Raw genomic sequence first — 55,165 nt, 5'->3', positions numbered from 1 at the left:
GCCGGCATCAGCATCAGGTCCCACTGCGCGTACTGCGTCACCGTGTCCTGCTGGAACTTCCGCAGGAACGCGAGTGCTTCGGCAAGCTTGGCTGGGCTGCGCTGCTGGGCCCGGCGGCGGAAGGTGTGTGTCAGCGGGGCCAGCAGGGCTTCGCGCTGCGGGCTGATCCGGGCCGTGCCCACTCCTGCGGTCCAGGCGGTGGTGAAGGCCTCCGGGTAGCGGTTGTCATATCGGACGGCGGCTTCGGCAACAACATGTCCGGCGTGGGCCAGGAGCTTTTCCCCGGCCTCAAGCGCGTCCAATGCTTCCCGCTCCGGCGTGAACGGGTACGTGCCGGACCAGGGGCTGTCCAAGGTGACGCCGATCCGCAGCCGTGGCGGCTCCTGCCCGATCGCCTGCAGATACCCGCCGCCGGGCACCATGGCATCCAGCAACAGCGCTGCATCCGCGGCGCTTCTGGCGAGGGGCCCTGGCACCACCAGCCGCGCAGGATCACCCTGGCTTTCCCCGGCGGGCACCAGGCCCCTGCCGGGTTTCAGTCCCACCAGTCCACAGGCGGCCGCAGGAATGCGGACGGAACCGCCGCCGTCGGTCCCCGGAGCGAAGGGGAGCAGGCCTGCCGCCACGGCGGCGGCGCTGCCGCCCGAGGACCCGCCGGAGCTCCTGCTGGGAGCGTGGGGATTGCGCGACGGCGGCGCGATCCGGTTTTCGCTGTAGGCCGTCAGTCCGAACTCGGGAACCTGCGTCTTTCCCAGGCAGACCACGCCGGATTCCTTCATCAGCGCCACCAGGGGCGCGTCCGCCGGCGCGGGCTTGTGCTCCAGGGCGGCGCTTCCGTGGGTGGTGACGACGCCCGCAACATCGGTGAGGTCCTTGAAGGCCAGCGGCATGCCATGCAGGACGGGCAGTTCCTCCCCTCCCGCGCTGGAACGCCGGGCATCCGCGGCACGCGCTTCCGCCATTGCCTGCTCCGCCGTGACGGTGATGAAGGCACCCAGCAGGGGGTTGCGCTGTTCTATCCGTGCCAGGAAATGGGCGGCAACGTCCGCTGCCCGAACGTCTCCACTTCGCAGGCTGTGGCGCAGTTCGACGGCGGACAGTTCGTGGAGCTCAGCCACTGTGCCGGGGCCCGGTGCGCTGGTTGGTGGTGCTGGTCCCGAAGGTTGTGGAGCCGGCCGTAATGCTGGGCTGGTCTGCGGGCACGCGTCCTCCTTTCGATTCCCTAGAAGAGTAACTTGCCCGGTCCACCGGGCCCGGCGGCGGCCAAAGCACTAGGCTTTAAGCTGACTCCGATCCGCCACGACAGGACTTGCCATGAGTGATTTCGATACCGTTCCCGTCCACGACATCCCCGACGGCGCCGTGGTGCTGGATGTCCGGGAGGACTATGAATGGGTGGCTGGGCACGCCGAGGGGGCTGTCCACATCCCCATGGACCAGATCCCCGCCCGGCTCGACGAAATCGACCCGGACGAGGACCTCTACATCATCTGCCGCACAGGAGGCCGCTCGTTCCGCGTGGCCCAATGGCTCACAGGCCAGGGCTACACCGCCATCAACGTAGCCGGCGGCATGGACCAGTGGCTGGAGCTCGGAAAACCCCTGGTCTCGGACAACGGGCTCAAGCCGATCGTCCTCTGATGCCCGCATCAGCCGCCACCTACGCCTTCCTCGGTCCCGAGGGAACCTTCACCGAGGCCGCCCTGATGCAGGTTCCGGATGCCGCGGCGGCCACCCGGATCCCGGCGTCGAACGTTAACGCTGCGCTGGACCTGGTCCGCGAAGGATCCGCCGGCGCCGCCATGGTTCCCATCGAGAACTCGGTGGAAGGCGGCGTGACGGCCACCCTGGACGCCATCGCCGGCGGCACCGAACTGCGGATCATCAGGGAGGTCCTGGTGCCCATCAGCTTCGTCCTGGTGGCCCGGCCCGGTATCCGGCTGGAGGACGTGCGGCGTGTATCTACCCACGGACATGCGTGGGCACAGTGCCGGCTGTGGATGGACAGGCACCTTCCGGCAGCGGAATACGTGCCCGGATCCTCAACCGCTGCTGCAGCAATGGGCCTGCTGGCCGAGGACTGCCATTACGACGCCGCGATCTGCGCGCCACTCGTGGCCACGGAACAGCGGGGGCTGTCCGTGCTTGCCGAGAACATCGGGGACAACCCGGGGGCTGTGACCCGCTTCGTTCTGGTCAGCCGGCCCGGCCTGCTCCCGGACCGGACGGGTGCTGACAAAACCACTGTGGTTGTTCCCCTTCCCGAAGACCGCCCGGGTGCCCTGATGGAGATCCTGGATCAGTTCGCGAGCCGCGGCGTGAACCTCAGCAGGATTGAGTCCCGCCCCACCGGGCAGTACCTGGGGCACTACTTCTTCAGCATCGACGCCGACGGCCACGTTGGCGACGCCCGGGTTGCGGATGCCCTCGCCGGCCTGCACCGGATCAGCCCCAATACTCGGTTCCTCGGCTCCTATCCGCGTGCCGACGGGCAGGAAACCGCAGAGGAAGCCCACACCTCCGATGCCGCGTTCGCTGCGGCGCAGGCATGGGTGGGGTCCCTCCTTGAGCCGTTGTCAGAAGCGGCGGAAAACGCTTCCGCCGCTTCGCCCACAGCGTAGGCAATTGGCGTTCCGGGTACTTCCCGGGGCTGTGGACAGTGCGTATGCTTACTTGATCCACAGGGATGGCCCCTAATGAAGGGAGCGGGTCATGACTACCAGCAGCACCGAAAACGATGGCCAGGGAATGATCGTCAATCCCCGGCCCACCGCCGATAACCAGGACTGGGACGGTGACGATGCAGACCGTGCTGACCGCCTGCGCTTCGAAGAGGAACAGGCCATGATCCGCGAGCAGTCCGAAGCGCGTGCCGCAGCAAAGGCCGCCGCCGAAGCCGCGAAGGACTCAAGCGACTAGGGCTGAAGCCAGCCGTTTCCGCCGTCTGGACAATCCAACACAAAACTCATACGCCGCCCAGGCACCCGCCGGCCCTGCCGCCGTCGTCCTATATCTGGCCTTTGACCCTGATCAGCAGCGACCGTGGATCCACCTGCACGGTGAGCCGCGTGGCCTCACCCGACGTGTCGCCGTCGAGCTGGGTGGGCATGGGCTCGGGGCAATCGATGACCACCCGTCCGGAGCGGTAGACCGTCATGATAGGCAGCTTTCCGCTGTGCTTGAACATGATCTTCATATACATCAGCAGCCAGCCGAGGGCACTGCGCGGGCTCATCACCACCACGTCCAGCATGCCGTCGTCAATCATGGCCTGCGGGATGAAATCGATGCCGCCCGGCACCAGGCCGCAGTTGGCAAAGAGCACGCTGCGGATGTTCCGGACCTGTTCCGGGCCGCCGTCCAGCGAAATGGAAACCTTCTTCCGCCGGCCGGGAAGGTGCCGCATCCCGGCCTCGGTGTAGGCCAGCCAGCCCACGGCTTTTTTCAGCCCGTCATTCGTGTCGGCAAGGACCTCGGCGTCCATGCCGATGCCGGCGATGACCAGGAAGACGTGCTCCGAGGAGTGCCCGGTGCGGGAATTAACGATTCCCATCCGGGCCGTGTCGATGAAGCGTTGCCGGCCGAAAAGCGCAGTCTGGACGTTGCCCTGCACATCATTGATGTCCAGCTCCACGTTGCGTGCCAGCAGGTTTCCCGTTCCCAGCGGAACGATGCCCATCGCCACGCCGGTATGCGCCAAGGACTCGGCCACCACCCGGACCGTGCCGTCCCCACCGCCCACCAGGACGACGTCGGGCTTGGCTGCCAGGGCGGCCCGCGCCTGGGAATAGCCGGGATCGTCCACGGTGGTCTCGAAAATGGCGGGCTCCTCCCAGCCCGCGCTGAGGCAGGCGCGCCGGATGGCGTAGATCGCCTCGTCGGCCCGCGTCTTGATGGGGTTCAGGATCACGGCAACCCGCTGCTGGGTGAGCCCGGATTCGTGCGCGTCTTCGCCCACCACGCTGCGCACGTGGAGGGCCTTGAGCTTGCGCACGCCCCACCAGCTGGAGATGGCGAAGGCAAGCGCCACCCCGATCAGCAGGTAGAGAATCCAGTCGCTCATGGTGGTTCAACAGTAGCCCGGCGGAAGGTGGCCCGGTCCGGCGCGCTCCGTAACCGCCCGACGTCGTGCATTCTTTTGGATACCCTTGGATGGTGATCGACGTAAAAGACCTCAGCGAAAACCCGGACAAGTTCCGTGCCAGCCAGCGCGCCCGCGGCGCGGACGAATCAGTGGTGGACGCGATCATCGCCGCGGATTCCGCCCGCCGGGCAGCGCTGATCCGCTTCGAAAACCTGCGGGCCGAGCAGAACGCCTTCGGCAAGAAGGTGGCCCAGGCCAAGGGCGAGGAGAAGCAGGCCCTGCTGGCCGAGGTCAAGGAACTCGCTAATTCGGTCAAGGCGGCCTCTGCCGAAGCCGATGCCGCGCAGACCAAGCACGAGGAACTCCTGCGCACCATCCCAAACCTCATCGAGGACGGCGTTCCCGAGGGCGGCGAGGACGACTACGTAGTGGTCAAGACCGTTGGCACGCCGCGCGAATTCCCCGACTTTGAGCCGCGCGACCACCTGGAGATCGGCGAGCTGATCGGTGCCATCGACATGGAGCGCGGCGCCAAGGTGTCCGGCGCACGCTTCTACTTCCTCCGCGGCGTGGGCGCCCGGCTGGAGATGGCGCTGCTGCAGATGGCCATGGACCAGGCCATCGAGAACGGCTTCATTCCGATGATCACCCCCACCCTGGTGCGCCCCGAAACCATGCAGGGTACCGGCTTCGATGTGAAGCACGACGCCGAGATCTACCGCCTCGCCGAAGACGACCTTTACCTGGTGGGCACCTCGGAGGTTTCCCTGGCCGGCTACCATGCCGACGAGATCCTGGACTTCTCGGCGGGCCCAATCCGTTACGCCGGTCAGAGTTCCTGCTACCGGCGCGAGGCGGGGTCCCACGGCAAGGACACCCGCGGCATCATCCGCGTGCACCAGTTCAACAAAGTGGAGATGTTCATTTACACCACGGTTGAGGAAGCCGCCGCCGAACACCAGCGGCTGCTGGCATGGGAAGAGGAAATGCTGGCCAAGTGCGAGCTGCCGTACCGGGTCATTGACACCGCCGCCGGCGACCTTGGCACCTCCGCCGCCCGCAAGTTCGACTGCGAAGCCTGGGTCCCCACCCAGGGCGCCTACCGCGAGCTGACCTCCACCTCCAACTGCACCACGTTCCAGGCGCGCCGCCTGAACATCCGCGAGCGGGCGGTGAACCCGGATGGTGTGGCCAAGGGCACCCGGGCTGTGGCCACGCTCAACGGCACCCTCGCCACCACCCGCTGGATTGTGGCGCTGCTGGAGCACCACCAGAACGCGGACGGCTCCGTGAACGTCCCCAAGGCAATGCAGAAGTACCTGGGCGGCCTCGAGGTGCTGCCGGTCCTGTAGCCGTCCGGGTTTTCTAGGAAGTCCCCGTCTCGTGGTCCATTCCCCTTGTCATGTTGAGGGGAGAAGACCGTGCGGCGGGGACTTTTCCGGATCTACCCCAGCCGCCACGAGTTTGCGGCGCAGCCCGTCCGGGTCGGACAACGTCTTCCAATCCCACCGGACAACTTTGTAGCCGAGGGCACGGAGCCGGTCCTCGCGCTTTTTCTCGGCCAGAATCGCTTCCCGCGCACTCTGCCCACCCAGCAGGCCGTCGTCGAGGTACTTGGCGTCGCCGTCGAACTCACCGATAACCCCGAACTCCCGCCAGAAAAAGTCCGTCCGTGCAATGAAACCGTCGGCATCAGCGAATGTGTACTGAAGAGCCGGCGCGGGCAGCCCAAGGACGTGCATGAGAACTCTGCTCCGTGATTCTCCAACCGACTCTGAGGCCTCATCGGCGAGAGCAAGCACAAGCTCCACTCTGCGTCGCTTGGTTGCGGAGGTCAGGCGCGCTGCCGCTTCAGCCAGTTCTAGCCGGGTCAGCCTCTCGTCCTGCCGCCGGCGGGCTCCCAGCACCGCATCGGCCACAGCTACAGCTTCCGGAAGTTCCAACCGCATGATGCAGTCCAACACGGTTTGGAGCAATGAAGTCACCGTGTACCCGAGGTGCTGCGCCGTGTCCGCGGACCAGTAATGCCGGCTGACGCCATAGCTGCGGACATTCTCCAGGCCGCTCAGGCCCGTCTTGAGGTCCTTGGCGGCGCTTGTTGTGGGCGGAAAGCGGCCCGCCTTGTGCGGCGAAGCTGTGATGACGTGGATGTGGGGAGGAACTGCCGGGGTTGGCAGCTGCCAGATGCGCAGGGCGGTCAGGTAGCAAAATGTAGTTGCCGGATCGCATGCGGCGATAGCAGCCACGGTTGTGATGTAGCGCTGCCACGGTTTGAGGGCGAGCCACGCGGTCTTGTCGAAATAGACGCCCGTCCTGACCCTGATCAGGGTGCCGGCGCTGTAACCACGGCTAAGGTCTCGGCTGCTTCCCGTGAGGGCACGACGACGGCTGGCGAGAATCAGGGCCGGGGGTTCGAATTCCATGACCCCATGCTGGGAGGGGTTTGGCCTTCGCAGCTATGAGGGAGTGGCAGCATGTGGACAACGAGCTGAAACTTCCCCGCTGCATGGGCTATTCCCCCGAACATGCGGCGGGGAAATGTCCACCTGCTGGGGAGCGCAAGGTAAACAGTCACACGGGGGACAACCTGTGATTATTTACCCGGTGTTCAGCTAACCTGTGGCGCGCGTCCTACCGGGCGTCAGGGGTGTCTGTTCTACTAGATGGATGACAACGCTGACTGAAGCCTCAGTCGCCGGCAACGATGACCGGCGAGACAACCAGAACAACATTGAGGGCCAGAACGGCCGGAAGCTCATGGTGGCCCTGGACGTGGACGGCACGCTCGTGGACCATGACGGCCACATGTCGCCGGGTGTCCGGGAAGCGGCACAGGCCGTGGTGGGTGTGGGACACGAGGTGATGATTGCCACCGGCCGGTCCCTGAACGCCGCCCTGCCCATCATCGAGAAAATCGGCATCGAGCGTGGGTACGCGGTCTGCTGCAATGGCGGCGTGACCCTGCGCCTCCACCCCGAACTCGAGAACGGCTACGAGGTCATCCACAAGGCCACCTTCGACCCCGCCCCCGCCCTCCGCGCCCTCCGCGAACGCCTTCCGTCCGCCAAGTACGCGCTAGAGGATGCTGACGGGAACTTCCTCTCCACCGAGCGGTTCCAGGACGCCAGCTTCGGGGTGGAAGCCGTTGGCGTGGACTTCCACACCATGCTCGAAGCCACGGCAGTGCGCGTCGTCGTCTTCAGCACGGAAAACACGCCGGAGGAGTTCAACGAGGCGATTGAGCACATCGGCCTGGCCGGGGTGACGTACTCCGTCGGCTGGACGGCGTGGCTGGACATCGCAGCGGCCGGCGTGACCAAGGCCAGCGCCCTGGAGAACCTCCGTCTCCAGCTCGGCATCGACCCGGACCTCACCGTTGCCATTGGCGACGGCCGGAACGACATCGAGATGCTGACTTGGGCCGGCAGGGGCGTGGCCATGGGCCAGGCACCCGAGGAGGTCATCGCCGTCGCAGACGAGGTCACCAAGTCCGTTTTCGACGACGGCGCCGCCCACGTGCTGCGCAGCCTCCTGTAGGGCGCCCGAAGACGCCCCCACTGCCGCGATTCCGGTCCCGGCCTGCAGCCAAGGCAGAATAGGAACCATGACCCTTACGACGTTCGCCCTCGTCCGCCACGGCCAGACTGACTGGAACGCCGAACGCCGGCTGCAGGGAGCCACTGACATCCCCCTGAACGACGTCGGCCGCGGCCAGGCGCGTGACGCCGTCGCAGTCCTCGCCCCCTACCAGTGGGACGCCATCGTTTCCTCGCCGCTGAGCCGTGCAGCGGAAACGGCGGACCTGATCGCCGAAGGACTGGGCCTGCCCGTGGCCCGGCGCGTTCCGGAACTGACCGAGCGCAGCTTCGGCCCGGCCGAGGGCATGCAGGCAGGGCCCGAGCTTGAGGCGCTGCGCGTCCCTGGCGGCTTCAAGGGCGCCGAGAGCGAGGATGAGGCAGCAACCCGCGGCCTCGCCGCGCTGGAAGCCCTTGCCGAAGAGTTCCGCGGCCAGCGCCTCCTTGTGGTCACGCACGGCACCCTGCTGCGCGTCACCCTGAGCCGCGCCACCGGGCAGACCCTGGCGAGCGTCAACAACGCCGTGCTCAACCTGGCGCACCACCACGCCATCGAGGGCTGGCAGCTTGAATACTTCAACGGTGAGCCTGTGCTGGCGGCCACCTCAAGCTAGAAACAAGCCCGACGGCGGACGGCGGCTTTGCCGGGTCAGCGCACCTCGAGGATCAGTCCCAGCAGCCTGGCCGCCGCGGGCCGGGCTGCGTGCTCCTCGTTCCACTGCGCCCGTGCCACCGCCTTGCTGACGGCCTGCGTGGTGATCCCCAGCTCCTGCGCCACGGCCTTCTGCTGGCCCCGTACGCCGGGCGTGAGCAGGTCCAGCACCCGCCACTCGGCGCCGGACCTGTCGCGAACAATATGGCCGAGCAGCCGGAGTACCGCCTCGGCGTCGTGCGCCACGTCCGCCAACGGACCCTCGACCGCCACGGGAACCCGCTCCTTGCTGCTGCGCAGCCGGTCCACCGCCCGGCGCGCATAGACGAGGCCGTGTCCCGAGGCGTCCTTGATCTGGTTGGGCAGCGGCTCGCTCACCGGTCCCACGCCGATCCCCACGTACCATAAGCCGCTGCGCAGGGCGATCAGTGCTGCGTCCACCGCCTGGTGCGGGCAGTCGACGATGCCCTGCACCTCATCCTCCACGGAACGGTCAAAGTCCAGGCGCGCCGGAATATGCCGCAGGTCCTTGAGGAGCTGCGGAACCCGGTCCCCATCGCGCCGGCTGTCCGTTTGATTGATAGTCAGCGTGAACATTCTGGGTACACACTACCCGGTGGTAGGAAGCCCGGAACTTCCGTGTTACGACTGGTCAAGCCGCATGACGGACCCGATCCTGCCACCAACAGTTGCCTCGGCCCGGCCCATCTGTTGCGATGGAGTGACGGCTGCCGGAAGGCGGCGGACGCGACGTGAGGATGGCTATGACCGGCAGCATGGGGCAGGAAGAGACAGGGCAGGAAGAACTCGAACTCGTGGACCGGTGGTGGCGGGCCGCCAACTACCTTTCCGTTGGCCAGATCTACCTCCGCTCCAACCCGCTGCTGCGTGAACCGCTCACAGCGGAGCACACCAAATCCAGGCTGCTGGGGCACTGGGGGACCACCCCGGGACTGAACTTCGTCTATGCACACCTGAACCGCGTGATCCGCCGCGACTCCACCGAGATGCTCTTCGTGGCCGGACCCGGCCACGGCGGCCCCGCCGTCGTCGCCAATGCCTGGCTGGAAGGCACCTACTCCGAGATCTACGCCCACGTGGGCAACGACGCCGAGGGCATGGCGGAGCTCTTCCGCCAGTTCTCCTACCCGGGCGGCATCCCCAGCCACGCCGCCCCGGAGAGCCCCGGCTCCATCAGCGAGGGCGGTGAACTGGGCTACTCGCTGGCCCACGCCTACGGTTCGGTGTTCGACAACCCCCAGCTGGTCACCGCCGTCGTGATTGGCGACGGCGAGGCCGAAACCGGGCCGCTGGCCGCCAGCTGGCACTCCCACAACTTCCTGGACCCCGCAGCCGACGGCGCCGTGCTGCCCATCCTGCACCTCAACGGCTACAAGATCGCCAACCCCACCGTCCTGGCACGGATGCCGGAGCAGCAACTGGAACAGCTGCTGCGCGGCTACGGTCACGAGCCGTACTTCGTCACTGTGGACGACCCCGATGCCTTTGAAAAAGCGCACCGCGACTTCGCCGAAGCGCTCGACCGGTGCATGGCGGACATCCGCGCCATCCAGGACGCCTACCGGGTCCCCGCCGAAAATTCCGAAAACCGGGATGCCGCGGACCAGGGAGCGCCGCGCTGGCCCATGATCGTGCTGCGCTCGCCCAAGGGCTGGACCGGGCCGCGTAGCGTTGACGGTAAGCAGGTGGAGGGCACGTGGCGCAGCCACCAGGTCCCGCTCTCGGAGGTGCGGTCCAACGGGGACCACCTGAGGCAGCTCGAGGAGTGGCTGAAGTCCTACCGCCCCGAAGAACTGTTCGACGGCGACGGGCGGCTCCGGCCCGATGTCGCCGAGGGGGCGCCAACCGGAAACTTCCGGATGAGCGCCACGCCGCACGCCAACGGCGGCCTCCTCCGGCGTGCACTGAAGTTGCCCCGGTACCGGGACCACGCCGTGGAGGTCCCAGCCCCCGGCACGGAGCGGGTCAGTCCGATGATCACCCTGGGCTCATGGATGCGGGACGTCATTTCCCTGAACATGGAAAACTTCCGCCTCTTTGGCCCGGACGAGACGGCGTCGAACCGGCTGCAGAACGTCTACGAGGTCACGGACAAGGTGTGGCAGTACCGGATCGACGACGTCGACGAGCACCTTGCGCGGTCCGGCCGGGTCATGGAGGTCCTGAGTGAGCACCTGTGCCAGGGCTGGCTCGAGGGCTACCTGCTGACCGGCCGGCACGGGGTTTTCAGCTGCTACGAGGCGTTCATCCACATTGTGGATTCCATGTTCAACCAGCACGCCAAGTGGCTGAAGGTGCACCGCAAGCTGCCGTGGCGCCAACCGGTGGCGTCGCTGAACTACCTGCTGTCCTCGCACGTCTGGCAGCAGGACCACAACGGGTTCTCGCACCAGGATCCCGGGTTCATCGACCATGCGGTGAACAAGAAGGCCGAGGTCATCCGGGTCTACCTGCCGGCCGACGCCAACACCCTGCTGTCCGTCATGGAGCACTGCCTGGCGTCCACGGACTACGTGAATATCGTGGTCAGTGGCAAGCAGCCCTCGCCCACCTGGCTGGGGCCGGCAGATGCCGCCAGCCACTGCCGCCGCGGCCTCGGGATCTGGACGTTCGCGGGGTCGGAGGTGCCGGGCGAGGAGCCCGACGTCGTCCTTGCCTGCGCCGGCGACGTCCCCACCGTGGAAACCGTGGCAGCGGCGGAACTCCTCCGCAAAGGTGCCCCCGGACTGAAGGTCCGCGTGGTCAACGTGGTGGACCTGATGCGCCTGCAGGACTCGAGCGAGCACCCGCACGGGCTCCCGGCCCGCGACTTTGACGGGATCTTCACCGCTGACAAGCCGATCATCTTCGCGTACCACGGCTATCCGGCGCTGATTCACCGGCTCACGTACCGCCGCGCCAACCAGGAAGGCCTGCACGTGCGCGGCTACAAGGAGGAGGGGACCACCACCACGCCGTTCGACATGGCCATGCTCAACGGCATCGACCGGTTCCAGCTCGCCATCGACGCGATCGACCGCGTTCCGGGGCTGGCGGAGAAGCACTCGCTCCTCCGGCAGGACCTGCAGGACTGGCGCATGAGGGCGTGGGAGCACACCCGCACCCATGGCGAGGACCCGGAGGAGATCAGGAACTGGAAGCTCGGGAGCTGACCAGCTTCAGTCCACCAGCTCTTCCAGAGCGCAGGATGGCAGGTGGATCCACCCCTCACTGCGGGCGGCTGCTGTGTCTTCACCGACAGGCAGGAGCGTACGACGGCGGGCCACGGCGCGGGCTGTGAGGGAGGCGACGACGGCGTCAAACAGGTCGTCCGATCCGGCAAGTCTGTCCGCGTGCCCGGCCAGGTCCAGCCAGGGCGCCTGGCTTCGCAAAGCGTCCAGCAACACGCCGAGCCGTTCCGACTCGGGAACGCCGCCTCCTTTGTAGCCGCGGCCATGGAGTCCCCAAATCTTCAGCGAAGCTGCGGGGTAGACCTCCGCCAGCCGGCCGGAGCCGTCCCTTGCCTGCGGCCCGTGGAGTGCCGCGATCTTTGCCTGGATCACGGCGCAGCGCATGGCGGGATGGGCCAGCCGGTCCGCGGAGACGCTCAGCGGGATGAGGCCTGTGCGGGCGGTGACGAACCGGTCCGTATCGCGGTAGGCAAGGAGGCGCCGGCCCGCGATGCCGTCGTGCGCAAGGACCGGACCGGCGTCGAAGGCTGCGTGCCCGGTGAGGAACGGTACCAGCGCGTCCGGCCAGCCCACGGGACAGTCGATGCCGGCCATGTCGGAGGCGCCGAACAGGTCCACGATCCCCTGGTCGTCCACATCGAGCGCCAGGTGCACCAGCTTTGCTGCACCACCGACCCACTCGATGACTGCCACCGCAGTCTTCTTGGTGGCCGCAGCCAGGTCCACGCCGAGCGTCTTCATGTGACCTCCTGGGTCAGGCCGCGTGGTAGGTGAGGGCCCCCGGAATGCCGCCCGCTTCACCCAGCGCGTCGCCACGGGCGAAGCCTGCCCAGAGGGCCCGCAGCTGCCTGCCTACGGCGTCCACCTCGTCCCAGCCTGCACCGGCGATCAGGCCCACGCCGTCCCACGTGGTGCGCGTGCCGAAAAGCAACGGAAGGTCAATGGTGTGGGCAGCACCGAAGATGTTGCCCGGGGCGTGCCAGTGCAGGATGTAGCGGTGCGCCCGTCCGCCTGCGCGTGCATGGCGGCGGGCGAACTTCCGCGCCGCCCTGCCGTACACGGTTTCGGTGACCACCCGGTCCACAGCGCGCACCGCCGCAGCTCCCACCACGGGAACGTCTTCCACCCGCATCAGCAGCGGGTTCCGTGGCAGGAACAGCCGGGCTTCCTCCGAGGTATGTCCAATCAGCACGTCGATACCCGGGGCGGAACGGTTCCACGCGGCCTCGATGTCCTTTTCTTCGGGCAGCGGCTCGTGCCCGTACTGGGTTCCGAAGGGCATGGCCGCCAGCATCCCGAACCTGCGGGCCACCTGGGCAACGTGCGCTTCCCGCTCCACCACCTCCATGGCTGAAGTGTCCTCGGTGACAGCTTCGGCCGCGATGCCCATGGCGTGGTTCATCTTCGCGCGGCCCCGGGCGATGCCCAGCGGTGCGCTCTGGATGATGGCCCGTTGAAAGAGCGACGGCGCTTCCGGCGTGGCCATGAGGTGGGCGATCGCATCACCGCCGGCGGACTGGCCGAACGCGGTCACGCGGCCGGGGTCGCCGCCGAAGGCAGCGATATTCCGCTTGACCCACCTGAACGCTTCCAGCTGGTCCAGCAAACCAAGGTTTCCGGGCCGGCCGTTGTGCGTGGCCAGGAATCCGAACAGTCCCAGCCGGTAGGTTACGGAAACCACCACCACGCGGTTCTCGGCCACCAGCACGGCAGGATCGAAGATCGCGAGGTCGCCCGAACCGGTGGTGTAGGAGCCGCCGTGGATCCACACCATGACGGGCAGGCGCTCATCGGCGGCAACATTCCCGGGCATGGTGATGGACAGGTTCTGGCAGTCCTCGCTGCCGGGAAGTTCGCCGTAGCGGGTGCCCAGTACGTCGTCGAGGAAGGGGACCGGGCCCTGCGGGCACGCCGGCGCCAGTGAGGTGGCGGAGAAGGTTTCCGTCCAGTCCGGGGCCGGGACGGGTGGCTGGAACCTGGCGGCGGTGGCATAGGGGATGCCGGTTGCGCGGAGGACGTTTCCATCCCGCCAACCGAGCACGGGGCCGCACGGGGGATGGAAGGTAGCCTCGGAAATCACAGGTCCCACGATTCCACATGTTCAAGATGGGGGGACAACAGAAATCCCCGCCTCCTGGACTATTCCCCCTTGCATGATGCGGGGATCTGTCCAGCAGACGGGGATTTGTGGCGACTAGTGGCCGGTGGGCACGTAGCGCTTGATGGAGGCTTCCAGCTCTGCCTCGGCGGCGGCGCGGTCGCCCCAGCCCTCGGCCTTGACCCACTTGCCCGGCTCCAGGTCCTTGTAGCGGGTGAAGAAGTGCTCGATCTCCTTGATCAGGAACTCGTTGACGTCGCTGACTTCCTGGATGTGGTCGAAGCGGGCGTCCACGGGAACACACAGGATCTTGGCATCTCCGCCGCCGTCGTCGGTCATGTTAAAGACGCCGATGGGGCGGGACTCGACGATGACGCCCGGGTGCAGGTCGAAGTCCTGCAGGAGCACCAGTGCGTCCAGGGGATCGCCGTCCTCGCCGAGGGTGTTTTCGAAGTACCCGTAGTGAGTGGGGTACTGCATGGCGGTGAAGAGGACGCGGTCCAGGCGGACCCGGCCGGTCTCGTGGTCAACTTCGTACTTGACGCGCGATCCCTTGGGGATCTCGATAGTCACGTCGTGCTTCATGGAATGCTCCTCGGCGATTGCAGGGGGTGCGCGGCACACTTGACGGGCCCACAAAAAGGAGTGTCCGTGCCGCCGACTACAATTGAGGATATAGCGAGAGGCCCTGGAATCAGGAACTTGTGGGGAAATTTCAGGACTTGAGGACCAGCACCAGCATGACCAAAACAACCGGCACGGATCCGTGGCCTGACCGCATCCGCCGGAGTGTCAAAAGCGGCGGGGAGAGTGTGCGCCGCACCTGGCCGCTGGCCGTGCTCACCGCGCTCCTGGTGGTCCTGGCCATCCCCGCCGTGCTGCTCGTGGCCCCCGGATTCCTCGGCCCGGAACCGCCCGCCCCGGCGCCTGCCGCGCCGGAATGGCAGCAGGCCCCGCCCACTCTTTCCCCGCGCGAGGGACTTGCCGCTTTGGACGCATCCGCAGCGGTTCCGTCCCGGGAAGCGCTCACCGCGCAGGTGGATCCCCTGTTGAAGGCCGACGGCGGCGGTACCTTCACGGGCATCGTCCAGGATGCGCTCACGGGCCAGGTTCTCTTCGACAGGGGCGGCTCCGAAGGCCGTGTGCCGGCGTCGAACGTGAAGCTCCTGACGGCGATGGCCGCGCTGCGCACCCTGGGCCCGGACCATCGATTCAGCACAACCGTTACTGCCGGTCCGGCCGCGGGCCAGGTGGTTCTCACGGGCGGCGGGGACGTCCTGCTGGGCCCGGGGGAATCCGACGCCGAAGGGGTGCTGGGCCATGCCGGCCTGGCCACCTTGGCGGCCCGGACGGTCGAAGGGCTGCAGGCACGTGGAACAATCGGCGAGGTCAAGGTCCTGGTGGACGATTCCCTCTTTACCGGGCCGGCCCTCAACCCTGCCTGGCAAGAGGGCGATGTTGCCGCCGGCGAGGTGGCGCCGCTCTACCCGCTGGCGCTGAATTCGGCACGCTTCGATCCTGCCGTCACCACCGGGCCGCGCCCGCAGGACTCGGCCATCACGGCCGCGGAGGTGTTCGCGGCCCGGCTGCGGGAAGCGGGTGCGGCCGCGGGACTCACTGTGGCGGCCGGCGTCGAACGTTCACCGGGGGCAGGCCAAGATGGGGCTGGTGCGGACCCTGCGGTCCTGGCGGAAGTGGAATCAGCCACGGTGGCCCAGCAGGTTGACCTGATGCTGCAGGAATCGGACAACTACCTTGCGGAGGCACTGGGCCGGCTTGCTGCCCTTGCCGCCGGCCTGCCCGGCAGCAACGACGGCGCCACGGCGGCTGTCCGCGCGCAGGTGGCAGAGGCCGGAATCCCCGCGGAGTCCATGAAGCTCGTTGATGTGTGCGGGCTCGCGATGGGCAACCAGGTCTCCGCCCGCCAGTTCGCCGAGGTGGTGCGCACCATGACGGCGGGCACTGACGGCAGGCTCCGGGAAGCGCTGGACGGGTTCCCCGTGGCGGGGCTGACCGGCACCCTGGACACGCGGTACGGGGAAGGCACCACGGCGGGCGGCGCGGGGCTGGTTCGGGCCAAGACCGGCACCCTGAACAGCGTCCTGGCGCTGAGCGGATATGTAGTTGATGTGGACGGCCGGCTGCTGGTGTTCTCCTTCATCGGCAACGGGCTCACCCCCGGAGCCGCCGGCAACAAAGTAGCGCTGGACAGGGCGGCCACGGCCCTCGCCGCCTGCGGCTGCCGCTAGGATTCGCGGCGCGCCCGTTCTGTGGCGGCAAGCCGTGGCAAGGCTGTGTAAGTTACCGGACCCCTCTGGTTCGCCGGTCAGCGAACTTAAGGACGATCCCCGGCCTGCTGTGTTCTGATGGGACCTATGGAGTCCATTGCACGCGAGTCCGCATCGACCTTGCCCTCATCGGACGGGTCAGAAGCCCTGTCCACGAACGGGCAGTCCACTAGTGCGCAGCCCAACGCTGCCCAGGCAGTCACTGCCCAATCCCTGATCAACTGGGATCTCGCGGCCTCGGCTGCGGCGCGGCTTGCTCCCGCCGGTCCGGTCCTGGACCAGGCGGAAATCGGGGAAGCCGTGGACAGCCTGCGCCGGCTTGCCGACGCCTCCGTGTCCCACGTCCACGAAATCACCGGGCTTGAAGCCGCCAGGGACCTGCGCGACTCCACGGTGCTGGTGGTGGACAGGGCATCCTGGGCGAAGGCCAACACCCAGAGCTTCGCGGTGATGCTGAAGCCCGCCATGGAGAAGATGCTTGAAAACCGCCGCGGCTCCCTGAGCCCTGCGGCAGCCAGCGTCAGCGGCGCCATCACCGGAAGCCAGCTGGGCGCCGTCCTGGCCTTCCTGTCCAGCAAGGTGCTGGGCCAGTACGATCCCTTCGCCGCCATGGCCGAAGGGTCGGCTGCGCCATCGGGCGGCAGGCTCCTGCTGGTTGCGCCCAATATCGTGTCCGTGGAGCGCGAGCTTAATGTCACGCCGGAGGATTTCCGCCTGTGGGTGTGCCTGCACGAGCAGACCCACCGCGTGCAGTTTGCCGCTGCCCCGTGGCTGCGGCACCACATGCTGCAGCAGATCGACGAACTCAGCGGGCACCTGCTCAACAACGTCGACTCGCTGATGGAGCGGGCCACCGCGGCCGCCCGGTCGCTGAAGGACCGCACGGCCACCGGTAATACGCCGGGCCGCGGCGCCATCCTGGACCTGCTGCAGGATCCGGCGGAAAAGGCCGCCATCTCGCACCTCACTGCCGTGATGAGCCTGCTGGAGGGGCACGCGAATGTGGTGATGGACGCCGTCGACGCCAGCATCGTGCCGTCCGTGAAGACCATCCGGCAAAGGTTCAACGACCGCGGCAAGGACCGCGGCGTGATCGAGAAGTTCATCCGCAACCTCCTGGGCCTCGATGCCAAGATGCGCCAGTACTCCGACGGTGCCCGGTTTGTCCGCGCCGTGGTGGATGTTGCCGGGATGGAAGGGTTCAACCGGGTCTGGGAGTCGGTGGACCACCTGCCCACCGAGCCTGAAATCCACGACGCCAAGCTGTGGCTTGAGCGGATGGGACTGTAATTGCCTGAGGCTGTGCCTGACGTTGTACCTGCGGCCGCCGCTGCTGCAAACGTCCCCAGCGGACGACGCCGGCCCGGCAGGCTCGCGCCCGTCGTCGGCACTGCGCGCAAAATGCTTGGCGACGCCCTTGCCCATGCCGGCTACCCCGGGCACCTCCTGGTGGCCTGCAGCGGCGGGCCGGACTCCCTGGCGCTCGCCGCCGTCGCAGCCTATTTCGCCCGCCGCGGGCATGTTGACGGCCACCCCGTGACGGTGGGTGCAGTGGTGGTTGACCACCAGCTGCAGGAGGGTTCGGGCCACGTGGCCGCACGCACCGCGGCGGCGCTCAAGGACCTGGGGCTGTCCCCGGTGGAGATCCGCACCGTGACGGTGGCACGCGCGGGCATGGGCCCGGAGGCTGCAGCCCGGGAAGCGCGGCACGAAGCTTTGGAAGCGGCGGCTGCGGGCCAAGGCGCGGACGCGATCCTGCTCGGGCACACGCTCGATGACCAGGCCGAACAGGTCCTGCTGGGGCTTGCCCGCGGCTCCGGAACCCGTTCCCTTGCCGGCATGCGGCCGGCCCGCCAGGGCCAGGGAAACAGCATCCTGCTCCGGCCTTTCCTGAACCTCCGACGGGCGGACACCGAAGAAATCTGCGCCGTGGAGGAACTGGAGCCGTGGCACGATCCCACCAACACCGACCCGTCCTTTGCCAGGTCCCGCACCCGGGTTGAAGTCCTCCCGCACCTTGAGGAGAAGCTGGGCCCCGGCGTCGCCGAATCCCTCGCCCGTACGGCCGCCATCCTGCAGCTCGACGCCGACTACCTCGAGGATGTGGCGGAAAGCACTTACCTTTCCCTGGCGGAACGGAACGGACAGGACGTGGCTTTGCCGGAGGAGTCGTTGCGTGCTTTGGCCCCCGCCATCCGCTTCCGCGTGATCGCCAAGGCAGCGGCCGACGCCGGCGGGCAGCAGCCCAGCTACCAGCGGCTCGTTGCGGCGGAGGCGCTGCTGCGGCGGCAGGGTTCCGCGGGTCCCGTCCAGCTTCCGAGCGGGGTGGGCGTGTACCGGTTGTCGCTCGCTGAACTCGAAAGCGCAACGGATGCTGCACCTGCACTGCCGGACGGTGCGGAGCCCGGATCCGTTCCCCGTGGAGGGCCACGCTGTGGGAAGCTAGTGTTCCGGCATCAAAAACCGCCCACAAAATAGTCGCACCCCGCATCTACACAGGAGCCATTGGTGGATTCAAACGACGTCCAGGCAGACCTCAAGCACGTTCTCTACACCAAGGAACAGATCCAGCAGCGGATCACCGAACTCGCAGCCCAGATCGACAAGGACTACGAGGGACGCGAAATCCTCATCGTGGGTGTGCTCAAGGGCGCCGTCATGGTCATGGCTGACCTGGCCCGGGCGCTGCACAGCCACATCTCCATGGACTGGATGGCTGTCTCCTCCTACGGCTCCGGCACACAGTCCTCCGGCGTGGTGCGCATCCTCAAGGACCTCGATACGGACCTGATGGGCAAGGACGTGCTGATCGTCGAGGACATTATCGATTCCGGCCTGACCCTCTCCTGGCTGAAGACCAACCTGGAATCGCGCGGCACCGCGTCCGTGGAAATCTGCACCGCATTCCGCAAGCCCACCGCCGCCAAGGTGGAAATCGACGTCAAGTACGTGGGCTTCGACATCCCCAACGAGTTCGTGGTGGGCTACGGCCTGGACTATGCCGAGAAGTACCGCAACCTGGACTTCGTGGGCACGCTGGCCCCGCACGTTTACGAGTAAGCCATGGAACTCGGCGCGTTCTCGGTAGGCCTCGCCGTGGAGGACCTTGCGGCGTCCATGGAGTTCTACGCGAAACTCGGCTTTGCCCAGTACGCCGGGGATCCGGCCCAGAACTGGGTGATCCTGAAGAACGGCCACGCGAACATCGGGCTGTTCCAGGGCATGCTCGAGAAAAACGTGCTGATCTTCAACCCGGGCTGGAACCAGGACGCCGAAGCGCTCGGCTCGTTCACGGATGTCCGTGAACTCCAGCGGCAGCTGAAGGCCCAAGGCGTCAGGTTCGACGCCGAGGCGGACGAGGCAACGGCGGGTCCCGCAAGCGCGATCCTGGCAGACCCGGATGGCAACCCGGTTTACCTGGACCAGCACGTGTAGGTGCCGCGTGTACCCGGCAGTCCCAGGGCCGGCCCCGTGGCCCCTACGCCGACAGGGAACTTTTGCTTTTCACCATGCGTGATCTACTCCGGACGGTGTATAGCTAGAAGCTGACGCAGCACCATCACGCGCGCAGACTATTCGCCGTGCAGCACTACCAGAAGGGACGGGGCCAGCCCCCGAACAGATGAAAGCTAAGAACTTTTTCAAGGGCCCGGGCATCTGGATCGTCGTCGTGGTCGGTCTGCTCCTTGTGGCTTTTGCGACGCTGGCTCCCGGCGGTGCGGCACGGATCGACACCGACAAGGGCCTTGAACTGCTGGCCGGCGACCAGGTGGAGCAGGCAAAGATCTTCGACGGCGAAAACCGCGTTGACCTGACCCTCAGGGACAACTTGAACCTGGACGGCCAGGACAAGGGCAAGAGCGTCCAGTTCTTCTTCGTGGACGCCCGCGCCGAGGACGTGGTCAAGGCTGTCACCGATGCCCGCCCGGCCCAGGGCTACACGGACCAGCCCATCGAGAGCAACTGGTTCTCCGGCTTGCTGTCCCTCCTGATCCCCGTCATCCTCCTTGGCGCACTCTTCTGGTTCCTTATGACCCGCATGCAGGGCGGCGGCTCCAAGATCATGCAGTTCGGCAAGTCCAAGGCCAAGATGGTCAGCAAGGACATGCCGCAGGTGACCTTCGCGGACGTCGCCGGCTCGGACGAGGCCGTCGAGGAACTGCAGGAAATCAAGGAATTCCTGCAGGAACCCGCCAAGTTCCAGGCCGTGGGCGCCAAGATCCCCAAGGGTGTGCTGCTGTACGGCCCTCCGGGTACCGGTAAGACCCTCCTGGCCCGCGCCGTCGCCGGCGAGGCAGGCGTTCCCTTCTTCTCCATCTCCGGTTCCGACTTCGTGGAAATGTTCGTCGGTGTTGGTGCCTCCCGCGTCCGCGACCTCTTTGAGCAGGCTAAGGCCAACTCCCCGGCCATCATCTTCGTCGACGAGATCGACGCCGTGGGCCGCCACCGCGGTGCCGGCATCGGCGGCGGCAACGATGAACGTGAACAGACCCTTAACCAGCTGCTGGTCGAGATGGACGGCTTCGACGTCAAGACCAACGTGATCCTGATCGCTGCCACCAACCGTCCCGACGTGCTGGACCCCGCACTGCTCCGCCCGGGCCGCTTCGACCGCCAGATCGGCGTTGAGGCCCCGGACCTGATCGGCCGAGACCAGATCCTGCAGGTGCATTCCAAGGGCAAGCCGATGGCCCCTGGTGTCGACCTCAAGGCAGTAGCCAAGAAGACGCCCGGCTACACGGGTGCTGACCTGGCAAACGTGCTCAATGAGGCCGCCCTGCTCACGGCCCGCTCCAACGCCAACCTGATCGATGACCGTGCGCTGGACGAGGCTATCGACCGCGTCATGGCCGGTCCGCAGAAGCGCAGCCGCGTGATGAAGGAACACGAGCGCAAGATCACCGCCTACCACGAAGGCGGCCACGCGCTGGTGGCGGCCGCGCTGCGCAACTCCGCACCGGTCACCAAGATCACCATCCTGCCCCGCGGCCGTGCCCTGGGCTACACCATGGTGGTGCCGGAGAACGACAAGTACTCCGTGACCCGCAACGAACTCCTGGACCAGATGGCCTACGCCATGGGCGGACGCGTTGCCGAGGAGATCGTCTTCCACGATCCGTCCACCGGCGCCTCGAACGACATCGAAAAAGCCACCGGCACCGCCCGCAAGATGGTCACCGAATACGGCATGAGCGAGCGCGTGGGTGCCGTCCGCCTGGGACAGGGCGGCGGCGAGCCGTTCCTGGGCCGCGACGCCGGTCACGAGCGCAATTACTCGGACCAGATCGCGTACGTGGTGGACGAGGAAGTGCGCCGCCTGATCGACCAGGCCCATGACGAGGCTTACGCCATCCTCACCGAGAACCGCGACGTCCTTGACCGCCTTGCCCTCGAGCTGTTGGAACGCGAGACGCTGAACCAGGCCGAGATCGCAGACATCTTCCGCGATGTCCGCAAGCGCGACTTCCGCGAGGTGTGGCTCTCCAAGGAGACGCGGCCGGTGCAGATGGCCGGTCCCGTGGAATCGCCACGTGAACGGGCCGAACGTGAGGCGCAGGAGGAAGCCAAGCAGGCCCGCCTGGACGAGCCGCTGGACGCCCAGCCGCCGCATCCGCAGGGCGTTCCGGAAGACGCTCCGTTTCGGGGTGGCGTCCCCGAATCGGGGCCTGACGCCCTTCGCGGCTAAGCTTTCTTCGTGACTTCCTTCGACGACGACGACGTTCCCACCTCCGCCGGCACCCTGGCGGAGGACCGTTCCTCCCATTCCAAGCACCAGAAAGTGGACCGGCCAAGGATTGAGGCGGCTGTCCGCGAAATCCTGCTGGCCATCGGCGAGGACCCCGACCGCGGCGGCCTGATTGACACCCCGAAACGGGTGGCCAAGGCCTACGCGGAAGTGTTCGCGGGGCTGCACCACGACCCCGCGGACGTCCTGTCCACCACCTTCGACCTGGACCACGAGGAACTGGTCCTGGTCAAGGACATCCCTTTCTACTCCACCTGCGAGCACCACCTGGTGCCGTTCCACGGGACGGCCCACGTGGGTTACATCCCCTCGCATGACGGAAAAGTCACCGGGTTGAGCAAGCTGGCCCGGCTCGTGGATATCTACGCCCGCCGCCCCCAGGTTCAGGAGCGGCTCACTACTGAGATCGTCGAAGCGCTGGTCCGCCACCTCAATCCGCGTGGTGCCATCGTTGTTGTCGAATGCGAACACATGTGCATGTCAATGCGCGGTATCCGCAAGCCCGGAGCGAAGACCGTCACCAGCGCGGTCCGCGGGCAGCTTCATGACCCGGCCACCCGTGCCGAGGCCATGAGCCTCATCCTCGGAAGGTAACCAAACAGACCATGGATTCACTAGCTGCAGCCCCGGGAACCGGGCCCGCAACATCACCGCTGCCCATCCTGCGCAAACCGCGCCCGGCAGCGCGCTTCGAAGACCTCCCCACCGGCCGCACCCTGGTTATGGGAATCCTGAATGTCACGCCCGATTCCTTCAGCGACGGCGGCAAGCATGCCAGCGCGGACAGTGCCATCGCAGCCGGTCTGCGCATGTTCTACGCCGGAGCGGACATCATCGACGTCGGGGGCGAATCCACCCGCCCCGGCGCTGAGGACGTCAGCCCGGAAGAAGAGCAGCGCCGTGTCATTCCCGTCATTGAATCCCTGGTCAAGGCGGGGGCGCTGGTCAGCATCGACACAACCCACGCCTCCACTGCCGCTGCCGCAGTAGCCGCCGGAGCGGCGATCATCAACGACATCTCCGGCCTCAGCATTGAACCGGAAATGGCCGAACTCGTGGCCGCTTCCAAGGTTCCGTACATCCTCACGCACCGCCGCGGCGACGCCCGCACCATGAATTCCCTTGCGGAATATGCGGATGTGGCCGGTGAAGTGGTGGCCGAACTCGACGGCGTGCGGGACAAGCTCTACGCCGCGGGCGTCAGCCAGGACCAGATCATCATCGATCCCGGCCTGGGCTTCGCGAAGAACGACGCGCAGAACTGGGAGCTCCTGCAGAACCTGGACCAGCTGGACAGCCTGGGCCACAAGGTCCTGGTGGGGGCGTCCCGCAAGCGGTTCCTGGGAACCCTGCTGACCGTGGCCGGCAAGTCCGCTTCTCCCGAGGAGCGCGACGCCGCCACCGCCGCGATCACCGCAATCTGCGCCTACCGCGGTGCCTGGGCGGTCCGCGTGCACGATGTCGGCGCCAGCTTGGACGCCGTCAAGGTCGCCGCCCGCGTGGCGGCAGCATCCACAACGACGTAAGGGCCGGGGGACCCATGGACAGGATTACGCTGACCGGTGTGACCGCCGTCGGCCATCACGGCGTTTTCGATTTTGAACGCCGCGAGGGCCAGCCCTTTATGGTGGACGCGGTGCTGTACCTGGACTTCGCGAAGGCGGCGGAATCCGACGACGTCAGCGACACCGCGCACTACGGCGAGGTTGCGCAGCGTATTACCGAATGGGTCTCAGGTGAACCGCTGAACCTGATCGAAGCCCTGGCTGTAAGGATTGCCGACAGCCTGCTGGAGGAATTCCCGCTCCAGGCGGTGGACATCACCGTGCACAAGCCGCAGGCACCCATCGAGGTGCCCTTCGGCGATGTGGCAGTCTCTGTCCACCGCGAAAAGCCCGTGCACCGGGAACAGCCGGCCCGGAGGGAACGGCCCCTGCACGGGGAGAGGCCCGTGGAGGGGGATACGGCGTGAATGCCGGCTATGCCAAGGTGGTGCTGGCCCTTGGCAGCAACCTGGGGGAGCGGAACGACACCCTGTCAGAAGCGGTGGGTGACCTCGTTGACCCGCCGGAAGTGCGGCTCCTGGACGTGTCCCCAATCGTCCAGACCAAGGCAGTGGGCGGCCCGCCCGGCCAGCCCGACTTCCTGAACATGGTCATTACGGTGGAAACCAGCCTTTCGCCGCTCGAACTGCTGGCACACTGCCATGCCGTGGAGAACAAGCACCACCGGGTACGGGAGGTGCACTGGGGGCCGCGGACGCTCGACGTCGACATCATCACTTATGGGGATCTCCGCAGCGACGACCCCGTGCTCACCCTCCCGCATCCCCGCGCTGCCAGCCGGGCCTTCGTCCTGTACCCCTGGTCCCTGATTGAACCCGCCGCAACACTGGAGGGTGAACGCATCAGTGCGTTGGCTGCCCGGGCTGACGACTTCGAGGACCTCGCACCGTTCGACGGCTTCGGGGATTTCGACGGCATGCCCACAGCCGGGGTGGTGGAGGAACGATGAAGCCCATCAGCCCGCTGCGCCTCCTGGTAATCGGCGTCATCCTGGCCGTTGCCGGATGGTCTGCCACGGTGGTCACCAGCCGGTACAGCATGGCCACCCCGGTCCTGCCTGCCACCGCACTCGCCACCATGGGAGTGATCGTGGCCATCACCCTCATCCTGGGGATTCGCGTCCTGCGGTGGCGCAACAGCCTCAAGGACAGCACCAGGAAGAAGACTGTGCTGGATCCGCTCCTGGCCGCCCGCACCCTGGTCCTTGCCCAGGCCTGCGCCTACGCCGGGACCGTACTCCTGGGCTGGCACGTGGGTATTTTCCTGGACCAGCTGCGCATCTGGAGCCTCCGCAGCGACCAGGGCATCACCTGGCTGGCCCTGGCCATGGCCGGCGGCGGGCTGGTGATGATCGTGGTGGGCCTGCTGGTGGAGCGCTTCTGCCGGATCCCGCCGGAGGACGGCGACACCAAGGGCGTGGACGGCAAGCCCGGCCGCGCGGTCCGCGGGGAAGCCACGGGGGAAGGCGAATATGCATACCGAGGCAATTGATCCGCCGGGCATCGACTGGCAGCGGGTATCGCCCAGATACGTCACAGTCCGCCTGGTGGAATGGGCCCTGGGCAACCTGGTGGCGGTGCTGCTGCTGTCCCTGCCCCTGGTGTTCGTTCTCCAGGGCTGGTGGATCTGGCCACCGCTGTGGCTGGCCATTGCCGTTCCAGCCGTGATGCTGGTAGTGGCCATCTGGCGGCTGGTGCTGATTCCGCGCCAGGTCCGGGCCATTGGCTATGCCGAACGGGATGACGACCTCCTGATCCGCACCGGGATCTTCTTCCAGCGCACCCTGGCCGTTCCGTACGGCCGGATGCAGTACGTGGATATCGGGGTGGGGCCGGTGGAACGCGGGCTTGGCCTGTGCACGCTCAAGCTGCACACCGCTTCGCCCGGAACCAACGCCAGGATCCCGGGCCTGCCGGCAGCTGAAGGTGCCCGGCTCCGTGAACAGCTGGCAGCCCGGGGCGAAGCCAGGCTGGCAGGGCTGTGACCGCTGACGGGCGGATCCCCGGCCCGGGTGAGCCGGCAAACGCGCCCCTGCCTGCCGCGTTTCCGCCGCCCGCTCCCGGCCAGCCGGCGTCCGACGGCGAGTGGCTGCGCGTGCACCCCGCCTCGCCGTTCGTCCGCGGCTGGGTGGCGCTGGCGGCGATTGGTTTCTTCTTCGGCCGCGACATTTTTGAGCGGTCCCTCCAGGGCCGGCCGGTGTTCGAGGAAGAGCTGGCGGGCCGGGCGCCCTTCCTGCTGGCCGGCGGCGGGACCTTGTTGCTGCTCACCGTGCTGGGTTTCGTCCTGACCTGGTACTTCACCAAGTACCAGATATCCGCCGGCCACGTCAGGGTCAACACCGGCTTCCTGTTCCGCCAGCAGCGGCAGGCGAGGCTGGACCGGGTGCAGGCCATTGATATCGTCCAGCCGCTGCTTGCCCGGATCTTCGGGCTGGCCGAACTCAGGTTCGAGGTGGCCGACGCCGGGGAGTCCGCGGTGCGCCTGGCCTACCTGAACATCGACGACGCCCGGCAGCTCCGCGCCACCATCCTCGCCCGGGCTGCCGGTGTGGACCCCGGCCCGGAAGGGACTGGCGAGGCCGCGCCCGAGGCGCCGGAACTCCCGGTACTTGCGGTGCCGCCGTCCCGCCTTGCCGGTTCGCTGCTGCTCAGCGAGCAGAGCTTTTTCGTGGCCTTGGGCGCTGTGGCGTCCGTGGTCCTGTCCGCCGTCACGGACAACCAGGGTTTCTACCTGTACCTGATCCCGGCGGCGCTGGGCCTCGCGGCGAGCTACTGGAACCTGTTTAACAAGGGCTACAACTTCACTGCCGCCATCTCGCCGGACGGCATCCGGCTGCGGTACGGGCTGCTGGACACGCAGGCGCAGACGCTCCCGCCCGGCCGGGTCCAGGCCCTCAAGATCACCCAGCCGCCGCTGTGGCGCCCGTTCGGCTGGTACCGGATACAGGTCAACGTTGCCGGCTACGGCCTGGTGGAGAACGCGGGGGAGGGCACTTCCCGCACCACGCTGCTGCCCGTGGGGAAGCTCGACGATGTCATGAGCATGCTCGCGCTGGTGCTGCCCGATCCCGGAACGGACCAGCCGGCTGCAGTCTTTGGAGCCGGCCTCACCGGCCTGGATTCCGACGGCGGCTTCGTCACCACGCCGCGGCGCGCCCGGCTTCTTGCCCCTTTGGGCTGGCGCCGGAACGGGTTCACGGCCACCGGCACTGCCCTGCTCATCCGGTCCGGACGGTGGTGGCGGGAACTTGTGGTGGTGCCGCACCAGCGAACCCAGTCCATGGCGCTGCACCAGGGACCGCTGGCCCGCCGGTTCCGTGTTGCCGACCTGGTCCTGCACACCACGGCCGGTCCGGTCACGCCCCGGCTTGCGCAGGCGGACAGACACGAAGCGCTCGCGCTGTTCGACGCCCAGTCAGCCCGGGCCAGGCTCGCCAGGAAGCGGCAAACCACAGAACAATGGCTTCGGCAGGTGGCCCCGGCGGGGATGGAGCCGGCACCGGCTTTAGTTGATCCGGCACCGGCGGCAGTTGAGCCTTCGCCGCTGGTTCAGCCAGCGGAGGCCCCTGGCCACGATCAACAGGAAGGCCGCCAGCATGGCTAAGCCCGGACGCCTCGGCGTTGGAATTATTGGTGCAGGGAAAGTGGGGGCGGTCCTTGGCGCCGCCTTGCGCGCTGCGGAACACGCGGTCGTCGGGGTGTCTGCGGTGTCTGACGCAAGCCGTGAGCGGGCCGAATCGCTGCTTCCCGGTGCGCCGGTCCTGCAGGTGCAGGAAATAGTGGAGCGCGCCGAACTGGTCCTGCTCGCGGTGCCGGACGATGCCCTGCCGGATCTCGTGGACGGACTGGCCACCCTGGGTGCATGGCAGCCGGGCCAACTGGTGGCGCACACGTCGGGCCGGTTCGGGGTGGGTGTCCTGCATCCCGTGCGCGCCGCGGGTGCGGTTCCGCTTGCGCTCCATCCGGCCATGACCTTCACCGGGATGAGCCTTGACCTCACCCGGCTGCTTGACTGCACCTTCGGGGTCACGGCGGACGCCGCCATGCTACCGATCGCCCAGGCGCTGGTGGTGGAAATGGGGGCGGAGCCGGTGGCCATCGCCGAGGCAGACCGCACCCTCTACCATGCAGCCTTGGCGCACGGGTCAAACCACCTTGTTACCCTGGTGGCGCAGGCCTCCCAATTGCTGGGCGAGGTGGGCGTCGACCAGCCCGAGCGCATGCTCGGCCCGCTGTTGCGCGCCACCCTGGAGAACGCGCTGGCCTCGGGCGAGTCAGCCCTGACCGGACCGGTGGCGCGGGGCGACGTCGGAACGGTCCGGGCGCACGCGGAAGCTCTGCGGGAGTACGACGGCGGCGGGCAGGGTGATGTGCTGGAGGCCTACCTTGCGATGGCCCGGGCCACGGCGCGGCGGTCCGAAGGGCGTGGATTGTTGAAGCCTGGTCAGCTGGAAGGGCTGCGACGTGCCCTGGAACAGAGGGAGGACTGACCTTGCCCATCAAACTCGTGACCACAGAGGCGGAACTGCACGCGGAAAGCGCCCGGCTCCTGGCTGCCAAGCAGGGAGTATCCCAGGCTCTGGTGCCCACCATGGGCGCGCTTCACGAGGGGCATGCCGCATTGGCGCGTGCCGCCGTCGCGCAGAACGACGTGGTGGTTGCCACTATCTTCGTCAACCCGCTGCAATTTGGCGATGAAGTGGACCTGGACCGTTACCCGCGGACGCTGGACGCTGATCTTGCACTGCTTGACGCCGAGGGTGTGGACCTGGCTTTCGCGCCTTCGGTGGAGGAGGTCTATCCCGGCGGGGAGCCGCTGGTGCGGATCACGTCCGGACGGCTGGGGGAGAAGTGGGAGGGCGCCTCCCGTCCCGGGCACTTCGACGGCGCCCTCACCGTGGTGGCCAAGCTGCTGCACTACGGCATCCCTGCCGCAGGGCTGCCCGCTTCCGGTCCGGCAGTAGCCGATGCTGCGGGGAACCGGCGGCCGGCCTACCGCGCCTACTTCGGGCAGAAGGATGCCCAGCAGCTGGCACTGGTGCGGCGCATGGTGGCTGACCTGAACTTCCCCGTGGAGATTGTGGGGGTTCCCACCGTCCGGTCCGCCGACGGACTCGCGCTGTCCAGCCGTAACCGTTTCCTGTCCGACGACGAGCGGGAGGCAGCGCTGGTGCTGTCCCGGGCGCTGCGGCTGCTGGAGGAACGGGCCGCCGCACGGGAACCGCTGGATCTGGAGTCGGCCGTGGACCTGGTGAAGTCCCAGCCGCTGGTGGAGCTGGACTACTTCGACGTGGTGGATCCTGCCACCCTTGAGCCTCTTGCCGAGAACTGCCGCGAAACACCGTTCCGTGGCGAGGGGCTGGCACTCATCGCCGCCAGGGTGGGCCCGGTACGGCTGATCGACAACGTGCCGCTGAATTCGTGACCCCAAACAGGGGCCGCTCCGCCGACTACAGTCCGGGATGCTCGCGGCTGGTTATGAGCTGTTCGAGGAGTGCACGCTCGGGGCGGCCCGGGTTTCGGGCCACGCACCGTCGGAGCCTCGCGCGGGAGAGCTCTTCGCCGGGGTCCTTGCTGCAGAGCAGTTCATCAATGATTTCCTGTGCCTGCCACCGGAGGGATTCGATGGCGAACTGCCTGACTTCGGCAGGGGTATCACTGGCCATCCAGGGGTCGGGGTCCGAAGGCACGCTCTGGAACAACCGCTCTGCTGACATCGGGGCCTCCTTGCACCAATCCGAAGTGGCCGGTGAGCTGGCCCCTGCGGTGTCCTCTGATCTGCGCGTAGGAACGACACTACCGCGGGAAAGACCGGTCTGTCTTCCCGGCGATAGACTGGAATTGCGATGAAACCCGAAGCAGAGCTCACACCGCCTGCCGCTCCTCTGGAGGCAGATGCGGCTATCACTCCTGCCGGTTCTGTGGAAAGGATCCTGGCGGTCGCGTATGAGCTCTTCTCCCGGCGGGGTGTCCGGGATGTGGGGGTCAACGAGCTCATCGACAAGTCCGGCGTGGCCAAGGCGACGTTTTACCGGCACTTCCCGTCAAAGGATTCACTGGTCCTGGCCTTCCTTGAGCAGCGTGACAAACAGTGGACGGTCAACGCCATCGTTTCGGAGGCGCGCCGCCGCGGCAGCACCCCCGAAGAGCAGTTGCTGGCCATCTTCGACGTGTTTGGGGACTGGTTCCTCCGGGAAGATTTTGAGGCCTGCTCCTTCATCAACGTCCTGCTGGAGATGGGTCCCGCCCATCCGCTGGGCCAGGCCAGCATCGACTACCTGGCCAAGATCCGGGGCCATGTGCAGGCGCTCGCGGAGGAGGCCGGGCTGGTCCGTCCGGAGGAATTCGCCCGGTCCTGGCACATCCTCATGAAAGGCTCCATCATTTCCGCCACCGAGGGCGACATGCAGGCCAACAAGCGTGCGCAGCAGATGGCGGGCTGGCTGATTGAGCACCACCGGCCCGGTTTCTGATTCGCTGTCCGTCGTTCCGCAGGTTTGCGTGGCTTCAGCCGTAGCTGGGTTCTTCGGGCGCGGTCAGGTGTGAAGCAAGGTTGGGACGCCCGAAGCCCGATCGGTTAGGGTCCAGCCGCTGAGGGTTAGGTCCTTTTCTGGGTCCGGTGGGAGGACGACGGGCATGGCGTAGAAGTCGTCCCACACGCGGTCGTAGGGTGCGATGTCGTCGGCGTCGATGAGGTTGTCGTCGTCTTCTGGCTCTTCACCTGGGGGATCCAGCAGGTGCGGCACGGTGTTCAGTTCCTGAACCAGGACGTTGTCTGGCCAGATGGTTGGTTCCCGGTCGGGTTGTTCACTGGGGTAGTGGCGGCCGGTGGGTGAGGTCCAGCCGGGTGGTTCGGCTTCCGTTGCTGGGGTGGGTGTCCAGCCGCTGTTGTGCTTGAGGTGATGGTGTTTTGGGCAGAGTTGTGCCAGGTTGCTGATGCCGGTTGTTCCGCCGTGTTGCCAGGCGGTGAGGTGGTCGGCTTCGTTGTCCAGGGAGTTGTTGTTGCAGCCGGGGAAGGTGCATTTGCCGTCCCGGAGCCGGAGGGCGTGTCTCATTGCTTTGGTGATGCGGTAGCTGGTGCGTCCGATTTCCAGTGGTGCACCGTCCCGTGGGTCGATGAGGACGCGGGTGAAGGAATCCGCTCCGTCGGCGAGGAGTTTGCGGGCTAGGGACGCGGGTATGGGGCCGTAGCCGTCGAGGATGGCCGGTTCGTCCGTTTGGCCGATCAGGGCGAACACGGGGACGGTGACCAGGACGTCGGCGCGGGGTGTGGGGACTTTCCCGGCTTCGAGGCTGGTTGCGCCAGGGACCGCGGTGTTGGTGCTGGTTCCCGCTTGGCCGGTGCTGTTGTCCTGGGCACCCGGGTTATTGGTTGCGTCGATGTGATCGTTGGTTCCGAAGCGAGTGTCGTCGGGGATGCCGAGGTCCGCAGTGGGTTCGTCGGACCCGACAAGCCTGGCAAGCCCGAGGAATTCATCAGGGAACTGTTCCCGGCTGGCTTCCATGTCCCCGCTGCGTGCGAGGGTGCTGCCGCGCCCGTTGCCGGCGGCGTCTGTGGTGGTAGTTATGGCTTGGACGGGGGCCAGGAGGCGGCGGGTGAACTCGTCAGCTCTGATCTGGGTGAGGGTTCGGGTTTCGTTGGGGCCTTGCAGGCCGCGGGCGATGGCCGTGGTTTTGCTCCAGGCCGCTAACGCGGTGTCGGCGGGGAGGTAGGCGGAGATCCAAGCCATGCCGTCCCGGTCAGGGGTAAATTCGACCCGCCGGTTGGCCGCGGATTTGGCGTGGCGTTTTTCGATGGAGTTGGGGTGGTGGCGTTCGCGCCAGGCCCGAACCTTCGACCTCAACCGTGAAGGAACCAGCTGCCCAGCCGGACAGCCCCGGGCAGGATTCGGCGCATCAGGGTCCAAAAAGTGGTCCGCTAACGCCACAGCGCTGGCGTGGTCCAGGTTCTCGGTTTCGTCGGCGATGATCCTGGCGCCCTGCCAGGACAACGCCCCGGAAGACAGATTGCCGTAGACCGAGGGGAGGGAGCAAACCCGCCGGGCTTGGGTGAGGAACGCCCCTGCGGCCCCGGCGCTGATGGTCAGGATCCCGGCAATTTCTTCCACTGCCGATATTTCCGTGTAGCTGCGGTCGTGGGTGGAGGCGTCGGGTGGGGTCATGGCCTGCCGCAAGTCGAGGCACTGGGCGGCATCGCCGGCCTTGAGCGCGGCAACCTGCGCCTCGAGCCGCTTTTCCAGGCTGAGTCGCTCCAGCCGGATCCGGTAGAGCCGGTCCAAAAGATCAACCCCGGCGCCGGCGTCAGCCCCCACCGAAACACCGGTGGCCAAGGCTTCCTCTTCAAGGAACAGCGCGTTGATGGCAGCCGTGGTGGCAAAAACACCCTCCATTACCGCTGCCGTGCCTGCGCCGTTTCCCATACCTGAATCATCGCGGGAGGGTACGACAGTAACTGTGCACGCCCGCCCCAAGAGGGAGGCCAAGCCCAGCCAGCCCAACGCCGTCGTAATTCCCCAATCCCAGCCGAAGGGCGATAGTCAGCTTGCTTATTACTTTCGCGCTTCCTAGGCTGGTAGCTGTCAGGCAAACAACTCTCGTGGCGGAACTTGGCGCGCCAAAAGCGGGCCTGGGCCGCCTCAGATGAGGAGGAACAATGTCAGAACACAACATCGCAGGCAAGAAGGTTGCATTCCTGCTGACCGACGGCGTGGAGCAGGTTGAACTGACCAGCCCCTGGCAGGCCGTGAAGGACGCCGGCGGACAGCCCACGCTCGTGGCCCTCAAGACCGGCAAGCTGCAGGGCTTCAAGGGCACGGAAAAGGGCGACACCTTTGACGTGGACCTCACTGTTGCCGAGGCTAACGCCTCCGACTTCGACGCCCTGGTCCTGCCGGGCGGCGTGGTCAACGCGGACCACCTCCGCGTGGACAAGGATGCGCAGAGCTTCACCCGGAGCTTCTTTGAGCAGCACAAGCCCGTTGCCTCCATCTGCCACGGGCCATGGATGCTCATCGACGCCGGCGTGGTCCGCGGCCGGAACGTCACGTCCTACCACACGCTGGAAACAGACCTGAAGAACGCCGGGGCAAACTGGACGGACCAGGAAGTGGTGGTTGACCAGGGCCTGGTGACGAGCCGCAACCCCGGCGACCTTCCGGCATTCAACAGCAAGCTGGTGGAGGAAATCTCCGAAGGCCAGCACGCAGGCCAGACGGCCTGACACCTTCTGTTCCCTCAGGGTTTGAAAAAGATCCGGCGCGGAGGAATTACTCCAACCGGTAGAGTGTTGGCATCTGCAGCGGCCATGTTCGCGCACCACACTCATTACTCTCCCTGAGGGAACACTCATGTCTACCGAAGTCTCGCCGAACGCCAGCGGCCCGTCCGTCCAATCCGAAGGAATACAGCCCGCCGCGCCGGAGAAGATGTCCCGGGAGTCGGTGACCATCATCAGCACGCTGTTGGTGGCGACGTTTGTGGTGATCCTCAACGAGACCATCATGAACGTCGCCCTGCAGCGGCTCATGGTGGACCTCCAGGTGGACGCGCCCACGGTTCAGTGGCTCTCCACCGGGTTCATGCTGACCATGGCCGTGGTGATTCCCACCACCGGATTCATTCTCCAGAGCCTGTCCACCCGTGCCGTGTTCATGCTGGCCATGGGGCTCTTCGCCGGAGGTACCGCTTTGGCTGCGGTCGCGCCGGGATTCGAGGTCCTGCTGCTGGCACGCATCATCCAGGCGGGTGGCACCGCAATTATGCTGCCGCTGTTGATGACCACCATCCTCACGCTGGTCCCGATCGCCAAGCGCGGGGCCGTGATGGGCAACGTGAGCATCGCCATCTCCGTGGCCCCTGCCATGGGCCCCACAGTTTCGGGACTGATCCTGGAGCACTTCACCTGGCGCTTTATGTTCGTGTTCGTCCTGCCGGTGGCCCTCGCGGCGCTGGCCATCGGGGCGAAATACCTCACGAACGTGGGCGAAGCCGAGAAGACGAAGCTGGACTTCCTGTCCGTGCTCCTCACCGTCCCGGCGTTCGGCGGCCTGGTCTACGGCCTGAGCCAGATCGGCGGCGGCCACGGCGGCCAGGCCGGCCCGGGCGCGGTTGCCATCGCGGCACTGGTGATTGGCGTCGCCAGCCTGGCGGTCTTCGTCCTGCGGCAGGTTCGACTGCAAAAGGCCGAGGCCCCGCTGCTGGACCTCCGTGCGTTCAACTTCCGGATGTTCACCGTCTCGGTGCTGCTGATGGTGGTGGCCATGATGGCGTTGTTCGGCGGCGTCATCCTGCTGCCGCTCTACCTCCAGGAAATCCGCGGCCTGGGATCCCTCGAAACGGGCCTCGCGCTGCTCCCGGGCGGCCTCGCGATGGGCCTGCTGGGCCCGGTCATCGGCCGGCTCTTCGACAAGGTGGGCCCGCTGCCGCTCACCGTCACCGGTTCCATCCTGATGGTTCTCACCTTGTGGCAGTTTTCAATGCTCGACGCCGGCACGGCAGTCTGGTGGACTGTCACCCTGCATGTGGGGCTGAGTTTCGGGCTGGCGCTGCTGTTCACTCCCGCGTTCACCACCGGCCTGAACCCGCTCCCGCCGCACCTGTACTCGCACGGTTCTGCGATCATGAGCACCACGCAGCAGGTGGCCGGTGCGGCCGGGACGGCGCTGCTGGTATCCATCTTCGCGGTGGTGTCGGCGACGTCGGGCCTCGTCGCCGGGATGAGCGCCGCCTTCCTGACGGCAACCGTCATAGCCTTTGCCGCCGTCGTGCTTTCGGCGATGATGCGCAAGACGGAAGGCGTAACTGCAGGACACGGCGCGGGGCACTGACTGACCAGCAAATGAAATAGCCCTTGCACCCCTCGTGGGCGCAAGGGCTATTTTGCTTTGTTACCCGGCGTAGAACTCCGCCAGCTCCTTGATGAGGACGTCCGGTGCCTTAATGGCGCCGTCGTGTCCATACCCGGGAAGGATGGTGTAGCTGGAACCGGAGAGGACGTCGTGGATCTGGCCGCACGCCACTCCGAAGTAGGCCGGGCTCTTCTCGCCCACTACGATCAGGGTTTCCAGCGGCAACGCCAGGAAGGGTTCGGCCGGCATGTCCGCGGCGATGATCGCCTTGATTTCGCGGACGCCGGTGCGCATCAGTTCGCGTTGCTGCTTGCCCTCGGATGTGCCGGCGGTCAGTTTGTTGGCCAGGGTCAGCATGGACAGCGGCATCCGGGACGAGAATGGCCCGCCTTCTTCGAGCCCGCGCTGGATCACGGCGAGGGCGCGGTCATCATCGCCGGCGGCAGCCGCGGCCTCATACTCGGCGATCCACTCCGCTTTGACGGAGTGGTTGACGGAGACGGCGGGGTCGTACACGGCGAGCCGCTCCACCGGCAGGGTCCGCGCCGCGTGCAGGGCTACGGCGCCGCCGAAACTGTGGCCGAAGACATCCGTGCTGGACGTGTGTTTCATGACGGTATCCAGGTCGCGGATGTCCACATCCAGCATGTAATCCTCCGGCTGGGGCGACGACGATCCCCGGCCCCGGCGGTTGAATGTGTGCACCGGGCGGCTCAAGGCTGCGCTGAGCTTCTGGGCGAACTTGGTGTAATCGGCCGCGGTGACCATGGAGGGCGGGATGACCACTACGCCCGAACCGGCGGAAGCAAGTTCCGCGCCGGTGGAGAAGAGCTCCAGAGTGCCGCCGTCGGGGGTCCTGATGTTCTCACGCGTCATGGTCCGAGCCTAGCCGAGCAAGCTGGGCGTCAGCATCACGCCGCCCGGGTGCGGCTCGGGAGAAACGCGCGGTGCCTTGTGAGTTTTTGTCCAGATACGGTGAGTTCCAAGCCGTCGAAGTCGCCATATCTGGACAAAAACTACTGTGAGTCTTGCAGTGGCTGGTCTGGGACTAGCTGGCAGTGTTGATGCCGGTCGTTCTGTCTGGCGCGTGACTCGAAAAACAAATTGCCCTTGAGGGTGCCTTTCCCCCGACTTGTCCGCGCTGGGTGGAGCGGCCGGCGTTGACCTGTCCCACGTCGGTGGCTTGATTAGAAGCTTGCCCAGCCCCTGCGGTTGTGGCTCATCACAGTATTGCCTCGAAGTGACTCCTCCCAGGTTCAGTGCCGGTCGTGATGCGACCAGTCTTGCCCGTTCGAAAGGAAGGAGGGTGGCCGTCTTGACTATCGTTGCGCAGACCCGCCCGTTCGTAATCGGCGTGGACTGCCACGCCCGCACACACACTTACGCCGTCATCGAGGCCAGCACCAAGCGGCGGGTCGCGTGCGAGCAGTTCCCGACCACCCCGGCAGGGATTTCCCGCGCACTTGCCTGGGTAGGCCGACGGACAGACGGCGATATGGGGTGTCTATGGGCCGTTGAAGGTATCGGCTCTTATGGGGCACGTCTGGCCAGGGCAGTAACCGACGCCGGCTATGACGTCACCGAAGCTCCACGGATGGGCGCCCGAGGCCGCCGGGGGATCGGCAAATCCGATCCGCTGGACGCCGCCGCCATCGGAACCGCTGTCCTCGGCTTAGAGGAGTCCCAGCTCCGAGCTCCGCGCCGGGATGAGGGTACCCGTGCCGGACTCAGGATCTTGAGCGCAGCCCGGGATCAGTTGACCCGGGACCGAACAATGAATGTCAATGCACTCATCGCCTTACTCCGGGCACACGATCTGGGAATCGACGCTCGAAAGCCTCTGGTTCCGGCCCAGATCGCCACGATTACCAGATGGCGGGAACGACAGGAGCAGATTGAACTGTCCACCGCGCGCGAGGAAGCAGTTCGGTTGGCGCGCCGCGTTCTCGAAGTGACCGCGCAGCTGACTGCGAACCAGAAGCGCATGACAGAGCTGATCCAGCAAAGCCCCGCTGCGCCGCTGTTGGAGATGGCGGGCGCCGGGGCTGTCTCGGTCGCTGCTGTCCTGACAGCTTGGTCGCATCTAGGAAGGGTTCGCAGCGAAGCTGCCTTCGCCTCACTGGCAGGGGTGAATCCCTTGCCAGCCTCAAGCGGTAACACTGTCCGGCACAGGCTCAACCGGGGTGGTGATAGGCGCCTCAACCGAGCCCTGCACACCATCACCATGACCAGGATGGTCCAATGACCCCGGGACACGGGACTACGTCGCCAAACGCACCGACGAAGGCCGCAGCTACCGCGAAATCCGCAGATCCCTCAAGCGCTACATCGCCCGAATCCTCTACCGCCAACTCAACTCCCTTTACGCCAAAGCGGAACGGCCCGATCCCACATTGCCGGGACAGACCCTTACCCGGAATAGGAGCGCACGAATGTACGGTTGAGCATGCCGGGCTTCGGGTTAGTGGCTGTGCGACGTGTGGGTGTCGGGTGCAGGCGCTGCGGGGGCGCCCGTCGGCTTGTCGAGGGTGCGGTCTTCGCTGGTCGGAGCCTCCGCGGGTGCCTGCGACGGTGCCGGCGTGGAGTCGTGGCTGTGGCTCCCGGAGTCGAGGGTGCTTGCGAGGGCGGACATGCCGAACCACGTCAGCACGGCGACCAACACGACACCTGCGGCAAACGGGCTGACCAGATGGCGCAGGCCGCCCTTGGCGTCCTTGGCGATGAACGCGACGTACGACATCAGCAGGCCGATCGGAGTCATCCAGGCGCTGCGCTCGGGGAACTGTTCGAAGTGCTGGATGCCGCCGCCGACCAGGCCGACGCCGAAGGAGAGCAGGAGCGAGAACGCGACGAGCGAGATGGCCCGGCCCAGCAGCGGGCGCTCATCGACGAGCACGAACTCGTTGACGATGGTGCCGAGGAGGAATACGAACGCACCGACGACGCAGATGATCGTGTACAGGCCCGGGTTGACCGGATAGTGCACGACGGCGCCGGCGATAAGGGCCGCACCCATGAAGTAGAGCATCGCGCCGATGTAGCGCGAGTAGAGCGAGGGAGTCCGTTTCGCGAGCTCTGCCTCATAGGAGGCAACGTCTTCGCGGCTGAGGTCGTTCTGAACGGTCATTTCTGGTGAGTCTTTCGTTTTCGGGCAGCAGGCAGCCGTAGCGCCGATACCGGAGGTTGGTGCGGCGGGAGGCACCCGGCCGCCTCAGGCGCAAAAGTGCACCAGGCACGGCTTCACCCCAAGACCTGCCAGAAGCAGGCCAATAATGGATTTCCCGTCTCTGCCGGACGAAAAGCGAACGGACCCCGGGCAGCGGCAGAGGAAATCTATTCGGGAGTGCCGCCTCAAAGAGAAACCGGCACGACTTAGACCGTACTTCAGACCAGCAATGTTTGTCACATTCCGGTAACGGCGTGTCCGCCGTAGCACGGGATGCGCAGTTGCTCTTTATACCCGGCCGGGGTTCAGGATGCGTTTTCTTGGGTGTTGTCAGTGACATGGAAGTCCGGGCTAAGGCAGGGAAACATAGGTCGATGGCGGATCCCCGGCCCCGCGGTTTTCGGGACAGGACCCAGAACGCACGCCCGATCCCCAGCCGGAGGCCTTCCCGCTCAGCTCGCCACCCTCTGGTTCCGATTGCCGGGAGCGGTTCTCCGGGAACCAATTCGGGACTGCTGCGTCATCCTCTTTAAGGAAGAAGGTGTGTGATCCTATGAGCATGGCAACCGAGGCAGTGCGGACGTCGGCGCAGCACGAATGGTTCGCGGACGAGGTCCAGGCGCTGCTGCCGAAGCTCTACGGCGCCGCGGTGAAACTGTGCCGCGACCGCACCGACGCTGAGGACTTGGTCGCCGAGGCGCTTACACGGGCCTGGGCGAAGCTCCCAACGCTCGCGGACCGCGGCACCTTCCAGGGATGGCTCTTCCGGATCCTCACCAACGTATACATTTCGCAGTACCGCGCCGCTCGTGTCCGCCCTGAGGAAGAGTCGTTGGGGGCCGACGCCGGGGACTTCTCGATCTTTGAGCGCATCCACCAGCCGATCCTGCTGTGGTGGGGCAACCCGGAGCAGGAGTTCTTCGACGGGCTGCTGCGGGCCGACCTGCAGGCCGCGCTCGACTCGCTCCCGGAGCCCTACCGCTCGGCCGTGGTGCTCGTGGATGTCTATGAGCTGTCCTACAAGGACGCCGGCGCCGCGCTCAGCGTGCCCGTCGGCACCGTCCGGTCGCGCCTCTCCCGGGGGCGCGCCCTGATGCAGAAGAACCTTTGGCGGTACGCCGGACCAGGCTACAGGCCGGCACAGGGGGAGGGAGAACCAGAATGAGGCCCACACTGATCACCTCGTGTGAGGAAGCCATCCGCGTGCTCGCCGAGCATCTCGACCACGAGCTGAGCGGGCGGCTGGAGGCCGAGCTGAATGCCCACCTGGAGACGTGCCGCAGCTGCTGCTCTCGGGCAGATTTCGAGCGCGAGCTGAAGGCGCGCATCCGTGACCTCGGAGCCGAGCCGGTGGACCGCGGCGTCGCCGACCGGGTGCAGGCGCTCCTGCGCAGCTTCGCCGACACCCCCACCCCATGAATCAGAAAGGCCAGTGAGATGGTCGTCATCACCTCGGACCAGCGCCAAGTCATCTTCGACGCCGTCGTCGCGATGTACACGAGCGTGGCCTACAGCCCCGGGCAGGGATACCACTTCCCGACCGGCCGGGCGGCGGCGGAGTACGTCGGCTATCCGCCGGGCCTCCTTGACCGGCTGCCCGCCGCGGCGGTCGAGTCCTTCGCCGGCGTCGGCTACCCGTTCGCGGCCGAGGTCCTCAGACCGGGCGACAAGGTGCTCGACATCGGCTCGGGCTCGGGGACGGACCTGCTCGTCGCGGCCCTGTCCGTGGGCGCCGAGGGCTTCGTGTACGGGGTTGACATGACGGAAGCGATGCGCGACAAGGCCAGGGCCAACGCCCGTATCGCCGGAGCGGACAACGTCGAGGTTTTGGAGGGCAACGCCGAGAACCTCCCCCTCGAGGACGGCAGCGTGGACGCCGTCACGAGCAACGGTGTGATCAACCTCGTCCCGGCCAAACGGAAGGCGGTCGCCGAGATGCACCGAGTGCTCAGGCCCGGCGGCTGGGTGCAGATCGCCGACATCGTGGTCGAGGACCTGCCCTCTGATGCCTGCCGCGCGAAGCCGCGGCTGTGGGCCGAGTGCATCGTGGGGGCGACGACGCAGGCCGACTACCTGCGGATGTTCACCGAGGTGGGCTTCACCGCAGTGGAACGCTTGGGGGACCTGGACTACTTCGCCGCGAGCAGCAGCGCCTCCACCCGGGCCACGGCCAGCGGGTTCGGCGCCCACACCATGGTGATGCGCGCCCACAAGCCCGCTTAGAACGATAGCCAGCATCACCGGCAGACAGCGCAGCAGTCCGCCGAGCAGAACAAAAATGTCCAAAACAACAACTATGAGGAGATTGTCATGTCCGCGCCCACCGAAGCCGTCGAACTCAACGGCATCAGCGTCACGCAGCTCGCCGACACCATCGGGGCCATCCAGGGCGAACCGTCCATCGCGCAGTTCCGCTTCCGCGCCAGCACCAGCTGGCAGGGCGGAGGCCGGAGCCAGACCCGGATCAAGGGGTTCTATGGTGCGAACGCGGAGGACTCGTCCAGGACGGAGCCCTTCACCCTGACCGGCGACGAGCCGGCGGTGCTGCTCGGCAGCAACACCGCACCCAATGCGGTCGAGGCTGTGCTGCACGCCCTCACATCATGCCTGACCGTCGGATTCGTTTACAACGCCGCCGCCAAGGGGATCACGGTGCGCAGCCTCGACTTCGACATAGAGGGTGAGCTCGACCTGCACGGCTTCCTCGGCCTCTCCCGAGACGTCCGGCCCGGCTACCAGAAGATCGGGATCACGTACCGGGTCGACGCCGATGCCTCCGACGAGGAGGTAGAAGAGCTGTGCCGCTACGTCCAGCGCACCTCGCCCGTGCTCGACATCGTCCGCAACCCGGTCGAGGTCACCCTGGCACGGAGCCGATGAAGCGAGGAAGGGCCGCGCAAGTGTGAAATGCACCCCGAGCTCTAATCGGTGGGCTTAGTTTGAGTCGGCGCTTTTGACCGCAGCAGCCAGGAGATCCAGCCAGTCGCCGCGGTCCAGTTGCTTCAACTGAAGATAACCGACGCACGGGAGGGGAACCCAAGGTAGCGCGGAACCTGCTTGGCGTAATCAGCGTAGGACTCTCCGAAGAGCCGTGCCACCATGGCCTCTTCGTGGCGGACACCGAGGTGTTCAGCGAGCCCTGCGGCCGGCATCGTGGCGAGGACCCACGATGAACCGGCGAGGGCTCCCGCGCCCAGATGGATGAACCACCACCCGACGTACATGGGATGGCGGGTGATGGCGTACGGGCCGGTCGTGACCAGTTCCTCCGGCCGCTCCAGCGCGAAGGGCCCAGCCGTACGCCGTCGCCGTTCGGCCAGAGCCCAAAGATTCAGGGCGGCGCCGGCGAGGACCAGTCCCGTTCCCGCCACCCTCCGGAAGGGGCGCGAGCCGGGAAGCGGCACCGGACGGACCCGGTCAAGGACCAGAGCCAGGGCTAGGCCGGTCATTTGGCCGGGCGGCAGCGGAAGGTTGGCGTACAGGATCTTGAGCGTCCCGGAAAGTGTCGCCATGCCGGAACTGTAGCTCCAAAAGCCGTTATCCCGCACCGTCGGATCGGGTGGGCATCACGTATGACAGACGCCCGACGGCAATGACAGTAATTTCAAAGGTTTCAGAAAATGGACAGTCCGGTCCTGGTGGTGAACTCGTCCAGAGCCGCGATCCCTGCCACCGAGTTTCCTGACTTGCCCCGCCCCGGGCTCCAGACACAGACAATGCAATTGTTGGGACAACGGCGATGATCCCGCCGCCCACTCCGCTCTTGCCGGGAAGCCCCACGCGGTACGCGAATTCCCCGGCCGCGTCGTAGGTTCCGCACGTCAGCATCACGGCGTTGATGCGCTTTGTTTGCGGTGTGGAGAGCAGCGCCGTGCCGTCCACCCGCACGCCGTGGCGGCCAGGAAACGGTTGGCCAGGGCAAGGTCCGTGCAGCTCATTTCCAGTGAGCACTGCAGGATGTAGTTGTCCAGGACATCCTGCACCGGGTTCTCAAGGTTGCCGCAACTTGCCAGGAAGTGGACCAGTTGCGGCGTTCCTGTTGCTGTTCCTGGCTTCGGACGCGGCCACCACGGCGTCTACATCGATCCTGCTGTTGTCACTCTCCTGCCGAAGCAGGTCAAGGACAGCCCCGGAGGCGTCCCCGGTGATGCTGAGGAGCCTGTCGGTGGCCACCAGGGCTCCTGCGTTGATGAAGGGGTTGCGTGGAATCCCGTCCTCATGTTCCAGCTGCACAAGGGAGTTGAAGGGGTTGCCGGAGGGCTCCCGGAAGACGCGGTTCCAGCTCCCGTCGCGAACCGGCGCTAACCCCAAGCGAACCAACGGGCCACATCGCTCTGCCCGAAAACAGAAAACAACCGCCAATCTACCCGCCGCCACGAACCAGCACCCATCACCGACCGTCATGAAAAATCGAGGCTAGGCGGCGCGTCGGAGCGCGCCGGAATCGGTCCTCGCTGCGCTCGGGCTGTAGAAGCGCATTTCCTGTTTTTGGCTGCTGTCCCAAGGGATTGTACGTGCCCGTTCCAGCCGGTATAGCCCCTCCAAAGTCGGGGCCTGCGGGCCGGAAATTCTTGAACCCCAGGATCCCCGCTAACTGGGATCCTCCCAAGATTTTCCGGCCCTTGCCCAAGGGTAGACAGGCTTCCATCGGGCATAGCTACGCAAGCTTCGCCAGCAGCCAAAACAACGGGGGAGAGGGGACGCTGGCCGGTCACCTAAGCCGCCTCACTCATCGGCAATTGGTCCGCGCCCGCACCCGTTTCCAGCCGCTTGACAGACATAGAAGCGTCGGGGGTGGGCTCACCCTTTGAAGTACGCCGAGATGTCCGCCACCAGTTCGTTGACCGCCGCCGGGATCGAGCCGTGGAAACCTTTGGGGGAGAGCTCGTAGGTGCTCCCCGGAACGGCAGCGTGCAGCCGCTCCGCCGTGACCTTGTAGTAGCTGGGGCTCTTGCCGCCCGCCATGAAATGGGTATTGGCGGGCAGCACGCTGAAGTCCCTGGCATGGTCGGCCTCCTTGTAGGCGGCCCGCAGTTCGCCCACGCCGCTGGGCATCACCTCACGGAACATCCTGTTGACCTTGGTCCGTGAGAGCAACGCCATCAGCCCGGCAAGGACGGGTTCCGGGATACGGGCCAGGGCCGACCCCGGGGATGTCGCCTTCTTCATGTGCGCCAGGGCGTGGCCCACCCTGCCGTTGTTGACCGCGTCCTCAAACCCGTCCAGCCAGGCGGTATCGATGCTGCCGTCGATGTTCACGGCTGCGTCGTACACGGCGAGCTTGTCCGGGACATGCGGGCTTCCGGTGAACTCCTGGACCGCGTTCAAGGCCACGGAGCCACCCAGGCTGTGGCCCAGGATGTTCCTGGCACCCGTGGCCTCAAGGACCGAGCGGACGTCGGCGATCTCGGTGCCCATGCTGTAATCGGCCGGCTGTTCGGAGGAACGGCCGCGTCCCCGGCGGTCGTACACGTCCACTGCCCAGCCCTCACCCAGGCCCTTGGCGAGGGCGATGGAGAACGGCCGGTAGATCAGGGCCGTCAGGAACGCTCCACCGATCAGCACCACCCGGCGTTCCCCCGGGGCACCCACCGTGCCGTAGCTGTACAAGGCCAGGCGGCCGCCGTCGTGTGTTGGAAGGAACCGTTCTTTCACCCGCCCCATCCTAGGCGGGAGCGGGCGCGCGAAGTCCCGGTAAACTTGATGACTGTGACTTCCCAAAACACCCCCGCCCCCAAGAACGCCCCCGAGCCCCTCGACGCCAGCGAGCAGATGCGGATCCGCATGGAGAAGCGCGCCAAACTGATCGAGCGCGGCACGGAGGCCTATCCGGTGGGAGTGGAGCGGACGCATTCGCTCGCCGAGATCCGGGAAAAGTACGCCCACCTCGAGGCGGACGACACCACCGGAGACATCGTTGGCGTCACCGGCCGCGTGGTGTTCATCCGCAACACCGGCAAGCTTTGCTTCGCAACCCTCCAGGAGGGTGGCACCGACGGCAAGGGAACCCGCCTCCAGGCCATGCTCAGCCTGGCCAGCATCGGGGAGGAAGCGCTCGCCGACTGGAAGGCCCTGGTGGACCTTGGTGACCACGTGTTCATCAAGGGCGAGGTCATCTCCTCCCGCCGCGGCGAGCTCTCCATCATGGCCGACTCCTGGGCCATGGCCTCCAAGGCGCTGCGCCCGCTGCCGGTGCTGCACGCCGAACTGAATGAGGAAACCCGTGTCCGGCAGCGCTACGTGGACCTGATGGTCCGCGACGAAGCGCGCGAGATGGTGTACACCCGCGCTGCCATCACCCGCTCCATCCGCGAAACGCTGTTCCGCCACAACTACGTGGAAGTCGAAACCCCCATCCTTAACCTGGTCCACGGCGGCGCACTGGCCCGTCCGTTCGAGACGCACATGAACGCGTTCGACCAGAAGATGACCCTGCGAATCGCCACCGAACTGTACCTGAAGCGGGCCGTGGTGGGCGGCATCGACCGCGTCTACGACATGGGCCGCGTGTTCCGGAACGAGGGCGTGGACTCCACCCACAGCCCCGAATTCACCACCCTTGAGTGCTACGAGGCGTGGGCTGACCAGTTCGTCATGGCGGAGCGCATCAAGGAGATCATCCTGGACGCCGCTGACGCCGTGGGCGCCGGCCGCACCATCCAGACCGAGGCCGGCGAGATCAACCTCGACGGCGAGTGGGCCTGGCTTGCCGTTTACCCGGGGCTGTCCGACGCCGTCGGGCAGGAAATCACTCCGGACACCCCGCTTGAGGTGCTTCGCGAAGTGGCGGAAAAGCACGAGGTCAAGGTGGACCCCAAGTGGGACGCCGAAAAGCTGGCCGTGGAGCTCTTCGGCGAAATCGTGGAACCCACCCTGCTGAACCCCACGTTTGTCTACGACTACCCGCCCTCCGCCCAGCCGCTGGCACGCCCGCACCGCAAGGACGGCCGGCTCATCGAAGCCTGGGACCTGATCATCGGCGGCATGGAACGCGGCACGGCCTTCTCCGAACTGATCGACCCCGTCATCCAGCGCGAGCGGCTCACGGAGCAGTCCCGCCACGCCGCCGCCGGCGATGACGAGGCCATGCAGCTGGACGAGGACTTCCTGCGGGCGCTGGAGTACGGCGCACCGCCCATGGGCGGCATCGGGCTGGGCATTGACCGACTGGTGATGCTGTTCACCGGCGCAGGCATCCGGGAGACCATCCTCTTCCCCCTGCTAAAGCCCGAAGGCCAGTAGGAATGGAATATGTAGCCGTCCTCTTGCCCTCCGTAGTGGTGGGCCTCCTTTTCTGGTTTGCCATGAAGGCGATTTTCAATGCCGACAAATCAGAGCGGCAGGCGGAAGCCCGTGCCCAGGCCGAGGCCGACGCGCGGGCGGCAGAGTCCGCCGAACGCCGGCAGGCCGACGAGCCGCCGTCCGGCCAGCCGAACCCCGAAGCCAAATAAAAACCCCTAATCTTCTGCGGTTATCCCCATGGAACCATTAGGCGCTTTGACGCGTTGCCATAAAGAGAGTCATACTTTTTAGGGAAACATCCTGCTTTTCTGAAAAACCACCCTTTCCAAGAGGAAGACGTTAAATGGCACAGAAAGTAAACATCATCCTCGTTGATGATCTGGATGGGGGATCCGCAGACGAGAATGTGAAGTTCGGCCTTGACGGGACGAACTACGAGATTGACCTTTCGGCGGCCAATGCCGCTGAACTCCGGTCTTCGCTGGAGCGCTTTATAGCTGCTGCACGGAAGGCATCGGGAGGCCGCACCGCCGCCCGCACGCCCAAGGCTCCGGCCGGCGGCCGCAGCAATGATTCAGCCCAGATTAGGCAGTGGGCCCGGGATAACGGGTACACCGTAAACAGCCGGGGCCGAATTCAGGCGGAAATCCAGGAAGCCTACCAAAAGGCAAATTCCTAGCAGCAGCCAGGATCTGGTTAAACCCTGCTTCCCCTCACCGGGAAGCAGGGTTTTTTCTGTTTCCGCGCACAAAAAAGAGGAGGGGTCCGGTGGCGCCCTCGGTGCAATTTACCGGTGCAGCCTGCATAGGGATGCTGCAGTACTTTTAAAAGTTCGGCGCCACCTTCGCCAACGGGCTCTTTAACAGGAGGCGGAGGCCCGTTTTCCGGCCTGTCCCCGGTGGCCGGGATGGGCCGGGAGGGAACGCCTGCGGGATATTCCCGAACTGTGCGGGTTTCCCCTGTGGCGAACACGCTCCACAAGTCCGGGCCCGCCACGTAGCATCAAAGTACGTCGTAGCTAGGAGTGTGGCGAAATGTTTGAGCGATTTACGGACCGTGCCCGTCGCGTAGTTGTGCTTGCCCAAGAAGAGGCACGCATGCTGAACCACAATTACATCGGTACCGAACACATCCTCTTGGGTCTGATCCATGAGGGTGAGGGCGTTGCCGCCAAAGCTCTTGAGTCCTTGAGCATTTCGCTCGACGGCGTCCGCGAGCAGGTGCAGGAGATCATCGGGCAGGGCCAGCAGGCGCCGTCCGGGCACATCCCCTTCACTCCCCGTGCCAAGAAGGTACTGGAGCTCTCGCTGCGCGAGGCACTCCAGCTGGGCCATAACTACATCGGCACCGAGCACATCCTGCTCGGCCTCATCCGCGAGGGTGAGGGCGTTGCCGCCCAGGTGCTGGTGAAGCTGGGTGCCGACCTCAACCGCGTGCGCCAGCAGGTCATCCAGCTCCTCTCCGGCTACCAGGGCAAGGAAAGCACCGGCGCCGGCGTCGGGTCGGGCCAGCCCGAAGGTGCTCCCGCCGGTTCCGTTGTCCTGGACCAGTTCGGCCGCAACCTGACCCAGGCTGCCCGCGAGAACAAGCTGGACCCGGTAATCGGTCGCGAGCAGGAGATGGAACGCGTCATGCAGGTCCTCTCCCGCCGCACCAAGAACAACCCCGTGCTCATCGGCGAACCCGGGGTCGGCAAGACCGCCGTCGTCGAAGGCCTTGCCCAGGCGATTGTCCGCGGCGACGTCCCGGAGACCATCAAGGACAAGCAGCTGTACACCCTGGACCTCGGTTCCCTGGTGGCAGGCTCCCGTTACCGTGGTGACTTCGAAGAGCGCCTGAAGAAGGTCCTCAAGGAGATCCGCACCCGCGGCGACATCATCCTGTTCATCGACGAAATCCACACCCTGGTTGGTGCCGGTGCCGCCGAAGGCGCCATCGATGCTGCGTCCATCCTGAAGCCCATGCTGGCCCGCGGTGAGCTGCAGACCATCGGTGCCACCACGCTGGACGAGTACCGCAAGCACATCGAGAAGGACGCCGCGCTGGAGCGCCGCTTCCAGCCGATCCAGGTCAAGGAACCCTCCGTGGCGCACGCCATCGAGATCCTCAAGGGCCTGCGTGACCGCTACGAGGCACACCACCGCGTCACCATCACCGACGGCGCCCTGGCCTCTGCCGCCAGCCTCGCCGAACGCTACATCTCGGACCGCTTCCTGCCGGACAAGGCGATCGACCTGATCGACGAGGCAGGCGCACGGCTGCGCATCCGCCGCATGACCGCTCCGCCGGAGCTTAAGGCCATGGACGAGCGCATCGCCAAGCTGAAGATGGAGAAGGAATCCGCCATCGACGCGCAGGACTTCGAAGGCGCAGCTTCGCTCCGCGACAAGGAGCAGAAGATGATCGCCGAGCGTTCCGAGAAGGAACGCCACTGGAAGTCCGGCGGCATGGATGACATCTCCGAGGTGGACGAGGACCTCATCGCAGAGGTGCTGGCCAACTCCACGGGCATCCCCGTCTTCAAGCTGACCGAGGAAGAGTCCTCGCGCCTGCTGAAGATGGAAGAGGAACTGCACAAGCGCGTCGTCGGCCAGGACGAGGCCATCAAGGCACTGTCCCAGGCCATCCGCCGCACCCGTGCAGGGCTCAAGGACCCCAAGCGCCCCGGTGGCTCGTTCATCTTCGCCGGCCCCACCGGCGTCGGCAAGACCGAGCTGGCCAAGGCACTCGCGGAGTTCCTGTTCGGTGAAGAGGACGCCCTCATCACGCTGGATATGTCCGAGTACTCGGAGAAGCACACCGTCTCGCGGCTGTTCGGTGCCCCTCCGGGCTACGTCGGCTACGAAGAGGGTGGGCAGCTGACCGAGAAGGTCCGCCGCCGTCCGTTCTCCGTGGTGCTGTTCGACGAAGTTGAGAAGGCCCACGCTGACCTCTTCAACTCGCTCCTGCAGATCCTGGAAGACGGCCGCCTGACCGACTCCCAGGGCCGCGTGGTGGACTTCAAGAACACCGTGATCATCATGACCACCAACCTGGGTACCCGGGACATCTCCAAGAGCGTTGCCACCGGTTTCCAGTCCGGCACCGACACGCAGACCGGCTACAACCGGATGCGTGCCCGCGTGACCGAGGAACTCAAGCAGCACTTCCGCCCCGAGTTCCTGAACCGCGTGGATGACGTAGTGGTGTTCCCGCAGCTCACCCAGGACGAGATCATCGAGATCGTGGACATGTTCGTCACCCGCCTGGAGAAGCGCCTCAAGGACAAGGACATGGGCATCGAGCTCACCAAGGCCGCCAAGGTGCTCCTGGCCACCCGTGGCTATGACCCCGCAATGGGTGCCCGGCCGCTGCGCCGCACCATCCAGCGCGAGATCGAGGACCAGCTCTCCGAGAAGATCCTCTTCGGCGACATCCACGCCGGCGACATCGTGGTGGTGGACGTGGAAGGCGAAGGCGACGACGCCAAGTTCACGTTCGCCGGCAACGCCAAGCCGCGCATCCCGGAGATCGCTCCGAGCGTCTAACTCCGTCTCCACAAAAGCCCCGCCGCTCCGAAAGGAGCCGGCGGGGCTTTTGCATCCCTGCCGCACGGTATGGCGAAACGGCCGCCGGTACTGTGATGCGGGGCACAAACGGTGTTGAATCTGAGGCATGGCTATTTTGAACCCGGTGATCCCGGGCGATCAACCACAGACCCCTTTCCACGACCTCGACCACTACCTGTCCATCCCCCGGGTTAGCGGGCTTACCCTGAGCTCCGACGGATCCCGCCTTGTCACAACCGTCAGCACCCTGAACGGGAAAGGCACCGAGTTCGCCACTGCGCTGTGGGAGCTGGATCCGGCCGGCCACCGGCACGCCCGGCGCATCACCCGCAGCGCCAAGGGCGAGGCCGGCGCCGCCTTCGCCGCGAACGGGGACGTCTACTTCACCTCCGGGCGGCCCGACCCGGACAGCCCGGATGAGGATCCTGTCAATGCCCTCTGGCTGCTTCCTGCCGACGGCGGTGAAGCGCGGGTGGTCCTCAACCGGCCCGGCGGTGTCGCCGGGGTGTTGACGGCCAGGGACGCGGACGCCGCCTTCGTGACCGCCGAGGTCCTGGCCGGCTCCGCCGACGGGGAAGACGACGCCCGGCGCCGCAAAGCCCGCAAGGACAACAAGGTCTCGGCCATCCTGCACAGTGAATATCCCGTGAGGTTCTGGGATGCCGACCTTGGGCCCGGGCAGCCGCGGATCTTCGCCGTCGAACCGGGAGAGGACAGCGGGCCGGGCAAGCCGACTACGGTGGATGCGTCCGCACCGCTGGCCCTGCGGAACCTGACACCCGGCGCCGGGAACCGGCTGCGGGAGGCGGAGACGGTTGCCAGCCCGGACGGCAGGACAATCTACACGAGCATGACCAAGCCACTCGCCCGCGCGGACAGCCGGTCCGTCCTGGTGGCCGTGGACGTGGCGTCCGGCGGCATGACTGTGGTTCTGGATCATGAAGGCATGAGCTACTTTCCCGGCCCCGTCAGCCCCGACGGCAGGACGCTGGTGGTGGTCAGCGAGAGCGACTCCACGCCGCGCCGGGCGCCGGAGGTCAAGCTTCACCTGCTGGACGTCTCGAACCCCGCCGATGGGGCCGCGGACCTGCGACCCTTGGCCCACGACTGGGACCGCTGGGCCAAGCCGGCTGCCTGGCTGCCGGACGGTTCAGCCATCCTGGCCACGGCAGACGACGACGGCGCGTCGCCCCTTTTCCGGATCAGCCTTCCGGCGTCTGCCGCGGAAGTGAGCGTCTCCCGGGTGACGCAGGACGCGGCGGCCTATACCGACGTCGTGGTTTCACCGGACGGGCGCGCTGCCTACGCGTTGCGCAGCTCTTACGCGTTTCCGCCCGAAGCGGTACGCATCGACCTGGCAACAGGGGAAACCACGCGGCTGCCGGCACCCGCGGAACGGCCCGCGTGTCCGGGAAGCCTGCAGCGCATCGCGGCCACGGCCCGGGACGGGTCGCGGGTGCCGGCCTACCTTGCCCTGCCGGAGGAAGCCTCGGCCGGCAGCCCCGCCCCGCTGCTCCTCTGGATCCATGGCGGACCACTGGCATCGTGGAACGCGTGGACCTGGCGCTGGAATCCCTGGCTTCTCACTGCCCGCGGCTATGCGGTGCTGCTGCCGGACCCCGCCCTGTCCACGGGCTACGGCCAGGCCTACATCCAGCGGGGATGGGGCGCCTGGGGGAAAGCACCCTTTACTGATCTCATGGCCGTGACGGACGCTGCCGTTGAGCGGCCGGACATTGACGCCTCACGGACGGCTGCCATGGGCGGCTCCTTCGGCGGCTACATGGCCAACTGGGTGGCCGGCCAAACGGACAGGTTCGACGCCATCGTGACCCATGCCAGCCTGTGGGCCCTGGACCAGTTCGGCCCCACCACGGACGCCTCCCAGTACTGGCTGAAGGAAATGACGGAAGAGATGGCCCTGGAGAACTCTCCGCACCTCCATGTAGAGAAGATCAGCACCCCCATGCTGGTCATCCACGGGGACAAGGACTACCGGGTGCCCATCGGGGAAGGCCTGAGGCTTTGGTACGAGCTGCTCTCCAAATCCCAGCTGGCCGCCGACGCCGACGGCCAGATTGCCCACCGGTTCCTGTATTTCCCTGATGAGAACCACTGGGTCCTCCAGCCGCAGCACGCCAAAGTCTGGTACCAGGTCGTGGAATCGTTCCTGGCCAAAAACGTCCTGGGCAAGGACGTGGCATTGCCGCCTGAGCTGGGACTTTAGCCACAGTGTGCCGCGCGTTCCTTTGGCCGGGGCGCGCGGCCGCCGGCGTCATTTGCCGCTTGCTGCTCCTTCGTCGCTTTGACGCAAGCTACACAAATGACCCCGGCGCCCGCGCTTGTACTTTCATGTCCCGTTGCCAGCGCCCCAGGACACCTACGTCGTCGTGAGCATCTAGTTACCGACGGGGCGTTTTCGGCCGTATTTGATGTGGAAGTAGGCGTAGCAGGCCGCTACGAATGGGATTCCGAAGTAGAGCGCTGTGGCCTGGGTGGGGTCGAAACCGATGCCGATCAGCGAGATCACACACAGCAGGAACGCGGTGATGGGCAGCAGCGGGAACAGCGGCGCCCTGTACCCAAGGTCAGCGTGCCGGCCTCCTGCGCGCAGGAACGCCCGGCGGTGGAAAAAGTGTGACGCCGTGATGGACATCCACACGCCCACTGTCGCGAAACCGGCGATGGACACCAGGACCAGGTACACCGTGGTGGGTGCCACCACGCTGCTGACCAGCGAGGCAAGGCCGCCCAGCATGCTGACGCACAGGGCGAGCATCGGGATGCCCCTCTTGGTCAGCCTGCCCAGCGCTTTCGGTGCATGTCCCTCGTCAGCGAGTGAGAAAAGCATGCGGGCGCAGGAAAACAGGCCGCAGTTGCCCGCCGACAGAAGCGCCGTGATGATGACGAAGTTCATGATGTCGGCGGCGTAGGGGATGCCCAGCTGCGAGAAGACGACGACGAAGGGGCTGACCTCGAGCGACGTCTCCTCGTACGGGACGGTACAGGCGATCACGGTGATCGCGCCAACAAAGAAGATCAGAAGCCGGATCACGGTGGTCCGCATCGCCTTTGGGATGTTGACGGCGGGATTGGCTGTTTCTCCGGCGGCCACGCCAATAAGCTCGGACCCGGAAAAAGCGTAGAAGACCGCAAGCGTGGTTATCAATACGCCGGTAATTCCGTTGGGGAACAGGCCCTGGGGTGTGTTGAGGTTCTCGCCCAGCAACGGGTAGCCGTCCTCGGCCAGCGGATGGAAGCCGAGCAGGGCCGCGCCGCCCAGGACGATCAGTCCGATCACTGCGGCGACCTTGATCAGGGCAAACCAGAACTCAGATTCGCCAAAGACGCGGGAGGAAACGGCGTTCAGCGTGAACAGGACGGCGGCGAAAACCAGGCACCAGACCCACACATCAACCTGCGGAAACCAGCGCTGCATCAACAACCCGGCGGCGGTGAACTCCGAGCCAAGCGCTACCGCCCAGCACAACCAGTAAAGCCATGCCGTAGCAAACCCGGTGGCCGGGCCGATGGCCCTGGCGGCGTATATATGGAAGGCGCCGGACACCGGGTAGGCCACGGCGAGTTCACCCAGGCACGCCATCACCATGTAAACGACGGCGGCCCCGATGAGATAAGCGATAATCGCGCCGAGCGGGCCGGCCTGGGCGATGGTGTAGCCGGAGCTGAGGAAAAGCCCGGAGCCGATGACACCTCCCATCGCAATCATCACGAGGTGCCGGGCCTCCATGGAGCGCCGAAGTCCCCGCTGTCCTTCTTCCTCGGTAATGCTGTCTGACAGGGTTGGGGAGCCTAAAGCCATTTTTCCTCCGGGACGGGCGACGTTGCCCATAGGGTGACGGGGGTAACAGTCGAAACACTGCTGGGTGGCGCTTCACCTGCGCAAACGCAGCCGGCCCGCATCTTGGAAGTCTGCGGAGTCACCCCGGTTTTGCGCGTCCGAGCATAAGCATTGCTGTTACTACCCCTGATTATGAAGCTCCTGATCTGTGGCTCTGGCGTGAGGGCAGGTTCCAGGCTGCGGGACTGACTTAGCGCCGCCCTTGAGCGCGGGCGAACTAGGATTGGCCTGTGACCGACTCCTTCCATATCCGCCCTGCCCGTACGAGTGATGTGTCCGCCATCAAGAAGCTGGTGGCGCCGCTGGCAGACCAGCGGATCCTGATGGCAAAGGAAACGGTGGCCTACTACGAAAGCCTCCAGGAGTTCAGGATCGCGGAGTCCAGCGAAGGCGAGGTCATCGGCTGCGGGGCGTTGCATGTCATGTGGGAGGACCTGGCTGAAGTGCGCACGCTGGCCGCCTCCGAGGACTGGCGCGGCAGGGGAGTGGGTCACGTGCTCGTGGAGAGCCTGCTCGACGAAGCCCGCGCCCTGGGCGTGGCCCGGGTCTTCTGCCTCACCTTTGAGGTGGACTTCTTCAAGCGCCACGGTTTCGAAGTCATGGCGGACCAGTCCGCCGTGGATCCCGAGGTCTACTCGGAGCTCCTGCGATCCCACGACGAGGGCGTCGCCGAGTTCCTGGACCTGGCGCGGGTCAAGCCCAACACCCTCGGTAACACCCGCATGATCCGCTTCCTTTAGGAGGCATGTCCCGGCCGTTTCCATACGGCCAAAACCGAACTGCAGCTCCTTGTCCGCGGGCTGGTTTATGCCCCCGGCGACGCTTCCTTTGAATCGGAAACCGCCGCCTTCAATCTGGCCACCCGGCATACGCCGGACCTGGTCCTGGCCGCAGTCGACGCCGACGACGTCGCGGCTGCGGTCGAGTGGGCTTCCGCCCGTGACATGTCCATTTCCGTGCAGTCCACCGGACATGGCGCCGCCAATGCCATCACCGGAGGGCTCCTGATCAGCACCCGCCACATGCTTGAGTTGTCCATCGACCCCGACGAGCAGACGGCCCGAGTCGGTGCAGGCGTGCGCTGGCGCGAGTCCTCCGTGCTGCCGCCCCGTTCGGCCTCACGGGCCTGCACGGCTCCACCACCGACGTCGGGGTGGTGGGCTACACCCTCGGCGGCGGACTGCCGCTTCTGGGCCGAAAGTACGGCTTTGCGTCCGACCATGCCATCGCCTTCGACCTGGTCACCCCTGACGGCAGGCTGCGGCGCGTTGATGCCCGCAGCGAGCCGCGGCTGTTCTCGCTTCTCCGGGGCGGCAAGGGCAACTTCGGCATAGTGACCGCCATGGAGTTCACCCTATTCCCGGCCGGAGAACTTTATGCGGGCGGCATTTTCTACGCTGGCGCCCACGCCAAGGAAGTCCTGGCTGGTTTCCGCGGCAGGACGCAGGGCCTGCCTCCGGAGGCGTCCGCCTCGCTGGCATTCCTGCGGTTGCCCGAGCTGGAAGAAGTGCCGGGCTTCCTGCGCGGACAGTTCGTCATGCACCTGCGGTTCGCGTGGCAGGGGGATGAGGAAGAGGGAGCGGCCGTCCTTGCCAATGACCGCCGCTCGATGTACTGCCGCCCCCGGCCTTGGTTTTACTCGATTTGATGGATAAACTGAGCCGGCCAGGATGGGGGCCCGGCAAAGGGACAGTCATTGGGGGCTGTCCCTTTGCCGCATTCGCCTCCCACCAGCGGAAACCTACCGTTCCGGCGTGCCCCGGTAGTAGGGTCGAAAAGACACCCTTCAACAGCACAGCCGGGAGCCGCCGTGAAGAAACTCATCAACGACCCCAAGTCTGTGGTTGACGAATCCGTCCAGGGCTTTGGCCTGGCCCACGCAGACCTTGTCGCGGTGAGCACGGATCCCACGTTCATCAGGCGCCTGGACGCTCCGGTCAGCGGAAAAGTGGCGATCGTGTCCGGCGGGGGAAGCGGCCACGAGCCCCTGCATGCCGGGTTCGTGGGGAAAGGGATGCTCGACGCCGCCGTACCGGGAGCGGTATTCACCTCGCCCACGCCGGACCAGATCCTGCCCGCAACCCTCGCTGTGGACTCGGGCGCCGGCGTCGTGCATATCGTAAAAAACTACACCGGTGACGTCCTCAACTTCGAGACGGCGGCGGAACTTGCGGAGGCGGAAGGCATCAGCATCCGCACCGTCCTGGTCAACGACGACGTTGCTGTTGAGGACTCCCTGTACACCGCGGGACGACGCGGTGTGGGCGGGACTGTGCTGGTGGAAAAAATCGCCGGTGCGGCCGCCGAACGCGGCTACGGCCTGGACGCGGTGGCAGCCATAGCCTCGCGCGTCAATGCCAATGCCCGCAGCATGGGGGTTGCCCTCTCCGCCTGCACTGTCCCCCACGCCGGTACGCCCAGCTTCGACCTGGGCGAGGACGAGGTGGAAATCGGCATTGGAATCCATGGCGAGCCGGGCCGCCACCGCATCCCGCTCGAAAGCGCGGACGGCATTACGGACAGGCTGCTGGAACCAATCCTTTCGGACCTCGGTATCAGCGGGGGCGACAGGGTGCTGCTCTTTGTCAACGGAATGGGCGGCACCCCGCTGAGTGAGCTGTACATCGTCTACCGCCGTGCCGCGCAGGTCCTCGCGGACAGGGGTGCCGGGGTTGAGCGCTCGCTGGTGGGCAACTACATCACGGCCCTGGAGATGCAGGGCTGTTCCATCTCCGTCCTCCGGCTGGACGACGAACTGACGGAACTGTGGGATGCGCCCGTCCATACCGCAGCCCTCCGGTGGGGTGCGTAGCCGTGGTGTTGGACGTCAACTGGGCAGTGAAATGGCTGACCCTGTGCGCGCAGGCGATGGCCGAACACCGGGTTGAGCTGATCGAACTGGACCGGGCGATCGGTGATTCGGATCATGGCGAGAACATGGACCGTGGCTTCCAGGCGGTCCTGGACAAGCTGGCGGAAGCACCGCCGGAGACTCCGGGTGCGGCGCTGAAGCTCGCGGCAATGACGCTCATGTCCAAGGTGGGCGGGGCCGCCGGACCGCTGTACGGCACCGCCTTCCTTAGGGCCGCCGGAACCATGGGGGATGCCGCGGAAATCGATCCCGCCGGCTGGGCCGCGGCGGTCAGCGCCGCTCGGGACGGGATCGTGGTCCGCGGGAAGGCGGAGCCCGGGGACAAGACCATGGTGGACGCGTGGGCGCCCGCCGCCGAGGCCGCGAAGGCTGCCGCGGACACCGGCAGCCCGGACGTCCTGAGTGTGCTGGTCGCCGCCGCCGAGGCAGC

Annotated in this window: 54 protein-coding genes and 3 pseudogenes (1 of these 57 cut by a window edge); 40 read left to right on the top strand and 17 right to left on the bottom strand. The window is 66.2% G+C overall.

Annotated features, from left to right (window positions below; genetic code table 11):
- Positions 1–1,118, bottom strand: partial view of an amidase gene (locus tag AC5RTT_RS07105; RefSeq protein WP_494144597.1) — the 5' portion only. The gene continues 289 nt to the left of window position 1, outside the view; only the first 1,118 of its 1,407 coding nucleotides appear in the window; the start codon lies at positions 1,116–1,118; the stop codon falls past the left edge of the window.
- 196 nt (positions 1,119–1,314) lie between these two features.
- Here AC5RTT_RS07105 and AC5RTT_RS07100 point away from each other — a divergent pair, with 196 nt between their 5' ends.
- The 3 genes from AC5RTT_RS07100 to AC5RTT_RS07090 all read left to right on the top strand — a co-directional run bounded on the left by AC5RTT_RS07100 (position 1,315) and on the right by AC5RTT_RS07090 (position 2,919).
- Positions 1,315–1,641 (top strand): rhodanese-like domain-containing protein, encoded by a 327-nt coding sequence (locus tag AC5RTT_RS07100; RefSeq protein ID WP_494144596.1) that lies wholly within the window; start codon positions 1,315–1,317, stop codon positions 1,639–1,641.
- Positions 1,641–2,621: a prephenate dehydratase gene (gene pheA / locus AC5RTT_RS07095; RefSeq protein ID WP_494144595.1), complete on the top strand. Its 981-nt coding sequence runs from the start codon at positions 1,641–1,643 to the stop codon at positions 2,619–2,621. Before AC5RTT_RS07100 ends, pheA begins: the two co-directional genes overlap by 1 nt.
- Before the next feature lie 91 nt (positions 2,622–2,712).
- Positions 2,713–2,919 (top strand): hypothetical protein, encoded by a 207-nt coding sequence (locus tag AC5RTT_RS07090; RefSeq protein WP_494011900.1) that lies wholly within the window; start codon positions 2,713–2,715, stop codon positions 2,917–2,919.
- Positions 2,920–3,007: 88 nt separating this feature from the next.
- Here AC5RTT_RS07090 and AC5RTT_RS07085 read toward each other — a convergent pair whose 3' ends face one another.
- Complete coding sequence (locus AC5RTT_RS07085) at positions 3,008–4,063, bottom strand: diacylglycerol/lipid kinase family protein (protein WP_494144594.1); 1,056 nt, start codon at positions 4,061–4,063, stop codon at positions 3,008–3,010.
- A 92-nt stretch (positions 4,064–4,155) separates the two neighbouring features.
- On the opposite strand from AC5RTT_RS07085, the gene serS reads away from it, so the two are divergent.
- The gene (gene serS, locus AC5RTT_RS07080; RefSeq protein WP_494144593.1) at positions 4,156–5,436 is read left to right on the top strand and encodes a serine--tRNA ligase; all 1,281 of its coding nucleotides are present in this window, start codon (positions 4,156–4,158) and stop codon (positions 5,434–5,436) included.
- Between the two features lie 48 nt (positions 5,437–5,484).
- Here the strand turns inward: serS and AC5RTT_RS07075 are convergent, their stop codons facing one another.
- Positions 5,485–6,507, bottom strand: coding sequence for a hypothetical protein (locus tag AC5RTT_RS07075; RefSeq protein ID WP_494144592.1), 1,023 nt, complete (start codon positions 6,505–6,507; stop codon positions 5,485–5,487).
- A 244-nt stretch (positions 6,508–6,751) separates the two neighbouring features.
- Between AC5RTT_RS07075 and AC5RTT_RS07070 the strand changes: the two genes are divergently transcribed.
- Both AC5RTT_RS07070 and AC5RTT_RS07065 read left to right on the top strand, forming a co-directional pair.
- On the top strand, positions 6,752–7,621 hold the full coding sequence (locus AC5RTT_RS07070; protein WP_494144591.1) for an HAD family hydrolase: 870 nt from the start codon (positions 6,752–6,754) through the stop codon (positions 7,619–7,621).
- A 67-nt stretch (positions 7,622–7,688) separates the two neighbouring features.
- Positions 7,689–8,273, top strand: coding sequence for a histidine phosphatase family protein (locus AC5RTT_RS07065; RefSeq protein ID WP_494144590.1), 585 nt, complete (start codon positions 7,689–7,691; stop codon positions 8,271–8,273).
- 35 nt (positions 8,274–8,308) lie between these two features.
- On the opposite strand, the gene AC5RTT_RS07060 is transcribed toward AC5RTT_RS07065, so the two are convergent.
- The gene (locus AC5RTT_RS07060; protein ID WP_494144589.1) at positions 8,309–8,908 is read right to left on the bottom strand and encodes a hypothetical protein; all 600 of its coding nucleotides are present in this window, start codon (positions 8,906–8,908) and stop codon (positions 8,309–8,311) included.
- A 167-nt stretch (positions 8,909–9,075) separates the two neighbouring features.
- Between AC5RTT_RS07060 and AC5RTT_RS07055 the strand changes: the two genes are divergently transcribed.
- Positions 9,076–11,484, top strand: a complete 2,409-nt coding sequence (locus AC5RTT_RS07055) for a phosphoketolase family protein (protein WP_494144588.1) — start codon at positions 9,076–9,078, stop codon at positions 11,482–11,484.
- 6 nt (positions 11,485–11,490) lie between these two features.
- Here AC5RTT_RS07055 and AC5RTT_RS07050 read toward each other — a convergent pair whose 3' ends face one another.
- The 3 genes from AC5RTT_RS07050 to AC5RTT_RS07040 form a co-directional block, all read right to left on the bottom strand.
- Positions 11,491–12,243 (bottom strand): DUF429 domain-containing protein, encoded by a 753-nt coding sequence (locus AC5RTT_RS07050; RefSeq protein ID WP_494144587.1) that lies wholly within the window; start codon positions 12,241–12,243, stop codon positions 11,491–11,493.
- A 13-nt stretch (positions 12,244–12,256) separates the two neighbouring features.
- Entirely contained in the window at positions 12,257–13,582 is a 1,326-nt protein-coding gene (locus AC5RTT_RS07045; RefSeq protein ID WP_494144586.1) for a carboxylesterase family protein, read from the bottom strand.
- A gap of 114 nt (positions 13,583–13,696) precedes the next feature.
- Positions 13,697–14,185 (bottom strand): inorganic diphosphatase, encoded by a 489-nt coding sequence (locus tag AC5RTT_RS07040; protein ID WP_013599443.1) that lies wholly within the window; start codon positions 14,183–14,185, stop codon positions 13,697–13,699.
- Positions 14,186–14,340: 155 nt separating this feature from the next.
- Between AC5RTT_RS07040 and dacB the strand changes: the two genes are divergently transcribed.
- The 15 genes from dacB to AC5RTT_RS06965 all read left to right on the top strand — a co-directional run bounded on the left by dacB (position 14,341) and on the right by AC5RTT_RS06965 (position 28,623).
- Entirely contained in the window at positions 14,341–15,849 is a 1,509-nt protein-coding gene (dacB, locus tag AC5RTT_RS07035) for a D-alanyl-D-alanine carboxypeptidase/D-alanyl-D-alanine endopeptidase (RefSeq protein ID WP_494144585.1), read from the top strand.
- Positions 15,850–15,975: 126 nt separating this feature from the next.
- A complete protein-coding gene (locus AC5RTT_RS07030; RefSeq protein WP_494144584.1) occupies positions 15,976–17,178 on the top strand; it encodes a zinc-dependent metalloprotease in 1,203 nt (400 codons plus the stop codon).
- A 111-nt stretch (positions 17,179–17,289) separates the two neighbouring features.
- Positions 17,290–18,366 (top strand): tRNA lysidine(34) synthetase TilS, encoded by a 1,077-nt coding sequence (gene tilS / locus AC5RTT_RS07025; protein ID WP_494144604.1) that lies wholly within the window; start codon positions 17,290–17,292, stop codon positions 18,364–18,366.
- Positions 18,367–18,396: 30 nt separating this feature from the next.
- Positions 18,397–18,948, top strand: coding sequence for a hypoxanthine phosphoribosyltransferase (hpt, locus tag AC5RTT_RS07020; protein WP_009358389.1), 552 nt, complete (start codon positions 18,397–18,399; stop codon positions 18,946–18,948).
- Positions 18,949–18,951: 3 nt separating this feature from the next.
- Positions 18,952–19,323, top strand: a complete 372-nt coding sequence (locus tag AC5RTT_RS07015) for a VOC family protein (RefSeq protein WP_494144583.1) — start codon at positions 18,952–18,954, stop codon at positions 19,321–19,323.
- Positions 19,324–19,510: 187 nt separating this feature from the next.
- On the top strand, positions 19,511–21,574 hold the full coding sequence (gene ftsH / locus AC5RTT_RS07010; RefSeq protein ID WP_494011887.1) for an ATP-dependent zinc metalloprotease FtsH: 2,064 nt from the start codon (positions 19,511–19,513) through the stop codon (positions 21,572–21,574).
- Positions 21,575–21,583: 9 nt separating this feature from the next.
- Entirely contained in the window at positions 21,584–22,228 is a 645-nt protein-coding gene (gene folE, locus AC5RTT_RS07005; protein ID WP_494052548.1) for a GTP cyclohydrolase I FolE, read from the top strand.
- 11 nt (positions 22,229–22,239) lie between these two features.
- Complete coding sequence (folP, locus tag AC5RTT_RS07000) at positions 22,240–23,160, top strand: dihydropteroate synthase (RefSeq protein WP_494144582.1); 921 nt, start codon at positions 22,240–22,242, stop codon at positions 23,158–23,160.
- 14 nt (positions 23,161–23,174) lie between these two features.
- On the top strand, positions 23,175–23,606 hold the full coding sequence (gene folB / locus AC5RTT_RS06995; RefSeq protein ID WP_494144581.1) for a dihydroneopterin aldolase: 432 nt from the start codon (positions 23,175–23,177) through the stop codon (positions 23,604–23,606).
- On the top strand, positions 23,603–24,148 hold the full coding sequence (gene folK, locus AC5RTT_RS06990) for a 2-amino-4-hydroxy-6-hydroxymethyldihydropteridine diphosphokinase (RefSeq protein ID WP_494144580.1): 546 nt from the start codon (positions 23,603–23,605) through the stop codon (positions 24,146–24,148). The genes folB and folK overlap by 4 nt, the downstream gene beginning before the upstream one ends.
- Complete coding sequence (locus AC5RTT_RS06985; protein WP_494144579.1) at positions 24,145–24,690, top strand: DUF3180 domain-containing protein; 546 nt, start codon at positions 24,145–24,147, stop codon at positions 24,688–24,690. Before folK ends, AC5RTT_RS06985 begins: the two co-directional genes overlap by 4 nt.
- The gene (locus tag AC5RTT_RS06980; RefSeq protein ID WP_494144578.1) at positions 24,671–25,183 is read left to right on the top strand and encodes a PH domain-containing protein; all 513 of its coding nucleotides are present in this window, start codon (positions 24,671–24,673) and stop codon (positions 25,181–25,183) included. Before AC5RTT_RS06985 ends, AC5RTT_RS06980 begins: the two co-directional genes overlap by 20 nt.
- Positions 25,180–26,802 (top strand): PH domain-containing protein, encoded by a 1,623-nt coding sequence (locus tag AC5RTT_RS06975; protein ID WP_494144577.1) that lies wholly within the window; start codon positions 25,180–25,182, stop codon positions 26,800–26,802. Before AC5RTT_RS06980 ends, AC5RTT_RS06975 begins: the two co-directional genes overlap by 4 nt.
- Entirely contained in the window at positions 26,795–27,688 is an 894-nt protein-coding gene (locus AC5RTT_RS06970; protein WP_494144576.1) for a Rossmann-like and DUF2520 domain-containing protein, read from the top strand. The genes AC5RTT_RS06975 and AC5RTT_RS06970 overlap by 8 nt, the downstream gene beginning before the upstream one ends.
- 2 nt (positions 27,689–27,690) lie before the next feature.
- Positions 27,691–28,623 (top strand): 4-phosphopantoate--beta-alanine ligase, encoded by a 933-nt coding sequence (locus AC5RTT_RS06965; RefSeq protein ID WP_494144575.1) that lies wholly within the window; start codon positions 27,691–27,693, stop codon positions 28,621–28,623.
- Between the two features lie 25 nt (positions 28,624–28,648).
- On the opposite strand, the gene AC5RTT_RS06960 is transcribed toward AC5RTT_RS06965, so the two are convergent.
- A complete protein-coding gene (locus tag AC5RTT_RS06960) occupies positions 28,649–28,915 on the bottom strand; it encodes a hypothetical protein (RefSeq protein WP_494144574.1) in 267 nt (88 codons plus the stop codon).
- A gap of 129 nt (positions 28,916–29,044) precedes the next feature.
- Between AC5RTT_RS06960 and AC5RTT_RS06955 the strand changes: the two genes are divergently transcribed.
- On the top strand, positions 29,045–29,671 hold the full coding sequence (locus AC5RTT_RS06955; protein ID WP_494144573.1) for a TetR/AcrR family transcriptional regulator: 627 nt from the start codon (positions 29,045–29,047) through the stop codon (positions 29,669–29,671).
- 63 nt (positions 29,672–29,734) lie between these two features.
- Here AC5RTT_RS06955 and AC5RTT_RS06950 read toward each other — a convergent pair whose 3' ends face one another.
- Positions 29,735–31,618, bottom strand: coding sequence for an HNH endonuclease signature motif containing protein (locus AC5RTT_RS06950; RefSeq protein WP_494144572.1), 1,884 nt, complete (start codon positions 31,616–31,618; stop codon positions 29,735–29,737).
- A 233-nt stretch (positions 31,619–31,851) separates the two neighbouring features.
- Between AC5RTT_RS06950 and AC5RTT_RS06945 the strand changes: the two genes are divergently transcribed.
- Both AC5RTT_RS06945 and AC5RTT_RS06940 read left to right on the top strand, forming a co-directional pair.
- Entirely contained in the window at positions 31,852–32,418 is a 567-nt protein-coding gene (locus AC5RTT_RS06945) for a type 1 glutamine amidotransferase domain-containing protein (protein WP_494144571.1), read from the top strand.
- 127 nt (positions 32,419–32,545) lie between these two features.
- A complete protein-coding gene (locus AC5RTT_RS06940) occupies positions 32,546–34,024 on the top strand; it encodes a DHA2 family efflux MFS transporter permease subunit (protein WP_494144570.1) in 1,479 nt (492 codons plus the stop codon).
- Positions 34,025–34,084: 60 nt separating this feature from the next.
- Here the strand turns inward: AC5RTT_RS06940 and AC5RTT_RS06935 are convergent, their stop codons facing one another.
- Positions 34,085–34,921 carry an alpha/beta fold hydrolase gene (locus tag AC5RTT_RS06935; RefSeq protein WP_494144569.1) on the bottom strand — a complete coding sequence of 279 codons (837 nt, stop codon included), beginning with the start codon at positions 34,919–34,921 and terminating at the stop codon, positions 34,085–34,087.
- A gap of 439 nt (positions 34,922–35,360) precedes the next feature.
- On the opposite strand from AC5RTT_RS06935, the pseudogene AC5RTT_RS06930 reads away from it, so the two are divergent.
- Positions 35,361–36,489: pseudogene (locus AC5RTT_RS06930) on the top strand (IS110 family RNA-guided transposase).
- 17 nt (positions 36,490–36,506) lie between these two features.
- On the opposite strand, the gene AC5RTT_RS06925 reads toward AC5RTT_RS06930, so the two are convergent.
- Positions 36,507–37,172 (bottom strand): hypothetical protein, encoded by a 666-nt coding sequence (locus AC5RTT_RS06925; RefSeq protein WP_494144568.1) that lies wholly within the window; start codon positions 37,170–37,172, stop codon positions 36,507–36,509.
- A gap of 592 nt (positions 37,173–37,764) precedes the next feature.
- On the opposite strand from AC5RTT_RS06925, the gene AC5RTT_RS06920 reads away from it, so the two are divergent.
- From AC5RTT_RS06920 to AC5RTT_RS06905, 4 genes are all read left to right on the top strand, one after another.
- A complete protein-coding gene (locus AC5RTT_RS06920) occupies positions 37,765–38,376 on the top strand; it encodes an RNA polymerase sigma factor (protein WP_494144567.1) in 612 nt (203 codons plus the stop codon).
- Entirely contained in the window at positions 38,373–38,630 is a 258-nt protein-coding gene (locus AC5RTT_RS06915) for an anti-sigma factor family protein (RefSeq protein ID WP_494144566.1), read from the top strand. Before AC5RTT_RS06920 ends, AC5RTT_RS06915 begins: the two co-directional genes overlap by 4 nt.
- Before the next feature lie 72 nt (positions 38,631–38,702).
- On the top strand, positions 38,703–39,434 hold the full coding sequence (locus AC5RTT_RS06910; protein WP_494144565.1) for a methyltransferase domain-containing protein: 732 nt from the start codon (positions 38,703–38,705) through the stop codon (positions 39,432–39,434).
- An 87-nt stretch (positions 39,435–39,521) separates the two neighbouring features.
- Positions 39,522–40,091, top strand: coding sequence for an OsmC family protein (locus tag AC5RTT_RS06905; RefSeq protein WP_494144564.1), 570 nt, complete (start codon positions 39,522–39,524; stop codon positions 40,089–40,091).
- Between the two features lie 122 nt (positions 40,092–40,213).
- Here AC5RTT_RS06905 and AC5RTT_RS06900 read toward each other — a convergent pair whose 3' ends face one another.
- The 5 genes and pseudogenes from AC5RTT_RS06900 to AC5RTT_RS06880 all read right to left on the bottom strand — a co-directional run bounded on the left by AC5RTT_RS06900 (position 40,214) and on the right by AC5RTT_RS06880 (position 42,866).
- Positions 40,214–40,723 (bottom strand): methyltransferase family protein, encoded by a 510-nt coding sequence (locus AC5RTT_RS06900; RefSeq protein ID WP_494144563.1) that lies wholly within the window; start codon positions 40,721–40,723, stop codon positions 40,214–40,216.
- A gap of 101 nt (positions 40,724–40,824) precedes the next feature.
- Positions 40,825–41,093: pseudogene (locus AC5RTT_RS06895) on the bottom strand (glutaminase).
- Positions 41,039–41,194, bottom strand: coding sequence for a glutaminase (locus AC5RTT_RS06890; RefSeq protein ID WP_494144562.1), 156 nt, complete (start codon positions 41,192–41,194; stop codon positions 41,039–41,041). The pseudogene AC5RTT_RS06895 and the gene AC5RTT_RS06890 overlap by 55 nt, the downstream one beginning before the upstream one ends.
- A 7-nt stretch (positions 41,195–41,201) precedes the next feature.
- Positions 41,202–41,444: a glutaminase gene (locus tag AC5RTT_RS06885; RefSeq protein ID WP_494144561.1), complete on the bottom strand. Its 243-nt coding sequence runs from the start codon at positions 41,442–41,444 to the stop codon at positions 41,202–41,204.
- Positions 41,445–42,011: 567 nt separating this feature from the next.
- Positions 42,012–42,866 (bottom strand): alpha/beta fold hydrolase, encoded by an 855-nt coding sequence (locus tag AC5RTT_RS06880; protein ID WP_494124306.1) that lies wholly within the window; start codon positions 42,864–42,866, stop codon positions 42,012–42,014.
- 48 nt (positions 42,867–42,914) lie between these two features.
- Here AC5RTT_RS06880 and lysS point away from each other — a divergent pair, with 48 nt between their 5' ends.
- The 5 genes from lysS to AC5RTT_RS06855 all read left to right on the top strand — a co-directional run bounded on the left by lysS (position 42,915) and on the right by AC5RTT_RS06855 (position 50,228).
- Positions 42,915–44,453, top strand: a complete 1,539-nt coding sequence (gene lysS / locus AC5RTT_RS06875; protein ID WP_494011870.1) for a lysine--tRNA ligase — start codon at positions 42,915–42,917, stop codon at positions 44,451–44,453.
- A gap of 2 nt (positions 44,454–44,455) precedes the next feature.
- On the top strand, positions 44,456–44,662 hold the full coding sequence (locus AC5RTT_RS06870; protein ID WP_494144560.1) for a hypothetical protein: 207 nt from the start codon (positions 44,456–44,458) through the stop codon (positions 44,660–44,662).
- 134 nt (positions 44,663–44,796) lie between these two features.
- Entirely contained in the window at positions 44,797–45,132 is a 336-nt protein-coding gene (locus tag AC5RTT_RS06865) for a histone-like nucleoid-structuring protein Lsr2 (RefSeq protein WP_494011868.1), read from the top strand.
- A 355-nt stretch (positions 45,133–45,487) separates the two neighbouring features.
- On the top strand, positions 45,488–47,980 hold the full coding sequence (locus AC5RTT_RS06860; RefSeq protein WP_494011867.1) for an ATP-dependent Clp protease ATP-binding subunit: 2,493 nt from the start codon (positions 45,488–45,490) through the stop codon (positions 47,978–47,980).
- A 127-nt stretch (positions 47,981–48,107) separates the two neighbouring features.
- The gene (locus tag AC5RTT_RS06855) at positions 48,108–50,228 is read left to right on the top strand and encodes a S9 family peptidase (protein ID WP_494144559.1); all 2,121 of its coding nucleotides are present in this window, start codon (positions 48,108–48,110) and stop codon (positions 50,226–50,228) included.
- Positions 50,229–50,399: 171 nt separating this feature from the next.
- Here the strand turns inward: AC5RTT_RS06855 and AC5RTT_RS06850 are convergent, their stop codons facing one another.
- Positions 50,400–51,824, bottom strand: a complete 1,425-nt coding sequence (locus tag AC5RTT_RS06850; RefSeq protein ID WP_494144558.1) for an amino acid permease — start codon at positions 51,822–51,824, stop codon at positions 50,400–50,402.
- A 269-nt stretch (positions 51,825–52,093) separates the two neighbouring features.
- Between AC5RTT_RS06850 and AC5RTT_RS06845 the strand changes: the two genes are divergently transcribed.
- From AC5RTT_RS06845 to dhaL, 5 genes and pseudogenes are all read left to right on the top strand, one after another.
- A complete protein-coding gene (locus tag AC5RTT_RS06845) occupies positions 52,094–52,603 on the top strand; it encodes an amino-acid N-acetyltransferase (protein WP_494011864.1) in 510 nt (169 codons plus the stop codon).
- Positions 52,604–52,642: 39 nt separating this feature from the next.
- A pseudogene (locus tag AC5RTT_RS06840) lies at positions 52,643–52,894 on the top strand (FAD-binding protein); the annotation flags it as partial.
- A gap of 122 nt (positions 52,895–53,016) precedes the next feature.
- Positions 53,017–53,511: a hypothetical protein gene (locus AC5RTT_RS06835; RefSeq protein ID WP_494144557.1), complete on the top strand. Its 495-nt coding sequence runs from the start codon at positions 53,017–53,019 to the stop codon at positions 53,509–53,511.
- 162 nt (positions 53,512–53,673) lie between these two features.
- Positions 53,674–54,675: a dihydroxyacetone kinase subunit DhaK gene (dhaK, locus tag AC5RTT_RS06830; RefSeq protein WP_494144556.1), complete on the top strand. Its 1,002-nt coding sequence runs from the start codon at positions 53,674–53,676 to the stop codon at positions 54,673–54,675.
- 2 nt (positions 54,676–54,677) lie between these two features.
- Positions 54,678–55,165, top strand: a 488-nt coding sequence (dhaL, locus tag AC5RTT_RS06825) for a dihydroxyacetone kinase subunit DhaL (protein ID WP_494144555.1), incomplete at its 3' end; no start/stop codon positions are given.

It is taken from the genome of Arthrobacter sp. Y3221157, from assembly GCF_059089865.1.
This window is presented reverse-complemented; position numbering and strand designations above follow the sequence as displayed.

What these genes read in the sequence shown, in the direction of transcription:
- AC5RTT_RS07100 (WP_494144596.1), top strand. Translation starts at nt 1,315, where the DNA reads ATGAGTGATTTCGATACCGTTCCCGTCCACGACATCCCCGACGGCGCC.
- pheA (WP_494144595.1), top strand. Translation starts at nt 1,641, where the DNA reads ATGCCCGCATCAGCCGCCACCTACGCCTTCCTCGGTCCCGAGGGAACC.
- AC5RTT_RS07090 (WP_494011900.1), top strand. Translation starts at nt 2,713, where the DNA reads ATGACTACCAGCAGCACCGAAAACGATGGCCAGGGAATGATCGTCAAT.
- AC5RTT_RS07085 (WP_494144594.1), bottom strand. Translation starts at nt 4,063, where the DNA reads ATGAGCGACTGGATTCTCTACCTGCTGATCGGGGTGGCGCTTGCCTTC.
- AC5RTT_RS07075 (WP_494144592.1), bottom strand. Translation starts at nt 6,507, where the DNA reads ATGGAATTCGAACCCCCGGCCCTGATTCTCGCCAGCCGTCGTCGTGCC.
- AC5RTT_RS07070 (WP_494144591.1), top strand. Translation starts at nt 6,752, where the DNA reads ATGACAACGCTGACTGAAGCCTCAGTCGCCGGCAACGATGACCGGCGA.
- AC5RTT_RS07065 (WP_494144590.1), top strand. Translation starts at nt 7,689, where the DNA reads ATGACCCTTACGACGTTCGCCCTCGTCCGCCACGGCCAGACTGACTGG.
- AC5RTT_RS07060 (WP_494144589.1), bottom strand. Translation starts at nt 8,908, where the DNA reads ATGTTCACGCTGACTATCAATCAAACGGACAGCCGGCGCGATGGGGAC.
- AC5RTT_RS07055 (WP_494144588.1), top strand. Translation starts at nt 9,076, where the DNA reads ATGACCGGCAGCATGGGGCAGGAAGAGACAGGGCAGGAAGAACTCGAA.
- AC5RTT_RS07050 (WP_494144587.1), bottom strand. Translation starts at nt 12,243, where the DNA reads ATGAAGACGCTCGGCGTGGACCTGGCTGCGGCCACCAAGAAGACTGCG.
- AC5RTT_RS07040 (WP_013599443.1), bottom strand. Translation starts at nt 14,185, where the DNA reads ATGAAGCACGACGTGACTATCGAGATCCCCAAGGGATCGCGCGTCAAG.
- dacB (WP_494144585.1), top strand. Translation starts at nt 14,341, where the DNA reads ATGACCAAAACAACCGGCACGGATCCGTGGCCTGACCGCATCCGCCGG.
- AC5RTT_RS07030 (WP_494144584.1), top strand. Translation starts at nt 15,976, where the DNA reads ATGGAGTCCATTGCACGCGAGTCCGCATCGACCTTGCCCTCATCGGAC.
- tilS (WP_494144604.1), top strand. Translation starts at nt 17,290, where the DNA reads ATGCTTGGCGACGCCCTTGCCCATGCCGGCTACCCCGGGCACCTCCTG.
- AC5RTT_RS07015 (WP_494144583.1), top strand. Translation starts at nt 18,952, where the DNA reads ATGGAACTCGGCGCGTTCTCGGTAGGCCTCGCCGTGGAGGACCTTGCG.
- ftsH (WP_494011887.1), top strand. Translation starts at nt 19,511, where the DNA reads ATGAAAGCTAAGAACTTTTTCAAGGGCCCGGGCATCTGGATCGTCGTC.
- folP (WP_494144582.1), top strand. Translation starts at nt 22,240, where the DNA reads ATGGATTCACTAGCTGCAGCCCCGGGAACCGGGCCCGCAACATCACCG.
- folB (WP_494144581.1), top strand. Translation starts at nt 23,175, where the DNA reads ATGGACAGGATTACGCTGACCGGTGTGACCGCCGTCGGCCATCACGGC.
- AC5RTT_RS06985 (WP_494144579.1), top strand. Translation starts at nt 24,145, where the DNA reads ATGAAGCCCATCAGCCCGCTGCGCCTCCTGGTAATCGGCGTCATCCTG.
- AC5RTT_RS06980 (WP_494144578.1), top strand. Translation starts at nt 24,671, where the DNA reads ATGCATACCGAGGCAATTGATCCGCCGGGCATCGACTGGCAGCGGGTA.
- AC5RTT_RS06970 (WP_494144576.1), top strand. Translation starts at nt 26,795, where the DNA reads ATGGCTAAGCCCGGACGCCTCGGCGTTGGAATTATTGGTGCAGGGAAA.
- AC5RTT_RS06960 (WP_494144574.1), bottom strand. Translation starts at nt 28,915, where the DNA reads ATGTCAGCAGAGCGGTTGTTCCAGAGCGTGCCTTCGGACCCCGACCCC.
- AC5RTT_RS06955 (WP_494144573.1), top strand. Translation starts at nt 29,045, where the DNA reads ATGAAACCCGAAGCAGAGCTCACACCGCCTGCCGCTCCTCTGGAGGCA.
- AC5RTT_RS06950 (WP_494144572.1), bottom strand. Translation starts at nt 31,618, where the DNA reads ATGGGAAACGGCGCAGGCACGGCAGCGGTAATGGAGGGTGTTTTTGCC.
- AC5RTT_RS06945 (WP_494144571.1), top strand. Translation starts at nt 31,852, where the DNA reads ATGTCAGAACACAACATCGCAGGCAAGAAGGTTGCATTCCTGCTGACC.
- AC5RTT_RS06940 (WP_494144570.1), top strand. Translation starts at nt 32,546, where the DNA reads ATGTCTACCGAAGTCTCGCCGAACGCCAGCGGCCCGTCCGTCCAATCC.
- AC5RTT_RS06935 (WP_494144569.1), bottom strand. Translation starts at nt 34,921, where the DNA reads ATGACGCGTGAGAACATCAGGACCCCCGACGGCGGCACTCTGGAGCTC.
- AC5RTT_RS06925 (WP_494144568.1), bottom strand. Translation starts at nt 37,172, where the DNA reads ATGACCGTTCAGAACGACCTCAGCCGCGAAGACGTTGCCTCCTATGAG.
- AC5RTT_RS06920 (WP_494144567.1), top strand. Translation starts at nt 37,765, where the DNA reads ATGAGCATGGCAACCGAGGCAGTGCGGACGTCGGCGCAGCACGAATGG.
- AC5RTT_RS06915 (WP_494144566.1), top strand. Translation starts at nt 38,373, where the DNA reads ATGAGGCCCACACTGATCACCTCGTGTGAGGAAGCCATCCGCGTGCTC.
- AC5RTT_RS06910 (WP_494144565.1), top strand. Translation starts at nt 38,703, where the DNA reads ATGTACACGAGCGTGGCCTACAGCCCCGGGCAGGGATACCACTTCCCG.
- AC5RTT_RS06905 (WP_494144564.1), top strand. Translation starts at nt 39,522, where the DNA reads ATGTCCGCGCCCACCGAAGCCGTCGAACTCAACGGCATCAGCGTCACG.
- AC5RTT_RS06900 (WP_494144563.1), bottom strand. Translation starts at nt 40,723, where the DNA reads ATGGCGACACTTTCCGGGACGCTCAAGATCCTGTACGCCAACCTTCCG.
- lysS (WP_494011870.1), top strand. Translation starts at nt 42,915, where the DNA reads ATGACTGTGACTTCCCAAAACACCCCCGCCCCCAAGAACGCCCCCGAG.
- AC5RTT_RS06870 (WP_494144560.1), top strand. Translation starts at nt 44,456, where the DNA reads ATGGAATATGTAGCCGTCCTCTTGCCCTCCGTAGTGGTGGGCCTCCTT.
- AC5RTT_RS06865 (WP_494011868.1), top strand. Translation starts at nt 44,797, where the DNA reads ATGGCACAGAAAGTAAACATCATCCTCGTTGATGATCTGGATGGGGGA.
- AC5RTT_RS06860 (WP_494011867.1), top strand. Translation starts at nt 45,488, where the DNA reads ATGTTTGAGCGATTTACGGACCGTGCCCGTCGCGTAGTTGTGCTTGCC.
- AC5RTT_RS06855 (WP_494144559.1), top strand. Translation starts at nt 48,108, where the DNA reads ATGGCTATTTTGAACCCGGTGATCCCGGGCGATCAACCACAGACCCCT.
- AC5RTT_RS06850 (WP_494144558.1), bottom strand. Translation starts at nt 51,824, where the DNA reads ATGGCTTTAGGCTCCCCAACCCTGTCAGACAGCATTACCGAGGAAGAA.